This is a genomic window from Haloglomus halophilum (genome assembly GCF_024298885.1).
In the GTDB taxonomy this organism is placed as follows: Archaea; Halobacteriota; Halobacteria; order Halobacteriales; family Haloarculaceae; genus Haloglomus; species Haloglomus halophilum.
Genome location: NZ_CP101166.1, coordinates 3088430 through 3142777, shown reverse-complemented (window position 1 = coordinate 3142777; position 54348 = coordinate 3088430). Strand labels below are relative to the sequence as shown.

59 protein-coding genes and 1 tRNA gene (2 of these 60 only partly in view) are annotated in these 54348 nt (G+C 68.7%); 25 read left to right on the top strand and 35 right to left on the bottom strand.

Going from position 1 to position 54348, the window contains the following annotated elements; translation table 11 throughout:
- The 3 genes from NL114_RS15305 to NL114_RS15295 form a co-directional block, all read right to left on the bottom strand.
- Nucleotides 1–279, bottom strand: the 5' portion of a protein-coding gene (locus NL114_RS15305) for a hypothetical protein (protein ID WP_254821786.1). It extends 273 nt beyond the left edge of the window; the window shows 279 of its 552 coding nt (coding positions 1–279); it begins with the start codon at nucleotides 277–279; the stop codon falls past the left edge of the window.
- A 63-nt stretch (nucleotides 280–342) separates the two neighbouring features.
- Nucleotides 343–783 (bottom strand): AlbA family DNA-binding domain-containing protein, encoded by a 441-nt coding sequence (locus NL114_RS15300; RefSeq protein ID WP_254821785.1) that lies wholly within the window; start codon nucleotides 781–783, stop codon nucleotides 343–345.
- Nucleotides 780–1613 (bottom strand): hypothetical protein, encoded by an 834-nt coding sequence (locus NL114_RS15295; RefSeq protein WP_254821784.1) that lies wholly within the window; start codon nucleotides 1611–1613, stop codon nucleotides 780–782. The genes NL114_RS15300 and NL114_RS15295 overlap by 4 nt, the downstream gene beginning before the upstream one ends.
- 101 nt (nucleotides 1614–1714) lie before the next feature.
- Here NL114_RS15295 and NL114_RS15290 point away from each other — a divergent pair, with 101 nt between their 5' ends.
- Complete coding sequence (locus tag NL114_RS15290) at nucleotides 1715–4447, top strand: AAA domain-containing protein (protein ID WP_254821783.1); 2733 nt, start codon at nucleotides 1715–1717, stop codon at nucleotides 4445–4447.
- A gap of 31 nt (nucleotides 4448–4478) precedes the next feature.
- On the opposite strand, the gene NL114_RS15285 is transcribed toward NL114_RS15290, so the two are convergent.
- Complete coding sequence (locus tag NL114_RS15285; protein WP_254821782.1) at nucleotides 4479–5282, bottom strand: arylamine N-acetyltransferase family protein; 804 nt, start codon at nucleotides 5280–5282, stop codon at nucleotides 4479–4481.
- Between the two features lie 116 nt (nucleotides 5283–5398).
- Here NL114_RS15285 and NL114_RS15280 point away from each other — a divergent pair, with 116 nt between their 5' ends.
- The gene (locus NL114_RS15280; protein ID WP_254821781.1) at nucleotides 5399–5938 is read left to right on the top strand and encodes a DUF6789 family protein; all 540 of its coding nucleotides are present in this window, start codon (nucleotides 5399–5401) and stop codon (nucleotides 5936–5938) included.
- A 392-nt stretch (nucleotides 5939–6330) separates the two neighbouring features.
- Here NL114_RS15280 and NL114_RS15275 read toward each other — a convergent pair whose 3' ends face one another.
- Nucleotides 6331–7926 carry a hypothetical protein gene (locus tag NL114_RS15275; protein ID WP_254821780.1) on the bottom strand — a complete coding sequence of 532 codons (1596 nt, stop codon included), beginning with the start codon at nucleotides 7924–7926 and terminating at the stop codon, nucleotides 6331–6333.
- Nucleotides 7927–8661: 735 nt separating this feature from the next.
- Between NL114_RS15275 and NL114_RS15270 the strand changes: the two genes are divergently transcribed.
- On the top strand, nucleotides 8662–8892 hold the full coding sequence (locus NL114_RS15270; protein WP_254821779.1) for a hypothetical protein: 231 nt from the start codon (nucleotides 8662–8664) through the stop codon (nucleotides 8890–8892).
- A gap of 72 nt (nucleotides 8893–8964) precedes the next feature.
- Here the strand turns inward: NL114_RS15270 and NL114_RS15265 are convergent, their stop codons facing one another.
- Nucleotides 8965–9561, bottom strand: coding sequence for a DUF6149 family protein (locus NL114_RS15265; RefSeq protein ID WP_254821778.1), 597 nt, complete (start codon nucleotides 9559–9561; stop codon nucleotides 8965–8967).
- Between the two features lie 161 nt (nucleotides 9562–9722).
- Here NL114_RS15265 and NL114_RS15260 point away from each other — a divergent pair, with 161 nt between their 5' ends.
- Together NL114_RS15260 and NL114_RS15255 are read left to right on the top strand one after the other, a co-directional pair.
- Nucleotides 9723–10970 carry an NAD(P)/FAD-dependent oxidoreductase gene (locus tag NL114_RS15260; RefSeq protein ID WP_254821777.1) on the top strand — a complete coding sequence of 416 codons (1248 nt, stop codon included), beginning with the start codon at nucleotides 9723–9725 and terminating at the stop codon, nucleotides 10968–10970.
- 141 nt (nucleotides 10971–11111) lie between these two features.
- Entirely contained in the window at nucleotides 11112–11819 is a 708-nt protein-coding gene (locus NL114_RS15255; RefSeq protein ID WP_254821776.1) for a class I SAM-dependent methyltransferase, read from the top strand.
- 16 nt (nucleotides 11820–11835) lie between these two features.
- Here NL114_RS15255 and NL114_RS15250 read toward each other — a convergent pair whose 3' ends face one another.
- From NL114_RS15250 to NL114_RS15195, 12 genes are all read right to left on the bottom strand, one after another.
- Nucleotides 11836–12108, bottom strand: a complete 273-nt coding sequence (locus tag NL114_RS15250; protein WP_254821775.1) for a DUF5827 family protein — start codon at nucleotides 12106–12108, stop codon at nucleotides 11836–11838.
- Between the two features lie 68 nt (nucleotides 12109–12176).
- A complete protein-coding gene (locus NL114_RS15245) occupies nucleotides 12177–12914 on the bottom strand; it encodes a hypothetical protein (protein WP_254821774.1) in 738 nt (245 codons plus the stop codon).
- A 203-nt stretch (nucleotides 12915–13117) separates the two neighbouring features.
- Entirely contained in the window at nucleotides 13118–13729 is a 612-nt protein-coding gene (sod, locus tag NL114_RS15240; RefSeq protein WP_254821773.1) for a superoxide dismutase [Mn], read from the bottom strand.
- A gap of 116 nt (nucleotides 13730–13845) precedes the next feature.
- Nucleotides 13846–14901 carry an MBL fold metallo-hydrolase gene (locus tag NL114_RS15235; RefSeq protein ID WP_254821772.1) on the bottom strand — a complete coding sequence of 352 codons (1056 nt, stop codon included), beginning with the start codon at nucleotides 14899–14901 and terminating at the stop codon, nucleotides 13846–13848.
- Nucleotides 14898–15275: a ubiquitin-like small modifier protein 1 gene (locus NL114_RS15230; protein WP_254821771.1), complete on the bottom strand. Its 378-nt coding sequence runs from the start codon at nucleotides 15273–15275 to the stop codon at nucleotides 14898–14900. Before NL114_RS15230 ends, NL114_RS15235 begins: the two co-directional genes overlap by 4 nt.
- A gap of 102 nt (nucleotides 15276–15377) precedes the next feature.
- Complete coding sequence (locus tag NL114_RS15225; RefSeq protein WP_254821770.1) at nucleotides 15378–16724, bottom strand: MFS transporter; 1347 nt, start codon at nucleotides 16722–16724, stop codon at nucleotides 15378–15380.
- 122 nt (nucleotides 16725–16846) lie between these two features.
- Nucleotides 16847–17872, bottom strand: a complete 1026-nt coding sequence (locus tag NL114_RS15220) for a twin-arginine translocation signal domain-containing protein (protein ID WP_254821769.1) — start codon at nucleotides 17870–17872, stop codon at nucleotides 16847–16849.
- Between the two features lie 364 nt (nucleotides 17873–18236).
- A complete protein-coding gene (locus NL114_RS15215) occupies nucleotides 18237–20105 on the bottom strand; it encodes an FAD-binding protein (RefSeq protein WP_254821768.1) in 1869 nt (622 codons plus the stop codon).
- 155 nt (nucleotides 20106–20260) lie between these two features.
- Complete coding sequence (locus NL114_RS15210; RefSeq protein ID WP_254821767.1) at nucleotides 20261–21151, bottom strand: succinate dehydrogenase/fumarate reductase iron-sulfur subunit; 891 nt, start codon at nucleotides 21149–21151, stop codon at nucleotides 20261–20263.
- Nucleotides 21151–21531 (bottom strand): succinate dehydrogenase hydrophobic membrane anchor subunit, encoded by a 381-nt coding sequence (locus NL114_RS15205; protein WP_254821766.1) that lies wholly within the window; start codon nucleotides 21529–21531, stop codon nucleotides 21151–21153. The genes NL114_RS15210 and NL114_RS15205 overlap by 1 nt, the downstream gene beginning before the upstream one ends.
- Before the next feature lies 1 nt (nucleotide 21532).
- Nucleotides 21533–21925 carry a succinate dehydrogenase, cytochrome b556 subunit gene (gene sdhC / locus NL114_RS15200; RefSeq protein WP_254821765.1) on the bottom strand — a complete coding sequence of 131 codons (393 nt, stop codon included), beginning with the start codon at nucleotides 21923–21925 and terminating at the stop codon, nucleotides 21533–21535.
- 115 nt (nucleotides 21926–22040) lie between these two features.
- A complete protein-coding gene (locus NL114_RS15195) occupies nucleotides 22041–22715 on the bottom strand; it encodes an alpha/beta hydrolase (protein ID WP_254821764.1) in 675 nt (224 codons plus the stop codon).
- A 107-nt stretch (nucleotides 22716–22822) separates the two neighbouring features.
- Here NL114_RS15195 and NL114_RS15190 point away from each other — a divergent pair, with 107 nt between their 5' ends.
- Nucleotides 22823–23227, top strand: a complete 405-nt coding sequence (locus NL114_RS15190; protein WP_254821763.1) for a winged helix-turn-helix transcriptional regulator — start codon at nucleotides 22823–22825, stop codon at nucleotides 23225–23227.
- Nucleotides 23228–23229: 2 nt separating this feature from the next.
- Nucleotides 23230–23808, top strand: coding sequence for an LOG family protein (locus tag NL114_RS15185; RefSeq protein WP_254821762.1), 579 nt, complete (start codon nucleotides 23230–23232; stop codon nucleotides 23806–23808).
- 12 nt (nucleotides 23809–23820) lie between these two features.
- Here NL114_RS15185 and NL114_RS15180 read toward each other — a convergent pair whose 3' ends face one another.
- A complete protein-coding gene (locus tag NL114_RS15180; protein ID WP_254821761.1) occupies nucleotides 23821–24663 on the bottom strand; it encodes a beta-keto acid cleavage family enzyme in 843 nt (280 codons plus the stop codon).
- Nucleotides 24660–24854 (bottom strand): hypothetical protein, encoded by a 195-nt coding sequence (locus NL114_RS15175; protein WP_254821760.1) that lies wholly within the window; start codon nucleotides 24852–24854, stop codon nucleotides 24660–24662. Before NL114_RS15175 ends, NL114_RS15180 begins: the two co-directional genes overlap by 4 nt.
- A gap of 242 nt (nucleotides 24855–25096) precedes the next feature.
- On the opposite strand from NL114_RS15175, the gene NL114_RS15170 reads away from it, so the two are divergent.
- On the top strand, nucleotides 25097–26044 hold the full coding sequence (locus NL114_RS15170; protein WP_254821759.1) for a hypothetical protein: 948 nt from the start codon (nucleotides 25097–25099) through the stop codon (nucleotides 26042–26044).
- A 37-nt stretch (nucleotides 26045–26081) separates the two neighbouring features.
- On the opposite strand, the gene NL114_RS15165 is transcribed toward NL114_RS15170, so the two are convergent.
- Both NL114_RS15165 and NL114_RS15160 read right to left on the bottom strand, forming a co-directional pair.
- Complete coding sequence (locus tag NL114_RS15165; RefSeq protein ID WP_254821758.1) at nucleotides 26082–27770, bottom strand: FAD-binding oxidoreductase; 1689 nt, start codon at nucleotides 27768–27770, stop codon at nucleotides 26082–26084.
- 40 nt (nucleotides 27771–27810) lie between these two features.
- Nucleotides 27811–28362: a carboxymuconolactone decarboxylase family protein gene (locus NL114_RS15160; RefSeq protein ID WP_254821757.1), complete on the bottom strand. Its 552-nt coding sequence runs from the start codon at nucleotides 28360–28362 to the stop codon at nucleotides 27811–27813.
- 444 nt (nucleotides 28363–28806) lie between these two features.
- Here NL114_RS15160 and NL114_RS15155 point away from each other — a divergent pair, with 444 nt between their 5' ends.
- The gene (locus NL114_RS15155; protein ID WP_254821756.1) at nucleotides 28807–29013 is read left to right on the top strand and encodes a hypothetical protein; all 207 of its coding nucleotides are present in this window, start codon (nucleotides 28807–28809) and stop codon (nucleotides 29011–29013) included.
- A gap of 27 nt (nucleotides 29014–29040) precedes the next feature.
- On the opposite strand, the gene NL114_RS15150 is transcribed toward NL114_RS15155, so the two are convergent.
- Together NL114_RS15150 and NL114_RS15145 are read right to left on the bottom strand one after the other, a co-directional pair.
- Nucleotides 29041–29457, bottom strand: coding sequence for a PaaI family thioesterase (locus NL114_RS15150; protein ID WP_254821755.1), 417 nt, complete (start codon nucleotides 29455–29457; stop codon nucleotides 29041–29043).
- Nucleotides 29458–29621: 164 nt separating this feature from the next.
- Entirely contained in the window at nucleotides 29622–31019 is a 1398-nt protein-coding gene (locus NL114_RS15145; protein WP_254821754.1) for a lamin tail domain-containing protein, read from the bottom strand.
- A 143-nt stretch (nucleotides 31020–31162) separates the two neighbouring features.
- Here NL114_RS15145 and NL114_RS15140 point away from each other — a divergent pair, with 143 nt between their 5' ends.
- Entirely contained in the window at nucleotides 31163–31954 is a 792-nt protein-coding gene (locus NL114_RS15140; protein ID WP_254821753.1) for an enoyl-CoA hydratase/isomerase family protein, read from the top strand.
- A gap of 320 nt (nucleotides 31955–32274) precedes the next feature.
- Here NL114_RS15140 and NL114_RS15135 read toward each other — a convergent pair whose 3' ends face one another.
- Nucleotides 32275–32658, bottom strand: coding sequence for a YccF domain-containing protein (locus tag NL114_RS15135; protein ID WP_254821752.1), 384 nt, complete (start codon nucleotides 32656–32658; stop codon nucleotides 32275–32277).
- Nucleotides 32659–32762: 104 nt separating this feature from the next.
- On the opposite strand from NL114_RS15135, the gene NL114_RS15130 reads away from it, so the two are divergent.
- The 3 genes from NL114_RS15130 (at nucleotide 32763) to NL114_RS15120 (ending at nucleotide 35003) form a co-directional block, all read left to right on the top strand.
- Nucleotides 32763–33962 carry an MFS transporter gene (locus tag NL114_RS15130; protein ID WP_254821751.1) on the top strand — a complete coding sequence of 400 codons (1200 nt, stop codon included), beginning with the start codon at nucleotides 32763–32765 and terminating at the stop codon, nucleotides 33960–33962.
- A gap of 36 nt (nucleotides 33963–33998) precedes the next feature.
- Nucleotides 33999–34586: a hypothetical protein gene (locus NL114_RS15125; RefSeq protein ID WP_254821750.1), complete on the top strand. Its 588-nt coding sequence runs from the start codon at nucleotides 33999–34001 to the stop codon at nucleotides 34584–34586.
- A gap of 189 nt (nucleotides 34587–34775) precedes the next feature.
- Nucleotides 34776–35003 carry a hypothetical protein gene (locus NL114_RS15120; RefSeq protein ID WP_254821749.1) on the top strand — a complete coding sequence of 76 codons (228 nt, stop codon included), beginning with the start codon at nucleotides 34776–34778 and terminating at the stop codon, nucleotides 35001–35003.
- Nucleotides 35004–35141: 138 nt separating this feature from the next.
- Here the strand turns inward: NL114_RS15120 and lipP1 are convergent, their stop codons facing one another.
- Complete coding sequence (gene lipP1, locus NL114_RS15115; protein WP_254821748.1) at nucleotides 35142–36095, bottom strand: LipP1 family hormone-sensitive lipase; 954 nt, start codon at nucleotides 36093–36095, stop codon at nucleotides 35142–35144.
- A 234-nt stretch (nucleotides 36096–36329) separates the two neighbouring features.
- Here lipP1 and NL114_RS15110 point away from each other — a divergent pair, with 234 nt between their 5' ends.
- A complete protein-coding gene (locus NL114_RS15110) occupies nucleotides 36330–37016 on the top strand; it encodes a hypothetical protein (RefSeq protein ID WP_254821747.1) in 687 nt (228 codons plus the stop codon).
- Between the two features lie 127 nt (nucleotides 37017–37143).
- Here NL114_RS15110 and NL114_RS15105 read toward each other — a convergent pair.
- A tRNA-Trp gene (locus NL114_RS15105) sits at nucleotides 37144–37321 on the bottom strand.
- 93 nt (nucleotides 37322–37414) lie between these two features.
- On the opposite strand from NL114_RS15105, the gene NL114_RS15100 reads away from it, so the two are divergent.
- Nucleotides 37415–37792, top strand: a complete 378-nt coding sequence (locus NL114_RS15100; protein WP_254821746.1) for a 2Fe-2S iron-sulfur cluster-binding protein — start codon at nucleotides 37415–37417, stop codon at nucleotides 37790–37792.
- A 108-nt stretch (nucleotides 37793–37900) separates the two neighbouring features.
- Complete coding sequence (locus tag NL114_RS15095; RefSeq protein ID WP_254821745.1) at nucleotides 37901–39187, top strand: glycosyltransferase family 2 protein; 1287 nt, start codon at nucleotides 37901–37903, stop codon at nucleotides 39185–39187.
- A 1-nt stretch (nucleotide 39188) separates the two neighbouring features.
- On the opposite strand, the gene NL114_RS15090 is transcribed toward NL114_RS15095, so the two are convergent.
- On the bottom strand, nucleotides 39189–39416 hold the full coding sequence (locus NL114_RS15090) for a DUF5795 family protein (protein ID WP_254821744.1): 228 nt from the start codon (nucleotides 39414–39416) through the stop codon (nucleotides 39189–39191).
- 135 nt (nucleotides 39417–39551) lie between these two features.
- On the opposite strand from NL114_RS15090, the gene NL114_RS15085 reads away from it, so the two are divergent.
- From NL114_RS15085 to NL114_RS15075, 3 genes are all read left to right on the top strand, one after another.
- The gene (locus NL114_RS15085) at nucleotides 39552–41111 is read left to right on the top strand and encodes an NADH-ubiquinone oxidoreductase-F iron-sulfur binding region domain-containing protein (RefSeq protein ID WP_254821743.1); all 1560 of its coding nucleotides are present in this window, start codon (nucleotides 39552–39554) and stop codon (nucleotides 41109–41111) included.
- Nucleotides 41108–44416 carry a formate dehydrogenase subunit alpha gene (fdhF, locus tag NL114_RS15080; protein ID WP_254821742.1) on the top strand — a complete coding sequence of 1103 codons (3309 nt, stop codon included), beginning with the start codon at nucleotides 41108–41110 and terminating at the stop codon, nucleotides 44414–44416. The genes NL114_RS15085 and fdhF overlap by 4 nt, the downstream gene beginning before the upstream one ends.
- Nucleotides 44417–44486: 70 nt before the next feature.
- Complete coding sequence (locus tag NL114_RS15075) at nucleotides 44487–45239, top strand: class I SAM-dependent methyltransferase (protein ID WP_254821741.1); 753 nt, start codon at nucleotides 44487–44489, stop codon at nucleotides 45237–45239.
- 63 nt (nucleotides 45240–45302) lie between these two features.
- Here the strand turns inward: NL114_RS15075 and NL114_RS15070 are convergent, their stop codons facing one another.
- Nucleotides 45303–46802, bottom strand: coding sequence for a hypothetical protein (locus NL114_RS15070; protein WP_254821740.1), 1500 nt, complete (start codon nucleotides 46800–46802; stop codon nucleotides 45303–45305).
- 85 nt (nucleotides 46803–46887) lie between these two features.
- On the opposite strand from NL114_RS15070, the gene mobA reads away from it, so the two are divergent.
- Nucleotides 46888–47541 carry a molybdenum cofactor guanylyltransferase gene (gene mobA, locus NL114_RS15065; protein WP_254821739.1) on the top strand — a complete coding sequence of 218 codons (654 nt, stop codon included), beginning with the start codon at nucleotides 46888–46890 and terminating at the stop codon, nucleotides 47539–47541.
- Between the two features lie 21 nt (nucleotides 47542–47562).
- Here mobA and NL114_RS15060 read toward each other — a convergent pair whose 3' ends face one another.
- The 3 genes from NL114_RS15060 to NL114_RS15050 form a co-directional block, all read right to left on the bottom strand.
- Entirely contained in the window at nucleotides 47563–47739 is a 177-nt protein-coding gene (locus tag NL114_RS15060; protein WP_254821738.1) for a hypothetical protein, read from the bottom strand.
- 70 nt (nucleotides 47740–47809) lie between these two features.
- Complete coding sequence (gene yqeC / locus NL114_RS15055; protein ID WP_254821737.1) at nucleotides 47810–48556, bottom strand: selenium cofactor biosynthesis protein YqeC; 747 nt, start codon at nucleotides 48554–48556, stop codon at nucleotides 47810–47812.
- A 65-nt stretch (nucleotides 48557–48621) separates the two neighbouring features.
- Nucleotides 48622–48921, bottom strand: a complete 300-nt coding sequence (locus tag NL114_RS15050) for a DUF7968 family protein (RefSeq protein ID WP_254821736.1) — start codon at nucleotides 48919–48921, stop codon at nucleotides 48622–48624.
- A 121-nt stretch (nucleotides 48922–49042) separates the two neighbouring features.
- Between NL114_RS15050 and NL114_RS15045 the strand changes: the two genes are divergently transcribed.
- The 3 genes from NL114_RS15045 to NL114_RS15035 all read left to right on the top strand — a co-directional run bounded on the left by NL114_RS15045 (nucleotide 49043) and on the right by NL114_RS15035 (nucleotide 50667).
- Entirely contained in the window at nucleotides 49043–49963 is a 921-nt protein-coding gene (locus tag NL114_RS15045) for a haloalkane dehalogenase (protein WP_254821735.1), read from the top strand.
- Between the two features lie 72 nt (nucleotides 49964–50035).
- Nucleotides 50036–50266: an MTH865 family protein gene (locus NL114_RS15040; RefSeq protein WP_254821734.1), complete on the top strand. Its 231-nt coding sequence runs from the start codon at nucleotides 50036–50038 to the stop codon at nucleotides 50264–50266.
- A 101-nt stretch (nucleotides 50267–50367) separates the two neighbouring features.
- Nucleotides 50368–50667: a hypothetical protein gene (locus tag NL114_RS15035; RefSeq protein ID WP_254821733.1), complete on the top strand. Its 300-nt coding sequence runs from the start codon at nucleotides 50368–50370 to the stop codon at nucleotides 50665–50667.
- A gap of 24 nt (nucleotides 50668–50691) precedes the next feature.
- On the opposite strand, the gene NL114_RS15030 is transcribed toward NL114_RS15035, so the two are convergent.
- Entirely contained in the window at nucleotides 50692–51363 is a 672-nt protein-coding gene (locus NL114_RS15030; RefSeq protein ID WP_254821732.1) for a 2-phosphosulfolactate phosphatase, read from the bottom strand.
- The gene (locus NL114_RS15025) at nucleotides 51360–52421 is read right to left on the bottom strand and encodes a phosphotransferase family protein (RefSeq protein WP_254821731.1); all 1062 of its coding nucleotides are present in this window, start codon (nucleotides 52419–52421) and stop codon (nucleotides 51360–51362) included. Before NL114_RS15025 ends, NL114_RS15030 begins: the two co-directional genes overlap by 4 nt.
- An 88-nt stretch (nucleotides 52422–52509) precedes the next feature.
- Between NL114_RS15025 and NL114_RS15020 the strand changes: the two genes are divergently transcribed.
- Together NL114_RS15020 and NL114_RS15015 are read left to right on the top strand one after the other, a co-directional pair.
- Nucleotides 52510–53751: an acyl-CoA dehydrogenase family protein gene (locus NL114_RS15020; protein ID WP_350355431.1), complete on the top strand. Its 1242-nt coding sequence runs from the start codon at nucleotides 52510–52512 to the stop codon at nucleotides 53749–53751.
- Nucleotides 53752–53897: 146 nt separating this feature from the next.
- A complete protein-coding gene (locus tag NL114_RS15015) occupies nucleotides 53898–54095 on the top strand; it encodes a hypothetical protein (protein ID WP_254821729.1) in 198 nt (65 codons plus the stop codon).
- A gap of 151 nt (nucleotides 54096–54246) precedes the next feature.
- On the opposite strand, the gene NL114_RS15010 is transcribed toward NL114_RS15015, so the two are convergent.
- Nucleotides 54247–54348, bottom strand: partial view of a GNAT family N-acetyltransferase gene (locus NL114_RS15010; RefSeq protein WP_254821728.1) — the end only. Its footprint extends 381 nt past the window's final position; only the last 102 of its 483 coding nucleotides appear in the window; its start codon lies beyond the right edge, outside the window; its stop codon occupies nucleotides 54247–54249.

Below are 54348 nucleotides of genomic sequence, written 5' to 3'. Positions count from 1 at the left end.
GCGCGACTGGACGCCGAACCGGCCGTCATGGTCACGGTCCGGGAACAGCGGTTCGAGGTCGTCGTCGATGCGGCGGGCCACCTCGCTCCCGACGCCCTTCACGTCGAACGGGTTCCTGGCGTACGTCTTGAGCTGGAAGACGCCCGCCGACGGATGGCCGATGAACATGTCCTCGCCGAGGCCCCCACGGCGGTCGCCGGCGACCGCACGCCAGCCGTCCGGGTCGGCCCCCGAGTCGACCACCTCCTCGACGATGTCCTGCCAGTCGCGCACGCGCATGGTTCGGTGGTCTGGGGCGCGGCGGCAAGAGCGTGTCGTCCGTGGTTCTCTTAGAGACCCACCTCAGTTCCTGTCTGGCATCAGCTCCCAGACCTCGGGAGGGGTGAGCTTCTGTTTCGTAGTTCCGCGGCGCTGGTAGAATTTGTAGTCATAGGCGAGGGGAAAGTGTGGATAGTTAGGTACGATAATCGAGATTATCGACTCATCCTGAACTTCGAGTTCCAGAATATCGTAATTAGGTGGTGACTGAATATCTTGCAGAACTCCGGCAATCCGCTCACCCGCTTCCTTCGGACGCTCTATTCCGGCTACGGTTCCGTCGTCATTGACACCGACGAACACGGTCCCACCACCATTGTTACTTAGAGCAACGACCTCTTTCGCGATATCACTCGCGTCGTTGATCTCACGCTTGTACTCTATTGACTGAGATTCCCCAGCATCAATCGCCTCCTTGACAGTCATCCCGATGATTTCGAGTTCGTGGTCCTCTTCCCCGCTCATTTGCCAGATTTCCAGTGACGATACGTCTCGATGAAGCGATTCAGGAAACCAAGCGCAAGGAATATTCGGCCGTAATCGTCTCGATGCTGAATGTCACCGGAGGCCCGAACATGGATTCGCCCGTTCGTCGACACCGTTGCATGAATCTCGTGTCCCTCAAGCTCGAACACCCCGCCGAGACTCTCAATTTCATGCTCGTTGGATAGCCTACTGATGATATCACTCCTGTCGAGAGATTTTCCTTCTGTGGAGACCCGGTTGAATTGACCAAATTTACCCGAGGTTGAGCGGAGGTCCACCTCCGTGATCCGTTCGAGACGTAGGGGCCCCGGCACCGGTTCCATCTCTTCGAATAACTGTTGGAGGAAGTGACTGTCAAATTCCAGCTTCAGAAATCCAAAATCGCCACCCAGTTCCTTCTGTAGAGTGCTAACTGCCTGCTTCGTGTCCTCACGGCTACCTCTAGCAGCAAGGAAGTCCGGAAAACGCCAGTGGAGATCAACCCGTCTTTGGGATGGAACCGATACCGCACGGCGTTCGCCGTCAACCTCAGCAACCGTCCTCTCATACTGTTCAGCTACGTAACGGATGTGGTCGACCTCACGCAACTCTTCCCCTAATTCCTCCTCGACATCCCTTCGAGAACTCAATGCACTGTCGAGAGCGAGACGGGTGAATCCGTCACCCGGGTCTTCTTGGGTGCCCTCCTCGTACTCGGGAAGAGAGAGCAGAACGGTTTCGAAGTCGAGTTCATTCGGGACCCGGCATTCGTAGAGACCATTAAATACCAGCATCCCATCCAGGGAGAACTCGTGCTCGAGTGCGGCCATACCCACTGTACTTTGCTTTCACTGAAAACGTTTCGTGCGCCGTGACTTCCGAGTGTCCGGCTGACCGATACGCTCTTTCCCCCGACGGCACAGGGACGGCTGTGAACGTACGGGGGCCGGTCGTCGAGGTGGGCGAGACGCGGACGGTGAGCGGCGGGACCGACCTCGCCGAGGTGACGGTCCGCCCCGAGGGCGGCGCGGCGCCGCCGACGCAGGTGACGCTGTGGCGCAAGTGGGCCGAGACCGTCGACTACCTCGAACCCGGCATGGAACTGCTCGTCACGGACGCCGAGACCGAGGAGTGGCAGGGCGAGACGCAGTACAGCACCACCCCCACCTCGTGGGTCGTGGTCGAGCCGGACTTCCTCGTTGACGTGACGGGCATCCGCGCCTGGGTCCAGTGTCCGCGGATGTACTACCTGAACAAGCTACAGGGCGTCCCGCTGAAGTACCCCGTCGTGAAGGGGACCGTCGTCCACGAGGTGTTCGGCGACCTCCTTCGCGGCGGCGACCTCGACGAGGCCGTCGAGAAGCAGGTCGAGGCGGCCGCGCTCGACATCGGCCTGCTCGGACTCGACCCCGACGAGGTGGCCGAGGAGGTGCGGGCGAACGCCGCGGCCATCCAGGCCTGGCTGGAGCAGGGGACGTTGACCGAGACCGACAGCTGGCGCTCCGAGCAGACGCTCGTCTCCGAGACGTTCGGCATCAAGGGCCGGGCCGACGCCGTCCGCCGGGGGGCGCCCGTCGAGTTGAAGACGGGGAAGAACACGAAGGGGGAACCCCGCTTCCAGGACAAGGTGCAGGCGGCCTGCTACGCGCTGATGCTGGGTGAGTACGCAGACATGGACGGAGCGGTCGAGGAGGACGGAACCCCCATCAGCGGCGGCGGGGACACCGCGGCGGCCATCCCCGACACGGGGACGCTCATCTACACGAAGAACGCCGCCCTCGACCGCAACGAGGAGTCGGGCGACCTCTCGCCCGCGAAGGACTTCTCCATCGGCCGCGGGTTCGCCGAGTACGTCCTCCGCGAGCGCAACCACCTCGCCGCGATGGAGTACGACCACTCCGTCCCAACGGGCTACGAGGCGAACGCGAAGTGCGAGTACTGCTTCGAACAGGACCCCTGCATGGCGGTGGCCGGGCGACTCGAACAGGAGGCGAAGGCCGGGATGATTCCCGGCATCGCCGTCGCCGAGGCGGAACAGGCGTACTTCGAGCGCTTCTACCGGGCCATCGAGGCAGAGCGCCGCGAGGTCCACCGTGAGTACCGCAAGCTCTGGGAACAGACGGCCGAGGAGCGGGCCGACGACGACCGCGCGCTCGTCGACCTCGAACCCGCGGGCCGCGAGTGGCGCGAGGCCGAGAGCCAGTGGGAACTCCGCGCCCGCCGGACGAGCGAGGCCGTCTCGAAGATCCGCGAGGGCGACCTCGTCCTCGCCAGCGAGGGCCATCCCACGCGGACGAAGGCCGAACTCGCGCGGGTCGAGTCACTCGGGAGTGGGACGGACGGCGACATCGTGCTGACCGCCGACGAGCCGCTCGACGTCCGCCGACTGGACGTCTACCCCTCGGAGCTGACCGTCGACCGCCAGCTGAACGCGCTCCACGATGCCATCCTCGCGGGCGACGACGAGCGCAAGGACGTGCTGTTCGGGCGGCGCGACCCGGAGTTCCGCGACGACCACGAGACGCACATCGACAACAACGACTCCCAGAACGAGGCCGTCAACCTCGCGCTCAACGCCGAGGACTTCGCGCTCGTCCACGGGCCGCCGGGCACGGGCAAGACGTACACGCTGGCGACGCTCGTCCGGGCGCTCGTCGAGCGGGGCGACCGCGTCCTGCTGTCGGCGTTCACCAACCGCGCCGTCGACAACGCACTGGAGGCGCTCCGGGACCAGGGGTTCGAGGACTTCCTCCGCGTCGGCTCGAAGTCGGGCGTCCGGGCGGACATGCACGACCACCTGCTCGACCAGACGGGTGACCCGGACCGGGTGGCCCGCGAACTGCAGGAGACACCGGTCGTTGCCGCGACCACGGCCTCTTGCGGGTCACGCGCGGTGAAGTCACGCGAGTTCGACGTGGCCGTCGTCGACGAGGCCGGGCAGCTGACCGAACCGGGGACCTTCCTCGCGACGAACCGCGCCGACCGGTTCGTCCTCGTCGGCGACCACCAGCAGTTGCCGCCCGTCGTGCGCGCCGAGAACGACCTGCAGGAGTCGCTGTTCGAGCGGCTCATCGACGCCTATCCCGACGCGGGCGTGATGCTGGACCGCCAGTACCGGATGTGCCAGCGGGTCCAGTGGTTCTCCTCGGAGGAGTTCTACGACGGCGAGTTGCGCCCGGCGACGCCCGAGGTAGCAGGGCGGCGGCTCGAGAATCTCGACGGGGTGGACACGTCACGGTTGCCCGACTCGCTCCGCGACGCCGTCGCCTTCGTGGACCCGGGCGGTCGGCAGGTCGGGAACACGAACCCGACGGAGGCCGACGCCGTGGCCGATACCGTGCGCTCGTACCTCGACGCGGGCGTCGCGCCCGCCGACATCGGCGTCATCGCACCCTTCCGCGCGCAGGTCGCCGAGATCGGCAAACGTCTCGACGGCACCGGTGTCGCCGTCGACACCGTCGACCGGTTCCAGGGGTCGGCAAAGGAGGTCATCGTCGTCTCCTTCGTCGCCACCGGCGACGTGGAGAGCCCCATCTTCGAGGACCACCGGCGGATGAACGTCGCACTCACACGGACGAAGCGGGCGCTCGCGCTCGTGGGCGACGCGGCGGCGCTGGAGTCGGACCCGTTCTACCGGCGACTCCTCCAGTGGGCCCGGCGCTGAGTTATCCGTCGCTGGCCGCCGGTGGGAGTCACTACGGGTAGTCGATGTCGAACCATTCGTCGAGTCGCTCGTACCACTCCTCGGCGCCGACGACCGGGTGCTCGGTGGCCTCGCCGTCGACCCACTCGACGAACCGGGTCGGCGTCAGTTTCACGTGTCCGCGGTCGGTCGCGCGGGTCACGACCGGGGACCCCGTGAACGGCGACTCCGGGGCGGTCGAGAGGTAGTCGTTGGTCGCCTGGAAGTAACTCAGGGCGCGCGGTTCCGTGTCGAACAGGTACCGGTCGTTCCACTCTCCCGTGCTCTGACACCGGAACTGGGTCAGGCCGTCGGCGTCGGGCCGCTCGGTCCCGACGACCTTCCAGGCGACGCCGGCCTCGTCGGTGACGACCGTTCCGTCGAGCGGGAGCGGCTTCCGGAGCGTCGGCGTGCCGAGCCCCACGTCGACGAGGTAGCGCTTCCCACCGAACGTCGCGAGATTGACGAGATGGTTGGCCGGAGGGCGAGCCTCGCCGTCCTCGTGGAGGTTGACGGCGGCGACGTACGACCGTTCGACCCCGAGTTCGTCGAGGAGCCAGCCGAACACCCCGTTCAGTTCGTAGCAGTACCCACCCCGCCGGTCGGCCACGACCTTCCGGTACAGCGCCGACTCCTCGAGCTGGACGGCAGTTCCCCCGCTGTCACCGTCGAACGGGTCCCCTGCGACCGACAGCGTCTCGAACGGGACCGTCCGGACGTGTGCCGACTGGAGCGACGTAACAGCGGCCACCGACGCCGGGCGGCCCACCGAAGCAGGGGCGACACCGAGGCGCTCCAGATACCTGTGACACTCCACAACACACTGAACCCACGGTCAGCAGATATTGGTACTCCCGGTTTGACACGGTGGTTCTTACTGTCCGTCGCATGGTGTGCCAATCCTTATCAGGACGGCCAACGTCATACGTACACATGTCACAGAGCGACAGTGGCGTGGAGGACGCCAACGTGGACACGACGCTCGCCAACGAGCATCCCGAACCCAACGTGGATGTCCTGGCCGGCATCCTCGCGGATGGGCTGGTCGGGGCACTCGGCGGCTTCGTCGGCACCTCGTTGATGACCGTCGTCTTCCTCGTCGGTGCGTCACTGGGCGGCTTCGAGATGTCTTCGTTCGGCACCACGGCCGAACTCATCGGGCTGGACGCGGTGCTGGGTCCGGAGATGGTGCTCGCCGCCGGGTACGTCATCTTCCTCGGCGGCGGGATGACGACGTGGCCGCTCCTGTTCGCCTCCATCGGGCGCTACCTGCCGGGCGAGGACTACGCGACCGCTGGCCTCACCTACGGCTTCGTCCTCTGGACGGGCTTCGTGCTGGCGTTCAACGTCGGCTACAGCGGCACCGCGCTCGCCGTCTACGTCGTCCTCTCGCTCGTCGCCCACCTCGTCTACGGCTTCTCCATGGGCTCGGTGTTCGACTACCTCGGGGACCGGCCCGACACGCTGGTCTGAACGAGCTTTTTTCCGCTGCGGGTTGCCTTGACGGCCGGCTTCGCCGACCGTCTGCGGCAACCACTTGCGCAAAAAACGTTCAGAAAAAAGGCCGGCACTCGGCCGCTTCGCGGCCTCGTGCCGGTGAAACCGCGCCTGCGGCGCGGTATGCAAGCCAGACAGTAGCTGGTCAAGTGGTGACCGGTCCGCCGTGTCCGCACCCGCCTCTATCGAAACCCATGGGAACTGATAGAAACGGCGTGCGAGATACAGGGCGCTTATCTTGCACAGGAGAAGCGACCGATTCGGGTGGTACCGATTGGTCAATACAGAGCGTCTATGCAGCATAGTATCGATCTGCAACTGATTCAAACCGTGTATTTGACAACGCTAGTTAATTTTTCGGCACCCATTTACAGGATGTCGACTTCCTCGCCAGAGTTTATCACTCCGGTTTCGATCCTGCCCGTTGCGACCTTATCGCCCTTCGATAGCTCTCCGGCACCAGCGAGATGGACGAGCGGTGCGTCCAGTGCTGCTACAGTCAGCTTTTCCGCCCCCATCCCGAGGATGTCTACTTCCTCGCCACCGCCGTCAGCCATCTGCTCGTCGTTGTCTCCCTCGAGGATACCATTTAGGGGGCCTGGCATCATCCCAGAGTCGGCGACAGATTCGGGGGTCCCACTGACCAAAGCCGAGCCGAACCGACTCCGGTCGCGGGAGAACTGCTCGACGATGCGGCCGTCGTAGTCGTCGCTCCCGATGTCCTCCGGGGTCACGCTCGCGACTTCGGTCGGCCCCTCCGCGAACAGGAGCGTCACCGAATCCTCGAAGAGCGCGCCCTCGTCGAGGACCCATCCGCCGGCGAAGACGATCTGGTCGTCGTTACGGATCCGCTTGAGGTAGAACAGCCCAGGCAATGGAGTCGGGCTGTCTTCGGGCGTCGCGGTGACGGGACAGACCAGCGTCGGGCTTACCGGCGTCGGGCTTACCGAACCGTCGCCGCCGGAGTCACCCGACGACACATTATCTCCCGGCATCACCATGTCTCTGTCTTCGCCCAGGATGATCTCGCCCGTGACATCTCCGGACGCGAGGAAGACGCGTTTCCCGTCGGTGTCGGCCGACGCCGCCGCGGCACTGACGACGGCGCCGCCCTCAGTACCGTAGCCGACGATGGCCCGGTTCTCGGTGGTGTAGGTGTCCAGTTCCGCAGAGAGGATGTTCTGGCGGGCGACGTCCTCGTGGAGCGAGATGGGGCCGTCGAGTTCGATATAGTCGTCGGTGTAATCGAAGCAGCACACCGGGTCATATCGGTTGTTGAACGGCGTCCGTCGCCCGTCTGGTTCGTACGAGGACGCGAAGTACGCCAGCACGTGGTCCAGTGTGAGAACCTCGGCCAGCGAGCCACGGTCGCCCGGGAGACTGGCGTCGGGCAGACACACAGTGAACGACTCGCCGATGGTCGGCGCGTCTCCCAGATACTCGATGATATCGATGAACCGCGGCCGGCCCGGATAGCGCTCGACGAGTTCGTCGTCGAGGCGTTCGATATCGCCGAGGACGATTTCCTCGACACCTTCGAGTTCCCGCTTTGCAGCGGTCCAGTCCCCCTCGTCGACGGCCCTGCGGGCGATCCGGATCCCCTGGACTCGACCATCCGAGTTCTCCCGGACAGTCCCACAGACGTCCGTTTCACACTCGTCGAGTGCCGGTCGGAGTGCCTTCGTGGTCGCGTTGATGAACGCGTCGAACGCTTCTCTGGCCGCGGTCGGGTCTTCTCGATCCACGGCAGCCTGTGCGGTCGTGACGTGACCGAGCAACGCCAGTTCGACGTCGTGAATCGCTTCGAGGACGTCTCCATCCCCATCATCGTCGTCCTCGTCGTCGGGCCCGGCCCACCACTCGAATTTGTTCGAGCGCGAGGAGTTGTAGTCCTGGGCGCGACCGAGAGCACTCCCTTTGATTATGGGCGTATTGTCGCCTTCGTAGTCCGGTGCCTTCGTCACCGCGCTGGTCGACCAACCTTCGAGTTCGATCGACTGGGAGTCCGCTCGGACCGTCGCCGGGACGTGCTGGACCTCGGCCGGACCATTGCTGAAGAACTGAGTCCCGTTACCATTCGTCTGCTCGCTAGTACTACTGGCCGACCCATCCGAGGGCGGCCGTCCTGCGTAGAACGCCGCCGGTGCGGACACCGTCGTCCCGACCACTTGGTCGCCTGCACTGTCTAACAGGCCATCGAGCGCGGAACACCCCGCTAACCCACCGAGTGCGACAGCCCCACCCGCTGCGAGGAGCGCTCTGCGGGTCGCTAGCGGAGTACTACTGGCAGTATCCAACGATTCAACATCTGCACGACGTTTCCCACTCATTATTAATATTATAATTGACATTAGTATATAAGTTAGTATTATCATACTTCGACTGAGCATGACGGATCGAAGACTTCTCTAGTTCGATTCGGCACACGAAATCATTTCCCGTGATCGCGTTCCGAACGAGAGACACTCTCTGCAAGATACGCAGGCACGTTCTAACGGTTGGTCCAGGATTCAAACAGGGAAAATAATGCGGTCCCAATGCTGACTGTATACTCTGTATGCAGCACGACCTCAACAGAATATCAGCGACTGGTGGTTTCAAACGACACCGCCCCCGACAACTGAGACCCCTGGAGGGTGTAGGCCGGGGAGTACCCCACCCAGGGTGGCGCTTAACATCACTGAGCGCCGAATGTAGGTATGGCGTTCGACCTCGGCTTCACGCTTCCGTTCTGTGACACCCCCGAACAGTCCGCCGTCATCGGCGTCGGCTCAGGCCTGGTCGGTGGCGGTGTCGGGCTCGCGGCCGGACTGGACGCGACTGGCGTGGTCGTGCTTGCGGGGACCCTGGCCTTCGCGGGGGAGATAGCGGGCCACGCCGAAGCCGGCGACTTCCGGCGGTGGTTCGGGAGCGAGAAAGATATCGAATGAACTGAGGGATATGATTCGGTATGGAGGAATCTGCAGATTTATCTACGAGATATATCGAACTTCGCCATTTAGTCAGTCCGCGCTCGCTTCCTCGTCGTCGACGCCGGGCGCCTCGCTCGGGTCGACATCCTCCGGTTCGGCGGTCCCGCGGCCCTTCAGCATCCCGTCGGGCGTCTCGACGTACACGTCGTCGGCGAACCCCTCGATGGCGTTCTCGAACTCGGCGTCCTCCAGCTTCTCAGGTGTCGCGGGTGCCTCGGCCACGCCCGTCGGCGGCGTGAACTCGCCGAGCGGGTCGTCGATGGTGATCCCGTACTCGCTGAAGAACGCCTCGTAGCGGCGGTAGTGGTCCTCCAGTTCGTCGGCGGGGATCTCCATCATCTCCGTCCAGCCGTGGTTGAAGAAGTCGAAGTTCGCCTGGATGTGGGTTATCTCGCGGGCCTCGGCCTCCGGGTAGCCCGCCTCCAGCGCGGCCACGTAGGTGTCCATCGTGGCGTCGAAGAAGTCGTCCAGATGGAGCCTGCGGGCCTCGTGGTTGGACTCGTCGGTCTTGCCCAGGAAGATATCCGTGTGCATATCGACGAGTCTGTCGTTGACCCGCGGCCCGATGACGGGCGTCGTCAGCGCCTTCTTCGCCGCCCAGTGACGAACGTTCTGACGGATCTTCATACCCGACTGGAAGGCCCGCGGACGCTTCAACCTCCCGACGCCCTGCCCCGACTGCCGGCTGTCGGAGGACGTGGAGCGGCCGGGACGGGAACTGTCACGTATCTTCATCCGGAATTCGACCGATGGCAACCCCTATTTGCCGGGGTATCTAAGCCCCCGGTATGACAACGTCGCACGTCATCATCGGCGACGGCATCGCGGGGTCGTCCGCCGCCGAGACCATCCGGGAGGAGGACCCGGGCGCGGACGTGACGGTGCTCACGGACGAGGGGGAGGCCCTCTACAACCGCATCCTCATCAAGGAGTTCGCCAAGGGGAAGCTGCCCGAGGCGCCCATCTCCATCCACGACGAGGAGTGGTACGCCGAGCGCGATATCGACCTCGAACTGAACACGTACGTCACGGACATCGACACGGACGCACACGAGCTCCACACCCACGAGAGCGGGACCTACGAGTACGACAAGCTCCTCGTGGCGACGGGGGGGACGCCGACCCAGCTTCCCGTCGGGAACAGTGACGCCGAGGGCGTCCACCACTTCTGGACGTTCGAGGACGCCCGCGACATCAAGGAGCACGCCGAGAAGGCCGAGACGGGCATCGTCGTCGGCGCCGGCCTGCTGGGCATCGACCTCGCGGCCATCTGCGCCGCCCAGGACATCGAGGGGAAGTACCTGATGCGTGGGGACTGCTGGTGGCGCTACGCGCTCTCGGAGGAGGGCGCCGAGATCATCCACGACGCGCTCCGGGAGCGCGATGTCGAACCCGTCTTCCAGTCCGGCGTCGACCAGTTCGAGGTCGACGACGACGGCGTCGTCATGGGTGCGACGGACCCGAACGGCGACTTCTACGAGGGTGACTTCGTCGGCGTCGCCATCGGGCTGGACTTCAACACGGAGTTCCTCCGCGGTTCGGGGCTGGACCTCGACAACGGCGTCGTGGTCGACGAGTACATGCAGACCAACGTCGAGGACGTGTACGCGGCCGGCGACATCACGCAGTTCAACGATCTCATCCTCGGCGAGCGCGCGCAGAACGGCGCCTGGGGCTCGGCGAAGGAGCAGGGCTCGGTCGCGGCCTCCAACATGGTCGCCGACGAGGCCGCCGAGGAGTTCCGCTGGGTCTCCTCGTACTCCATCACGCACTTCGACTTCCCGTTCCTCTCCTTCGGCCATCCGACGCTCGGCGACGACTTCGTCGAGCGCAAGTACTCCGACTCGGAGTGGCGTCGCGTCGCGCTCAAGGACGGCCGCGTCATCGGCGGCGTGCTCATCGGCGACCTCGCACCCCAGTCGAAGCTGAAACAGCTCGCGCGCGAGCAGCGCGACATCTCCGGCCAGGAGGAGGTCCTGCTGGCGGAGACCATCGACCTCGACGAGCTGGACACGACGGCCGCCGAGGCGGAGTAGCGACCGACAGCGGGCCGCCGTACCTGCCGCCGAACCCGCCCACCGGGCCACGACGAATTCTCGGACGGGACCCGCATCCATCGGCCGACGGCGACCGCGTTCCAGTACCGTTTTATCCACGCGCCGGGGAGTCACAGGGACGTGAAGGGACGCGAGTGGTACCAGTCCGACGACGTGGCCGACGCGTACGAGGACAAGCGGTTCTCGAACGGCGGCCGACTCATCGACGACCGCGAGAAGGAGGCGGTGCTGGACGCGCTCGGCACCGTCGAGGGCAAGGAGGTGCTGGAGGTCGCCTGCGGGACGGGACGGTTCACCTCCCTGCTGGCCGACCATGGCGCCGACATCGTCGGGCTGGACATCTCCCCGGCGATGCTGAAGCAGGGCCGCGAGAAGGCCCGGTCGGTCGGCGTCGACGAGCACCTCGAGTTCATGCGCGCCGACGCCGCGCGACTGCCGTTCCCCGACGACCACTTCGACGCGGTGCTGGCGATGCGCTTCTTCCATCTCGCGGACCGGCCGGCATCGTTCCTCTCCGAGATGGCCCGAGTCTCGAAGGAACAGGTGTTCTTCGACACGTTCAAGCGGTTCTCCTTCCGCTCCATCTACAACTTCGCGCTCCCGATGGGGTCGCGGCTCTACTCGACGGGCGAGGTCGAGCGGCTCCTCAAAGGTGCCGGCCTCCAGCTCGAGGGCTCACAGCACGACTTCGTCCTCCCGTACGGGTTCTATCGCCAGGTGCCCAGCGAGGTCGCCGGGCCGGCCCGGGAGATCGACACCGCGCTCGTCCGGACCCCCATCGGCCGCCGGCTCGCCTCCGTCTCCTACTGGGACGCGCGGGTCTCGTGACCCGCCAGCCGGCGACCTACTCCTCGCGCCGCAGGCCGTAGTAGCCGGGCTGGGAGTCGTGTTCGGGCTCGGCGAAGACGAACTGCTCCTGATTGTAGACGAGCCACGGGATCGCCCAGTCCAGCAGGACGTTCTCCGTCTCGACGTCGAGTTCCTGGTCGAGCGGGACACCCTGCAGGAGCCGGGCGACCTCGTAGACGGTGTAGAGCTTGTCGGCGTCGAGGACCTCGTCGGGTTCGCGGAAGGCGAGGGTGCGCAGGTCGTCGAACGAATCACGCGGACGTGGCATAGCTAGAGATGGCGCGAGCACGGGGTAAACGGTTGCGGGTCGGGGACTGCCGACACGACCCGCCCGCGTCAGCCGGAGAACATATCGAAGTCCCGGACCCGGAGGTCGATGGTGGGCCGGAGCGTCCCGGTCGGCGTCGCCTCCCCGAAGCGGGTGTTGTCCACGACGAAGTGGTGGATGCCGGGGCGCAGCGGCTTGTTCACCTCGCCCTGCCCGCGGGCGCCCATGACCGAGTGCCAGTCCGACGGCTCGGGACAACGAGAACGGGGGCCGGGGCCCCGCCCGTGTAGCCTGCCGCTTCCCCCACTGCCGTCGCCACCGTGATGTCGGCCGCTCCCCGCATCTCCGTCGCCGCCGTGGTGCCGGCCGCTTCCCGCGCCGCCGTCGCCGTTATGTTGGCCGCTTCCCGCACCGCCGTCGTCGCCGTTATGTTGGCCGCTTCCCGCACCGCCGGCACCGCCGTGGTGCTGGTTTCCCTCGCCGTGGGGCCCGCCACACCCCATGCCGCCGGCGTGGTGCGCACCGCCCTCCGTATGACCGACTAGCTGGCGGTAGGTGTCGAACTCGGCGGGGTCGGACTGGCCGCCGAACAGCATGGCGTCGAACGGCGCGTCCGCCGTCACCTCGTAGCGGAGGTTGAACTGCGTGTCCTGTCCGTCGACCCGGAGCTCCCGGTGGTAGAACTCGCCGCTCGGGATCTCCGTAGTGGTCGAGACGGCGCTGATGGTCTCGCGCTGCGACGTACAGCCCGCCAGGGCCGCCGCCCCTCCCGACGCCAGGGCGCCGAGGAAGGTCCGTCGTTCCATCATCGGATGGTTCGGCTCGACACACCTCCATCGTCGGTCGAACAGTTCGGCGATTTATACGACTGTCCGCGACTCGCGGGCGCGCGACGGCGACCGACACGACCAGCCGCCTCCCGGTTCACCCCCGGAGCCGCCGCTACCGACCTGGGCGCGAAAGAAAGGCGATGGTGTGGAACCGGTGCGACCGAGGTCTCGTCGCGTGCCTACTCGAAGTGCTCGACGCTGCGCTGGTACTGCTGTTCGCAGTAGTCCCAGTCGATGTGGTCGAGGAAGCCCTCGATGAAGCTGCCGCGGTCCGGCCCGTAGTCGTAGTAGTAGGAGTGCTCCCACACGTCCAGCGCGATGACGGGGTGACTGCCCCACAGCGCGCCCTGGTCGTGCTTGTCCACCACGACGTTCCGGAGCTGGTTGGCGACGGGGTCGTACACCGTCAGGGCCCAGCCGCCCGCGGCGCCCGCGGCGGCCTTGAACTCGCCCTTCCAGCCCTCGAACGAGCCGAAGTCCTCCTCGATGCGGTCCGCGAGGTCACCGGACGGCTCGCCGCCGCCGTTGGGCGACATGTTCTCCCAGAAGTGGGTGTGGAGGTAGTGTCCACTGCCGTTGTGGGTCACGTTCCGCATCGCACCGCCGGAGGAACCGAAGTCGCCGGCGTCGCGGTTCTCGGCCAGCGTCTCCTCGGCGGACTCGAGGCCGTTCACGTAGCCGTTGTGGTGCGTGTCGTGATGCCACGTGAGCACCTGTTCGTCGAGGAACGGCTCCAGCGCGTCGTAATCGTACGGCAGGTCGGGAAGTTCAGGGTTGGAATGTTCGGGCATCTATATCACCAGTCGGGTTCACTCTCGGCTCCGGGTTAAACGTTGAGGCGTCGGAAGAGGGAGTCCGGAACCACAGGACTCGTCCCCCGGAACCACAGAAGCCGTGCCCCGGACCCCTACCCAGGCCCCGGAATCGCGCCCGGGCGCAGGGCCAGGTCCGACACGTCCGGGAACAGGTCGTCGAGGTCGGGGGACGACGCGACGAGCGCGTACTCTCGACCGTTGCGTGCCACGATGTCGGCGTCCTCGAGATGGTGCAGATGGGCGTACGCCTCACCGGGCCCGTGGAGGATGTGGATGGACGAGAGCTCGCCGAACAGGTGCGCCGAGACCGTCCACGGGTCGGCCGGTCCCGACTCGCGCAGGTAGTCGACGATCTTCTCCGTCCGCTCGCGGTGGTGGACCACGATATCCGCGGCGCGACCGACCGGGTCGATGATGACGCCCCGGTGACCCGGCCACGCTCGCGTGTACCCCGCACGAACGATGCCGGCGAGCGTCTCCAGATAGTCGGCCAGTGGGGTATCGACGCGGGTGTCGGCACCGCCGACGTTCGGCGTGTAGTACGGTAGCAGGGCGTCGCCGCTGAACAACTCGCGCCCGTCGCGCCCGTCGAAGGCGTAGCCGGCGAGGCCGGCGGCGTGACCGGGCAGGTGGACCGCCTCGAGTTCGATGGCGCCCGCATCGAACGTCGCGCCGCCGACGAACGGCTCGACATCGGGTGTGTCGCCCGCGCCCCCCTCGCCCAGCTCCATGAACGTGAACAGCTCCTCGCGCTTGTCGTCGGGCATCCCCCACTCGTCGACCAGCCGTTCGAGCGTCTCGCGGGACTCGGCCTCCGCCTCGGGATTCCCCTCGATGAGTCCCGCGTCGGCCTCGTGGGCGCGGACGACACAGTCGCTCTCGGCCTGGATGGCACCCGCCAGGCCGACGTGGTCCATATGCCAGTGGGTGAGCAGGATCTGGTCGATATCCGCGAACGTCAGGTCGTACGCGGCGAGTCCCTCGCGGAGTTCTGCTTCCGTGTCGGGCATCGCGATGCCGGTGTCGACCAGCGTCGTCGGCCCGGCGTCCGTGTCGGCGCCGAGGACGTAGCAGTTGTTCTGTCCCTCGAAGGCGTTGTTGCCGAGCTGGACCTGCCCGAGTTGGAAGGGGAGCGCGGGGTCGGTCATCGGGCCACCTCCGGGGTGGTGAGGCACCGGTACTGTGGCAGGCCGTCCACGTCCGGCCGCTCGGCGCGCCCGATGACGACCCCGCCCGATACCGACGGCGCCACGGTCACGCGGTCCCCGGCACCGAGTTCCGTATCGGGGCCGTCGAGGTCCCGGATGGGCTCCCCGTTCCGGGAGACGTTGATGTGGGGGCGGAGCCGCTCCTCGCTGGTGAACAGGAGCGGGTGGAGGTCCGGATGCGCCGCCGCCACGTCCTCCAGAAGGGCGTTCACCGTCGTTCCCGGGTCGAGCGGGAGCGAGATGACCTTCTCGCCGACTGCGTCGCGGACGGTGCCGTAGAACTCCAGGGTCACCGTCTCGTCGTCGCCTGCCATGCCCGGCGCGACGCCCGGCGACGTGAAAGGTCTGCCCCTCACCTCGGACCGAGAGTCGGTGACGGGCGCGTCGCGAGCCGCGTCGGTGGTGGCCCGTCGGAGTCAGTCCCCGCCGACCGCCGACGGGTCGTCCGCATCCGGCGGCGCGCTGCCCGTCCCGAGCGTCTCCTCGACCTGCGTGACGGTGATGACGAGCGCCAGCAGCGAGAGGCCGGCACCGAAGGCGAACGGGGCCAGCAGGCCGAACGAGAACAGGACTCCCGAGACGAGCGGGCCGAAGGCCACGCCCAGCCCGAACGCCATCGTCAGCACGGAGAGCGTGGTCCCGGAGTTACCGCCACGCGCGAGGTCGCCCGCGATGGCGAGGCCGGGCGCGAACACCATCGCGACGGCCACGCCCTGCAGGAGCCGCGCGAGCAGCATCAACGCGGGACCGACGAACCCGGCCACCCCGGTGACGAGCGGGATGAGCCCCTGTGCGAGCACCGAGGGCACGAGCAGCGCGAACCCGGCGACGATGAAGGGGCGCCGCCCGTACTCGTCGGCCCAGTTGCCGATGGGGACCTGCAGGAAGACGTTCGCGATGACGACGGCGGAGAACTGGAGTCCGAACAGCGTCGAACCCTGCCCGAGCGCGTTGTTGATGGGCTCCTGGAGCGTCGCGAACAGCGCGATGGTCAGCGCCATGAACAGCGTCCCGACCCCGACGGCGAACACGGTGTCCAGTCCGCCGTCCGGGTCCAGCACCTTCACCGAGAGGTTGTCGGCCGCCTCGGCGTCGGGCCGTGGCGGCTCGTCGACCAGCCAGACGACCAGGGCGAACGAGACGACGGCGCCGATGACGGCGATGGCGAACGCGGCGTTGAACCCGGAGAGGGCGAAGCTCCCGAGCGTGTACTGCGTGACGGTCTCGCGCCCGAAGCCGCCCGCGACGACGATACCGGCCACGATGGGGCCGAAGCCGAAGCCGATGAGGCGGAAGGTGTTGAACACCCCGAAGTTCCCCCCGCGCTCGGAGTCGCTGGTGGCATAGTCGTTCACCAGCGCAATCGTCGCCGGCACGGTCAGCGCGGCGCCGAGCCCCTGGAACGCCCGGACGAGCAGCACTGCGGCGTACGAGGAGACGAACGGGTAGGCCGCGCTCGCGACGCCGAAGACGACGAGGCCGCCGAGGATGAACGGTTTGCGCACCCCGACGCGGTCGGAGAGGCGCCCCGTGATTGGCTGGCCGAAGCTGTTGAGGAAGCCGAACAGCGAGAGCACCAGCCCGATGAGGAACTCCTCGGTCAGGGTGAAACCCAGCATCTCGGTACCGACGATACCGTCGATAGCGACCTGCCCGCTCGCGATGTAGAGGGGGAGGACGATGATGAGAAAGGAGTTGCCGAGCGCGTCGGCCATGCGGGCCATAGCCAGTGCGAGGACGCGTCGGTCGGTCCCGAGAACCATTTGCCGCGGTTTCGAACGGTAGCCGTTTGACGCTTTGCATAGCGTCGTGGAAACGGGGTGACACGCGCGTCACCACCCTCAGGCCCGCCGCGCCGGCCGGGGGCCGCTCCCGGACGCCCGGCTCAGAGCCCGGGGAGCCGGTCGCGGAAGTCGGTCCAGACGGCCTGCGGGGAGACCGTCGTCCGGACCACGAGCGACCGGCCGTCCGGACCCAGTCGCACGCCCACCACCCCGCTGTCGGGGGTGCCGGACTCGTCGTTCAGTTTCCGGACCGCCGCCCGCAGGTTCTCGTTCTCGGTGATCGAACGCGGGTCGTAGACGAAGACGAACGAGGTGAGCGTGGCATCCTCGGCGAAGCGGAGGCCGACACCGATCGCCCGGAGGTCATCGACCGTCGCCGCGAGCGTCGGCCAGTCGTCGGGGATGGCCTCGGCGAGGCGGGTCGCGAGGTCGGGGTCGAACGCGACCGCGCCGGAGACGGGCGGGCTCCCCAGTGGCGAGGCAGCCAGCGCACGACCGACCGACCGCAGGTCGCGGTCGGGCCGGGCCTCGGACTCGCCCGCACCCACCCGGGCCATCGCCTCGACCGCGTTCACGGCGGCGCCCTCGGGCGCGAGGAGACCGCCCGCGACGGCTCGCCCCTCACCGACGGCGAGCCCGAGCGACCCCCGCGAGGTCACGCCGTTCCGGCGGATGCGGTCGAGGAACGGGGGAACGTAGCCGAACAGCCGGTTCCCGGCCACCGGTTCGTACTCGGTGACGCTCCCCCGCGTGAACTCGTGGACCACCGGCCGGGACTCGATGTCCCCGGTGAGCGCGACCGTCGCTCCCATCGTCGTCAGGCCCTCGGTCCCGAACCCGAGCGCGGTCACCCGGTCGAGGTCGCTCATGTCGACGGACTCGACCGTCTGGTCGAACGAGGTGGCCGTCGCGACCCACTCGTCGGGCAGCTGCTCGCGCCGCTCCCACGCCGTCGGCACGTCCACCGACAGGTACGCCTGCCACGGGAACGGCTGGTCCAGCACGGCTGCCGGGTCGTAGAGCCACCGCTCGGCGGGCGGCTCGCCGACCGCCGTCGAACAGCCAGCCAGCCCGACGGCTGCTGCGGTCGCGCCGACCGTGGCCAGGAACCGCCGCCGGGAGGGCATCGTTGCCGGGGATTGCTCACGAACGGGTATATACCTCCTGTCATCGGGGCCCGGTTGCGCCGACAGGGCACCTCGATGGGGGGAGACGTGACGGCTCGGAGACGCTATCCGATGAGACCCAACATCCAACCCACTATTCGCTACGCATTCCCAATTTAATACGGTAATTGTATAGATGCCAGAATGATTAAAGTATTATATAGATAATATATCACTTGCGTCCGCGCGAGCGAAGCGAGCGCGGTTCACCGCTGGCGACCGGAGGGAGCCAGCGGCTTTTTTTGGTGCAGATTTTTTCGGTGAGTGGTTCGCACAGCGCTCGCCTTCGGCGAGCGCGAGCAAACCCGAACCGAAAGAAGGTGCCTTAGTAGGACCGGACCTTCGGCTCGTAGGTCTTCTCGGCGCCCTCGAGGATGACGTCCGTGTAGTAGAGCTCGGGGGTACCGTCCGACCACTGGACCATCGTGTGCTTGAGCCACTCGTCGTCCCTGCGCTCCTGATGCTCGGCGCGCCAGTGGGCGCCACGGAACTCGTCACGGGCGAGTGCGCCGAGCGCGATGGTCTCGGCGGTGTCGATGAGGTTGCGGGTCTCGATGGTGTGGATGAGGTCCGTGTTGTAGGTGCCCGAGGGGTCCGAGACGGCGACGTTCTGGTACTCCTCGCGGCACTCCTTGATGACCTCCAGGGCCTTCTTCAGCCCCTCCTCCTCGCGGAAGACGTTGACCCAGCGGGTCATCGCCTTCTGGAGCTTCTTGCGGATCTCGGCGTGGTTGCGGCCGTCGCGCTCCTTGAGTCGCTCGACGCGCTGGCGCTGGCGCTCGACGGAGCGGTGGACGACCTCCGAGGCGCTAGCCAGCTGGCCACCGTCGGAGCGGGCCTCGTCAGCGGCCCGCTCCCCACCATCCGCTGCGACATCGTCGTCCGCGGGGCCGAGAGCGCCGGGCTCGACCGGCGCGCCGAGGTCCTCCTCGTGCTCGATGGCCGCGGAGGGGCCGGTCTGGACGAGCGCCTCGCCGTAGTCGCGCCCGGCGGCGTGGTAGCCGGCGCGGGCGCCGAAGACGATGAGCTCGGGCAGCGCGTTGCCGCCGAGGCGGTTGGAGCCGTGGACGGAGACGCAGGCGCATTCGCCGGCGGCGTACAGGCCGGAGACGCAGGTCTCGCCGTGCTCGTTCGTCTCGATGCCACCCATGTGGTAGTGCTGGCCGGGCTTGACCGGCATCGGCTCGACGAGCCCGTCGACACCCTCGAAGTCCTCCGCGAGATGGAGGATGTTCTCCAGGCGGTCGAGGATGCGCTCGTCGCCGAGGTGGCGCATGTCCAGGTAGACGTACTCGTCCTCGACACCGCGGCCCTCGTTGACCTCGGTCAGTTCGGCACGAGAGACGACGTCGCGCGAGGCGAGCTCGCCGGCGTTGTTCGCGTAGCCGTACTCGAACATGAACCGCTCGCCCTCCGCGTTGTAGAGGATACCGCCCTCACCGCGGACCCCCTCGGAGATGAGGACGCCCGTCGAGGGGAGCGTGGTCGGGTGGAACTGGACGAACTCCATGTCCTCGACCGGGACGCCCGCACGGTAGGCCATCGCCGGGCCGTCGCCGGTGTTGGCGACCGCGTTGGTGGTGTGGTCGAAGGCCTGGCCGTCGCCGCCGGTCGCGAGAACGACCCCGTCGTTGGCCTTGAAGCCGACGATGTCGCCGCTCTTGATGTCGTAGGCGACACAGCCGTGGCACTCCCGGTCCTCGGGGTCTTCCTCGTCGGTGACAGCGAGGTCCATGACGTAGAACTCGTCGTAGACCTTGATGCCCCGCTTGACGACCTGCTCGTACATCGTGTGGAGCAGGTGGTGGCCGGTCTCGGCACCGGCGTAGGTGGTCCGCGGGAAGCTGAGGCCGCCGAACGGGCGCTGTGAGACGCGGCCGTCCTCTTCGCGACTGAAGGGCATCCCCCAGTGCTCGAGCTGGATGACCTCCTCGGGGGAGGTCTCGCAGAGGGTCTCGATGGCCGGGGCGTCGCCCAGGTAGTCCGAGCCCTTCATCGTGTCGTATGCGTGGTCGGTCCAGTCGTCGCCGTCACGGAGCGCGGCGTTGATGCCGCCCTCGGCCGCGCCGGTGTGGCTGCGGACGGGGTGGAGCTTCGAGACGAGCGCCACGTCGGCGCCCTCCTCGTGTGCGGCGATGGCCGCCCGGAGGCCGGCGCCGCCGGCGCCGACCACGATGACGTCGTGTTCGTACATTGGTTGAAGTGATGTGGTGGGTGGTCGCTCGGTCGCAGTCGTGTGTTCGTGTTAGGCTGTGGGTAACTTGAGGCTGTTGTGCGCGACCGCACGCGGGCAGCCGGGTGTGCATCGCGAGCGCGACGCCATCCGACGGCCAGGTGCGGGCAGAGCGCTCACCAGAACTTGAGGTTGTTCTTGACGGCCTCGCGCTTGAGCTCCTGGATGTGCTCGGTGAGCGGGATGTCCTTCGGGCAGACCTCCGTGCAGGAGAACTGGGTCTGACACCGCCAGACGCCGTGTTCCTGCTCGATGATCTCCAGCCGCTCCTGCTTGCGGTCCTCGCCCTCGCGGTCGTCCATCGCGAACTTGTAGGCCTTGTTGATGGCGGCGGGGCCGAGGTACTCGTTGTCCCCGGCGGCGATGTTGCACGACGACATGCAGGCGCCACACCAGATGCAGCGCGAGGACATCTTGATCTTCTCGCGGTTCTCGCGGGTCTGGCGCTGCTCCTCCAGGTCGCCCGACGGGAGCTCGTCGGCGTCGAAGTACGGCTCGACCGCATCCATCTGGTCGTAGAAGTGCTCCATGTCCACGACGAGGTCCTTGACAACCTCCTGATGGGGGAGCGGCTCGACGCGGATCTGGCCGGGGACGCCCTCGGAGTCCCCGAGGTCGACGACCTGCGTCTTGCAACCCAGATGCTGGGTCCCGTTGACGAACAGGGCGTCCGACCCGCAGACGGCCTGCCGGCAGGAGTGCCGGAAGGTGAGCGAGGAGTCGTAGTGGTCGCGGGCGTACATCAGCGCGTCCAGCACGGTCATCCCCTTCGTGAACGGAACGGGGAACGTGTCGAAGCGGGGCTCCTCCTTCTCCGGGATGTCCGGGTCGTAGCGGAAGACCTTGAGGTCGAAGACGGTGTCGGCCTGTTCGAGGTCCGTCTCGGCGCGCTCGCGCATCCGGTCGCGGACCTCCTGGCGCTCGGCCTTCTCCTCGAGGCGGCGACGCTGGTGGGTGGACTCCTCCTCGGTCTCGGCCTGCTCCTGTTCGGTGACTTGCGTGCTCATTATGCTGCGGGTCCGATGATGAAGCCGGCCATCGCCATCGCGACGCGGATGCCCTGCGCGATGAGCAGCAGGGAGGCGAGGACGAGGCCGTACTTGACGACGGTCTTCGGGGTGCCGTCGAGCCCCTGGTTGACGAGTGCGTTGTAGACGCCGTTGACGCCGTGGAAGGTGGCGGTCACGAGGAACGCCACCATCGTGAGGAAGTACCCCGGCTGCTGCATCCGGAGGTGGGTCTGCATGAAGGTCACGTCGGCGGCGTGGTTGACGAAATGCAGCAGCATGAAGTGGAACGCCAGCACGACGACGAGGAACGCTGCGGTCAGGCGCTGGAGCATCCAGCGCGACCCCTTCGGGTCGAACGAGGAGTAGTAGTCTGCCATGTTATATCGCCCCCGCGAGGAAGGTCGGGACGCTCGCCACCACGATGGCCCCCGTGAGGACGAGCGACGCGTAGAAACTCTTGTCCTGTGCCTCCAGTCCGACGCCGAGGTCGACGAACAGCAGCCGCAGTCCGTTGAGGATGTGGAAGACGGCGACCGCCAGCAGGCCGACCTCGAGGAACCGGACCACCAGCAGGCTCTCCAGCCCCGAGATGGTGTTCGTGTAGGCCGTCGTGCCCACCGTGGCGGTGCTCAGCACGGCGATATGCGTGAACAGGTAGCCGATGAGCACCCACCCGGTGAACTTGTGGAAGATCCAGGCCCACATGCCGGCGGAGAACTCCCGCCAGCGCCCGAAGTCCTCCACGAGGCCCCGGTCGTACGATTGACTCATTACGGCACAGCGTGCGAACCGGTCGCGTATCAAAGTTCCCTTTGCGCGCGGGCGTAGCCCCCGGATTCCGCCGGTCGCGTGATGGGGCCCGACGCCCCGACCGCACGGTAGACGCCTACGCGACCAGCGCAGCGACGATGTCCCGGGCGGCCTCGAGCTCGTCCTCGTTCACCGTGTGGCCCATCCCCTGGTAGAGCCGCATATCCACGTCCGCGCCGAGCGACCGGAAGGCGTCGCGCGTCGCCTCGACGCGCTCGGCCGGGATGTGTGGGTCCACGTCCGAGCAGCCGAGGAAGACCGGCGTCCCCTCGAGGTCGCCCTCGTACTCGTCGTCCAGTTCCGCGCCGATGAGGCCACCGCTGAAGGCGATGACCCCCCCGTACCGGCGGGGGTTGCGGGCGGCGTACTCGGTCGCGAGGCAGCCACCCTGCGAGAACCCGCCGAGGACGATACGCTCGTGTGGGATACCCGCGTCGACGGCCCGCTCGACGGCGTCCCTCATCGCCCGCAGCCCCGAAGAGCGGCCGGGCTCGTTGGACTCGACCGGCGCGAGGAAGGAGTTCGGATACCACTCGTTGCGTGCGGCCTGGGGCGCGAGATACGCCACGCCCTCGACCCCGATCTCGTCCGCCAGTCCGAGGATGCCACGCGCGGAGGCACCGCGGCCGTGTGCCAGCACGACGGCCGCTTCGGCCTCGTCGAGGTCGGTGCCGGCAGTCAGGGTCTGCTGGCCCTGATGTGGGCCGATGACACCCTCACCGGTCAGTCTGTCGCCTGACTCCTCGCTCATCGTCCGACCCCCGTCGGCGGCTCGTATAGCAGTATCATCGCGTCACCTGAGTTCAGGCCCGAACTTACTTATACGTTCCCTGACAACCGTTTCGGTAGGTAACACGCATGTCCTCTGGTGCAGACACTCCGGGTTCGGAGACCGACGTGGCGGACGACGGCCCCTGTGCGGTCGTCGACTCGCTGGAACAGATCGGCTCGCAGTGGCGGCTCATCGTCCTCCACGACCTGCAGGACGGCGAGAAGCGGTTCAACGAGCTGAAGCGGTCGACGGATGCCTCCTCACGCACACTCTCGCGCGTCCTCGATGATCTGCAGGAGATGGGCTTCGTCGACCGCCGGATGGAGGAGGACGCCCCGGTCGCGACCTACTACTCGCTCACGGCGAAGGGGACCTCCCTCTGTCCGGTGTTCGACGAGATCGAGCGGTGGGCCGACGAGTGGCTCCACGGCGTGCCCGGCACCGAGGGCGACGGGGAGAGCGAGGAAGTCGCTCCCGAGTCCGCGGACTGACCGTGGAGCGCGTCTGTGTCTACTGCGGCTCCAGCCCCGGCCACGACCCGGCCTACCGGCGGGCTGCCCGCGAGATGGGCGAGGCACTGCTCGACCGTGACCTCGGGCTCGTCTTCGGCGGCGGTAGCGTCGGGCTGATGGGCACGGTCGCCGACACCGTCCTCGACGGCGGGGGCGAAGTCGTCGGTGTCATCCCGGAGTCGCTGGAGGCGAAGGAGGTCGCCCACGGCGGGGTCACTGAACTGGAGGTCGTCGGCTCGATGCACGAACGGAAGCGGCGGATGGTCGAGCACTCGGACGGGTTCGTCGCGCTCCCGGGCGGCCTCGGCACGCTGGAGGAGCTGTTCGAGGTGCTGACGTGGGCGCAACTGGGCATCCACGAGAAGCCCTGCGGCGTCCTCAACGTCGGCGGGTTCTACGACGGGCTCGTCTCGCACCTCGACGGCGCCGCGGAGGAGGGGTTCGTCTCGCCGGCGCACCGCGACCTCGCACAGGTCGATACCGACCCGGCGGCGCTGCTGGACGCCTTCGAGTCGTACGAGCCGCCGACGGAGCCGAAGGTCGGCCCGGAGGACACCTGACGTGGGGGCCGCTCAGAGGTTCAGAACCTCCCGCGCCTCGTCGGGGGTCGCCGGTTCGCGCCCGAGCGTCCGTGCCACCCCAGCCACGCGCTCGACCAGCTGCGCGTTGCTCGCAGCGAGCTCCCCGCGCTCGACGTAGACGTTGTCCTCCAGCCCGACCCGGACGTGGCCGCCGAGGATTGTCCCGAGCGTCGCGAACGGCAACTGGTGTGGCCCGAAGCCGAGCGTGTTGAACGTCGCGCCCTCGGGCAGGTTCCGGACGGCGTTGAGGAGATTGCGCGGCCTCGCCGGGGTGAGTGTCCCGCCGCCGAAGATGAGGGTGGTGTGGTACGGTTCCGCGAGGTCCCGCCGGTCGAGGAGCCCGTGGACCTCGTTGACGTGCCCGTCGTTGAACGCCTCCAGCTCCGGCTTGATGCCGCGCGCGGCCATCTCGTCGTAGAGGTCGTCCACCATCGCGCGGGGGTTCTCGCTCGTGAGGTGCCGGTAGCGGTTGAGCGGCCCCATGTCGAGGCTCGCCATCTCGGGTGCCGGGTCCGTACGGAGGGGCTGGCGGCGCGCTTCGAGCGGCGCGCCCGTCCCGCCCGTCGAGTGCTGGACCACGAGGTCCGTCGTCTCGCGGACGGCCTCGGTGAGTTCCTGGAACCGCTCGGTCGCGAAGGAGCGCTCGCCGTTGGGCTTCCTGGCGTGGAGGTGGGCGATGCTCGCCCCCGCGTCCTCGGCGTCGGCCGCGGCCGCCGCGACCTCGGCCGGGGTTTCGGGCAGGTTCGGGTTCGCCTCCTTCCCGTGGACGCCGCCGGTCAGCGCGACGGTGATGATGACGGGTTCGCCGGCGAGGTAGTCGTCGTAGCCCGTCACGACCCGTCCCCCTCCCCGTCCAGCCCCTCGGCCTCCCGGTAGAACTCACAGTGTGCCCCGTGCGAGAGGTCGAACCGGTCGTTGCAGATGTCGGCACGCATCGGCTCGACGAACGCGTCGACGACCGTGCAGTACGCGCGCTCGGTGTCGGCGTGGTCGCCGTCGCGGTACTCCAGATGCGGGCAGGTCATACCGGGAGTTCTCGGGTCAGGGTGTTAACGGTTCGCGGGCACCGGTGTCGGGTGGTGGCACGGACGCCCCCTCCGGATGGAATCGGGGTCGGATGCGAGGACGAGACTGAACGCCGGAGGCACGCGCGAGGACAAGCCGAACGTCGGGGTCGTCCGGGAGAACGCGGCCGAACGAGGCCGCCGAGACCACGTACCCGCCGGGTCGGCCACACGTTTTTGAGCCCCGAGTGTTACTTGCAAACATGGTCCGCAGTCGAACGGCCCCGGGGCGTGGCGCTCTCGGGGATGTCCTCCAGCGTGCGTTCGTCGTCGAGCTCGGGGTGGTAGCCACGTTGCTGGTCGGGTTCCAGGCGTACCTCGTCGGCCTGAACAACGTTCTCGACCCGTACTTCCTCGACAGCGACATCACCCTGTCACTTGTACGTGGAGTGCTCTCCCTGGCAGGCATGGGCGCACTCGTCGTATCGTACGCAGTCTATCGCGGCCATTCGCTCCCCGTGTCGCTCCCCGACCGGCCCCACGGACGCCTGACCGGGGGCGCGGTGGTCGCTACGGTGACACTCGCCGTGGCCGCGTTCGTCCCGCTCGGGGTCCAGTCCGGGGTCGGCATCACCGACATCGTCTCGGCGGTGTTCGGGCTCCCGGACCTCCTCCTCGACCGGACGCTGGTCCGGCTGACGGTGTTCGTCCTGGGGATGGTGCTGCTCTATCACGGCCTCGTCCAGGCGGGTCTCCAGCGGGTACTCGACCACGACCGCGACCTGACGGTCGTCGTGACGACGCTGGTGGGCGGCTATCTGGTGACGCCACAGTTCCCGTCGTACGGGACCTTCGGCGACGCGCCATGGCTCTACCTCTGGGGGACCAGAGCCGCGGTGGCGGCGGTGTTCGTGCTCGCACTCGGCGTCACCGTCTACGCGGAGGGTCGGACCGAGGACGGCCGGATACGCGCGCTGGCGATGCTACCGGTGGTGGCCGCGGTCGCGCTCACCGCGCTCGTCCTCGCGACGGCGGTGGAGTCGCCGATGGGGGCCGTCGCGGTCGCCCCCCGAATCGCCGTCGTCGGCATCGCGGCCTACGCCTACGACCGGACGGAATCGATGGTCGCGCCCACGCTCGCCTACGCGACGTTCGCCCTGGTGAGTGCCGTCCTCCACTCCGCCGCCATCGGTGCGGCCCTCGCCGCCTGACGGAGCGTGTACGAAGCGGCCGGCCGTCGCCGGGCGCCTACAGCAACGCGCCGGGGTTCATGATGCCCTCCGGGTCCAGCGTCCGCTTCATCGACCGGAGCGCGTCGAGGTAGTGCTCGGGCACCTCCTCGTGGTAGTGGTCGCGATGGACCCGTCCGACGGCGTGGTGGTGGGTGATGGTCGCGCCGTAGTCCATCAGCGTGTCCGAGGCGGCCTCCTTGATGGCGCGCCACTGCTCGAGTTCACGCCCCACGTCGGCGGGCGCCAGCAGCGTGTAGTACGGCGCCGGGCCGTCCTCGTAGGCGTGGGTGAACCGACAGGAGAGGAAGCCGGCGCCGCACTCGTCCTCCATCGCGTCGGTGACGGTCTCCTGGATGGCGTCGTGGAGCGCGGGGAACTGGTCCCACGTCACCGCCGTCTCGAACGTGTCGACGAGGACGCCCATACTGACGAGCGAGTTGAACATGTACGGCGCCTCGACGAAGGAGTCGCGCCACTCGCCCGAATCGCCGTCCTCGTCCCCGTCGTTCGCCTCGCTTCCGTCGGCCGCCTTGTCGGCGTCCCCGGTCCTGCTCTCGTCGGCATCGGTCGTCCGGTCCTCGGTGGTCGGGCCCTCGGAGACGCGGCCGCCGTGGCCCTCGGCGATCTCGACCGCGCGGTCCAGGTCCGCCTCGATGGGTGAGAGGCTGTCCGTGGACTCGAACCCGAGCAGCAGGACCGAGGAGCCGTCGAACGCCACCTCGTTCAGCATCGCCTCGTTCGAGTCGAGCAGCCGGCAGTTCGCGGGCGTCAGGCGGGCCTGCACGACCTCACGGCAGGCCGCGACGGCGTCCCAGTAATCGTCGAACCGCACCGTCGCCTTCGCGCGGTACGGCGGCCGCGGCTGGACGCGGGCCCAGCCCTCGGTGATGACGCCGAAGGCGCCCTCGCTACCCAGCAGGAAGCGGTTCGGGTCCGGGCCGGCACCGGATGCGGGCAAGCGGCGCGTTTCGAGGGTCCCGGCGGGCGTCACGGCCCGCACGCTCTCGACGAAATCGTCGATGTGTGTGTAGCGCGTGGCGAAGTGACCGCCCGCGCGGGTGGCGACCCAGCCACCGAACGTCGAGAACTCGTAGCTCTGTGGGTAGTGCCGGAGCTGCAGGCCGTGGTCGGCGAGCTGGTCCTGTATCTCCGGGCCGGTCGCGCCGCCCTCGATGCGGGCAGCCCGCGAGTGCTCGTCGACCTCCGGCACGTCGTTCATCCGGCGCATGTCGAGCGAGCAGACGCCCGCGTACCCCGACCCGTCACACTCGACGCCGCCGACGACGCTGGTGCCGCCGCCGTACGGAACGACCGCCACGTTCGCCTCGGCCGCCCAGTCGAGGACGGCCTGTACGTCGGACTCGCGCTCCGGGTAGGCCACGACGTCGGGCGCGTCGTCGAACTGGCCGTGGAAGCCACGCACGAGATCGCGATAGGCGCTCCCGTAGGTGTGGGTGACGCGGTCGCGCTTGTCGGTCGTGGCCGCACACGAGAGGTCGGCCGGCGGCTCGACCCGCGGGGGCGCCAGCGTCACGTCGTCGAGCGTCGGCAGGTCCAGCAGCGGCCGCTCGGGGAAGCCGAGCATCCCCTCGATGCGGGACTTGAGTTCGCGGCGCTCCTCGTCGGTCGGCAGGCGGTCGGCCCAGCCCCAGGCCCAGAACGACTGCCGCCGGTCGTCACCCTCCCCGGTCGTCTCGGTGCTCATGGGCCCGGGTCGGAGCGTTGGGTGAAAACGATTGCCGTCGTCAGGATTCACTCTCGAGTCCGTCCAGCCCCCAGCCGACGAACGACTCCTCGGGGCCGACCGCGAGCGCGTCGAGGAACCGTGCCAGCCCCGTGTAGACGCCGGCGAGCATCGTCACGCCGACGACCGTCCGGTCGTCGACGCGCTCGGCCAGCGCCCGGTGGAGGGCGTCGTCGACGGTAGCGGTGGCCACGGCGGCGGCGTAACTCGCGATCGCCTCCCGATGCGGTTCCAGGTCGTCGTACCGTCCCTCTCGGACCGCCCGGACCGTCGCCTCCGAGAGGCCAGCCTCCAGCGCCAGCGGCACGTGCTGGTGCCACTCGTAATCGGCGTGGGTCTGCCGGGCGACAGTGAGGACCACGAGCTCACGGTCGGCCGCGTCGAGGCCGCACTCGTCCCAGAGCGTCCCCGCGAACGTCACGAACGCGTCCAGCACCGGCGGGTTGTTCGCCAGCGCACCGAACAGATGGGTCGCGCCGCTTCGACTCCGCTCGAAGGCCGCACCGTACTCGTCGGGGATGTCGTCGCCGTCGAGGTAGGGGACGCGCGCCATGGTGGTCGCTGGCACGGCGGTCGCTTAGTGGGTACGGTTCCGTGCTGGGTTGCCCGGCGGCTGCCACGGGGCGGTGCACTGTTCAGCGCGTCGTCCGAGTAGCCCGACACGCGGTCGGACCGGTGGAGCGGTCCGGACCGGACCGGGGGTATGCACCGCTGGGCGGCCGTCGAGCGGGCGAACGCCCTGGGGCCTGTTCGAGCGGGCGCGGTCGCAGCCCTACTATCGTTCGGACGACATATATACCGACCAGCGTATATCCGGTCGGTGGCCGGAGCGCCGCCAGCAGGCCGGGAGCGGGCCGCCGAGAGGAGGCGCCGAGATGGGCTGTCGTTGCCGATTCCGGGAGTCGGTCTAGATAGATAGTAGCCGTGGTTACGGCCCTATCGCCCGTCCGTTCATCCGATGAATCCCAGTCAGCCGTCAGGTGTTCTCGGTTCTGCAGTGACGTTCGCACTGTTGTTGATGGCAGCGGGCTTCTGGTTCGCCGCCTCCGGTTTCGCCCGGTTCACACCACACACCGGGGAGACCCTCTCGATGGTCGCGCTCGGCATGACCGCCGCGGCGGTCGTGCTGTTCGGCCTCACCGTCCGGTCGGTGCTCTTCGCCGACACCTCCGGGAAACGAGATATCCGGCGCTACTCCGGTTGAGCGGCCACCACTCCGAGTGGACGGCCACTACTCCCCGCCCCACGCCCCTCGCGTATCGCTCCCGCCGGTCTTGAACGTTCCACGACCCAGGGCAACCGTCTCGCCGTCACCGTCCCGCTCGACCAGCACGTCCACGGAGCCGACGCTCGCCCCGTTGCGGATCACTTCGGCCTCCGCCCGGAGGTCGTCGGTGCCCGGTGCGAGGTAGTCCAGTCGCAGGTCGACGGTCGGGGTGAGCGCGAGGTCGTTCGCGCTGCTGACGGCCCAGTAGCCCACGGAGTCGGCGAGCGACGCGACCGCGCCGCCGTGCGCGACACGTGTCCCCGGGGCCGCGCTGTGCTCGTCGGTCAGGTCCATCCGTGCGGCGGCGTAGCCATCGTCGACGGTCGTGATATCGATTCCCAGCAGGTCGTAGTAGGGGACCCACGCGTCGTCGGCGTCCATACCCCCCGATACAGGGGACGGGGGATAGCTTCCGGGGACCGTCAGGCCGAGCGGGCGTCCTGAACCCCGTCGTTCGATCGGCGCATATATCAATAATTCGTTCAATAACATCCCAATTTGAGAATCGGTATAGAAAACACCCCCGTTCGATAGCTATCCCCGGACTAGTACGCGTACTCGATGACCCGGTTCCCATCGGCATCCGTGACGGTGATCGTGTCGCCGTCGGCGTCCCAGACCTCCGACTGGACATCCCAGTAGAGGTGGTCGGGGCCGTACTCGCCGTCGCCGGTGTGGAGGCGGAAGGACTCGCCGGCCCGGAGCGTGAAGCCGTCGGGCATGAAGAACTCCCAGCCCTCCGCGTCGCTGATGGTGTATCCCGTCATGTCGACGGGTTCGGTGCCGTCGTTGCGGAACGCCACCCACTCCTCGGTCAGCGGCGCGTCGCCGGCGATGTCGACGTGCATGTCCGAGACGGTGAGACCCGCCTCGTCGTCGGTGTTGTCGTAGCCGCCCGGCTTCACGACATCGCGCCCGCGGACGAACGTGTACTCGTCGGCCTTCCCGACGAGGTAGCCGTACGCGGAGTCGAGGGTGAACTGGGCCGCCCGGACGTTGTACTGGAGGTAGAGCGAGCCGCCGTTCCGGAAGTACTTCTGTGGCTGGGCGGCGTTCTGCCCCGCGAGGTAGGACTTCGAGCCGAAGTTGAGCGCGTAGTTGCCCGGGTCGAGGTCCGTCGGCGACACCCACTCGTCCGGGTTCGTGGCATCGGTTGGGGGCTCGTGGACCGCGACCGTGATGCGCTCCTCGCTGGCGTACGGGTCGAAGACGTTCGCCTCGCGCTCGGGCATGAGCTCGACGTTCGCCCGCCGGACCGACTTCGTGCCCTTCGTCGGCTTCAGTTTCGCGGGCTTGCCCGGATACAGGTCCACGTAGCGCGTCGCCCCGGGCGTGCCGGTCAGGAACCGCCACGTATCCACCCCGCGCAGCGTCTTGGGGTCGATGCTGATGGTGTAGTCCTCCCGGCCGAGCGCACCGTAGAAGACGCCACCGTCGGTCTCGCCGGCGTCCCACTCCCACCGCACCTTCCCGTTGCCACCCTCCCACTTCTCGAAGTCGTCGTCGACGCCCATGGGGTCGTCGCGGACCGCCCACTCGCCCTGGTCACGCGACAGCCCGGAGAACGCGTAGAACGCGGTCCCGCCGCGGTCGGTGTCGGTGGCCCCGTTCAGGAAGACGATGGAGTCGTCGACGGGACCGCTGTAGACGAACAGCCGGGCCGCTGCGGGTTCCTCGACTATCTTCGCGGCCGGGATACCGGTGCCCGAGCTCGAGTCGTAGCCGTAGAACTCGCCCGCGGTCCGGTCGCCGCCGGCGAGCGGGTCGACCTCCCACCGGAGGTAGCCCTGCTGGAGGATGTACGACGACTCCTCCGGCGGCCCCTGGTTGTGCAGCACCGCCCCGCCCATCCCGAGCGCGGCCACGCTCCCCACGCCCGCGACGAACTCGCGGCGGCCGATTCCCCCGTCCCGCCCGGCCGCGTCAGGTGACTCCCTGGACATGATATCCCTGTTCGAGTCCAGTACACGGCACCGCCAGTGACCGGCGGCTAACTGTTCGGTCTTTCTTGTCGGTCGGCACGGAGCGGCGAGCCGTCGGTGAGCCAGGGGCGGAACTTATCTCGCCGGCGTTCGAGGCCGGACTCATGACTGCCTCCGACTTCGACGCGGAGACCGTCTCGCTCGACTGGAACGACGCCGGCACCGTCGCGACGCTGACCGTGGACCGCCCGGACAAGCTGAACGCGCTCGACGAGGCGACCCTCACCGCGATTCCCGAGGCGCTCGACGCCGCGCGCGAGGACGCCCGCGCGCTGGTCGTGACCGGTGCTGGCGAGAAGGCGTTCGTCGCGGGCGCCGACATCGCGCATATGTCCCAGCTCGGCGTGGCAGAGGCGTACGACTACTGCCAGCTCGGCCACGCCGTGATGGACGCCGTCGAGTCGTTCCCCGTCCCCGTCGTGGCAGCGGTCAACGGCTACGCCTTCGGCGGCGGCTGCGAACTCGCGCTCGCCGCGGACATCCGGGTCGCCAGCGAGAACGCGCTCGTCGGGCAGACGGAGATCGACCTCGGCATCGTCCCGGGCTGGGGCGGGACCCAGCGGCTCGCGCGCCTCGTCGACGACGAGACCGCCCGCCGGATGGTGTTCCTCGGCGAGCGCCTCGACGCCGAGGCCTGCCGTGAGGCGGGCCTCGTCGGCGAGGTCGTCCCGCAGGACGACATCGACGACCACGCGCACGGGCTCGCCGAGCGCATCGCCGAGAAGCCGCGCTTCGCCCTGCAGGGCGCGAAGGAGGCGCTGAATCAGGTCCACGAGAGCCCGCAGTCGGCGAGTCTGGAGTACGAGAAGCGCGTCTGGAGCGGCCTGTTCGGGACGGATGACCAGAAGGAGGGGATGGCAGCGTTCCTGGAGGACCGCGACCCCGACTTCGAGTAGGGCGAAGAAACTCAGCGGGGACACGTCTATCGAATACTGTCGAACGCCCCCGCCCGCTCTCACGACGACGACCGCGACGACACCAAGTAGAAAGCCCCCGCCCGCTCGACCTGCCGGGCCTCGCTGCGCGCTTCCGGTCACCGGAACCGGCCGACCGAGCAACCGCTCTCCGGCCGAGAGTGCGTGCCGCAGCGCGGACGCGCAAGGCCGCACGACCCGGGGAAGGGCAGGGACGCCGCGAGCCGCCACGACCCACGTCGGGCGGGGGCTTTCGACTCGGTTCCGGATGTGACGGGCTCCGTAGAGCCGTCGTGGTCGATTCAGTACCGGTACAGCGACAGCACGAACGGCAGCCGGTTCAGCAGCCAGATCGAGACGGGTAACCCGACGACGGTGACCGCGAACAGCGCCGCGACGACCACCCACACCAGCGACAGCCAGCTCCCGACGAACAGGAACCACACCGCACGCACCAGCAACGGGTACTGGCTGGACGGGTCCACGGCGTCCGGGTCCCGCAGACCACTCACCTCGCTCGGCGGCTTCAGCGTCAACACTCGTGGGGTCTGGTTGACGAGTTTCACCCCGAGCGGAATCGTGACGATGGGGACGTGGAGCAGCCACGCGACGAACAGGACGACCGGCGTGAGCCACCAGCCGACCAGCAGGAACCACGCCGCCCGGAGGAGGATGTTGGGAGCCACGGGTGAATCGAGGTCACGGCGAGGTTTAGCTCCGCTGGCCGGGATGCGAACGGGAGACACGCAACCGCAACCGGGTAATGTCGGCCCCCTCTCACACGAGGTAGATGGGACTCCGAAGGGCGGCAGGGCGCCTCCGCGGCGGCGGGCGGGGGTGGGTACTCGTCGCCATCGCCGCGGGCTGGGTGTTCGTCCTCGGCGGGCGCTTCCTCGTCCCCGCCGTCCTCCCGCAGGTGACGGCGACCTTCGAGGTCGGTGATACGGGCGGCGGCATCGCCGTCACCGTCATCTGGGCGACGTACGCGCTGATGCAGTCGCCGGCCGGCGCGCTGGTGGACCGCGTGGGCGAACGGCGGCTCCTCGCGGGGAGCCTCCTGCTGTCGGCGGGGAGCGTCGCCGTCCTCGGCGTGGCGCCGGCCTACCTCGCCTTCCTCGGCGGCTGTGCGGCGTTCGGCTTCGCGACCGGGCTGTACGGCCCGGCGCGGGGCACCGCACTCGCGCGGACCTTCCCCGACGACGACGGCGCGGCCATCGGCGTCACGCTCGCAGCCGGCTCGGTCGGCTCGGCCGTCCTGCCGTTCCTGGCGGGCGCGCTCGTCGGCAGCGTGAGCTGGCGGTACGTCGTCGCCGGGCTGGCACCGCCGTTGCTGGTCGCGGCGGCGTTCGCGTGGCGGACGGTCCCGGAGCGCGACCGGGAGAGCACGACCAGCGCGCCGCCCGCCGACGAGCTGGCCGGGGACGTGCTCCGGGCGGTCCGGCGCCGGGGCGTTGCCGTCGCGGTGGCCGCGGTCACGCTGATGCTGTTCGCGTTCCAGGGGCTCTCGGCGTTCTACGTCACCTATCTCGCCCGCGAACTGGACCAGCGGGTCGCCGCCGGCCTGTTCGCCCTGCTGTTCGTCGGCGGCGCGGTCGCACAGCTCGCTGGGGGCGCCGCGGCCGACCGCTTCGGCGAGCGGGCCGTCCTCACCCTGACGGCCGCCGTCGGCGCGGTGGCGGTCGGCGCGGTCCCGTTCGTTGACGGGCTGGTCCCGCTGGCCGCGCTCTCGGTCGTCATCGGGACCCGACTCGCCATCGCGCCCGTCTCGAACGCCTACATCATCGCGGTCCTGCCGGACGCGGTGACCGGGACCGCCTGGGGCACGCTCCGGACGGCGTTCTTCCTGCTCGGAGCGACGGGGTCGACCGTCGTCGGCGTGATGTCCGACGCCGAACTGTTCGACGAGGCGTTCCTCCTGCTGGCGGTCGTCACCGCCGCCGCGGCGGTACTGTACGCCTTCCTCCCGTCACGGGAGGCTGCGCGGGGGTGAGGTGGATTTTTACGACGCGGAGTGTCAACATGGAACATGGCGAGCGATACGGCCGAGGAGACCACGGGGGGAAAGGGACGGGGAATCACAGCAGGGACCGAGCCGGATGGTACCTGGTCGGCCATCAACGCGGCGGTCATCACCCTGTTCGTGCTCCTGACGGTCCTCGGAATCGTGCTCTCGCTGGGGCTCCTGGACTCCATCGTCGAGGTCGGGCAGAACGGCTCCCAGAAGACGGTGACCGTCCCGGGATACGTCTACCTCTACGCCGGCCTCGGGTCGCTGGGCTACGTCTTCACGAAGCTGATGGTGGAGTTCGACCGCTACGACGAGTGGAGCGACGCCGAAGCGCTGGCCTCGATGCTGATGCGGGTGCCGGCGGCACTCATCCTCGCCGCTGGGGTCTTCCTCCTCCTCGGCGGGGCCGGCGGGTCGAGCGGGACGAGCGGTGGGGGGACCGGACCCGGTAGCGCGCAGTTCGTCGCCGGCGTCGCCTTCCTCGTCGGCCTCTACGTGAACGTCGCACTGAAATCGCTCGGGAGCCTCGCGGACCGGATTCTGGGTCGGCCCCCGCGGGACTCGGAGTCGGGGTCGGGGTCGAGATCGGAGTCGAACCGCGGGTGACCCGCACGGCCCCGTGAGCATCATCGCGTGGGGGGGTCCCGACACAACCGGCCGTAGAAAGGCCGTCCCGGTTGCACACGGCCAAACGCGGGTTGTTCAAATAGCGGCGGAATCGCACATAAGTCACCCAAGCAATTCGGGCGTCAGGTCCGTACTCGTCCACCAGTTAGGGGTCGTTGGTGTCATACGATGAAACCCAACCGAACCGCGGTCGAGAACCGGGACCTGCCGCCGAAGGTCGCCGAGCGAGCGGCGGCGGAGACGGAATCGCCGCTCCGGCACGCCAGCTGGATGCAGCGGCTCGTGGGGCGCGCGAAGCCCCGACACGACGTACGCACCCTCGCGGCGCGTGTCGACGGCGAGGTCCGGCGGCTCGGTCGTCAGGTCAGGCGGTTCGGCCGCCGCCTGACCGCGTAACCCCCCGAACGACATCCTGATCTCTTTCACTGACTCGTCCACCGAGAGCCGCACCCGCCCACCGAGAGCCGCGCGACCCACCCGGCGCCGCTGTCCACGGACGGTCCGGGCTCTCGTGACCAGCAGCAGCAGTAGCAGTTAGCCCGAGCGCGACGCATCGAGCGCCGCCGCGACCTCGTCTGCCACCACGTCCACGGCGGCGTGGGCCGTGTCCAGCATCTCGGTCATGCTGGCGAACCCGTGGATCATATCGTCGTAGTGCTGGTGGTGGACCGGCACGTCGGCCTCGGCGAGCCGGTCGGCGTACGCGATGCCCTCGTCGCGAAGCGGGTCGAACCCCGCCGTCACGACGGTCGCCGGCGGGAGCCCGGACAGGTCACGCGCGAGCAGGGGCGCGGCGTACTCGTTGCGCGCGTGCAGTTCGCTCGGGAGCCAGCGCTCGTAGAACCACTCGATGCTCCGGCGCTCCAGGAAGTAGCCCTCCGCGTTCTCCTCGTAGGAGTCGAAGTCGTGGATGACGGGCGAGGCCACCGCCGGGTAGATGAGCGACTGGTGGTCGATGGCGGGGCCGCTGCGGTCGCGCGCCAGCAGCGACACGGCCGCCGCGAGGTTCCCACCGGCGCTGTCCCCGCCGACGGCCACGCGTTCGGGGTCCCCCGAGACGTCCGCGGCGAACTCGCTGGCCCACACGAGTGCCGCGTACGCGTCCTCCAGTTGTGCGGGGAACGGGTGTTCGGGCGCGAGCCGGTAGTCCACGGAGAGGACGACGGCCTCCGCGCGGTCGCAGATAGCCGACGTGACGTTCTCGTACTCGTCGATACCCCCGATGACCCAGCCGCCGCCGTGGTAGTAGACGAGTACCGGGAACGGCCCCTCCCCCTCGGGGACGTACGCCCGGATGGGAATCGGCCCCTCGGGCCCCTCGATGGCGAAGTCCGCGATGTCCCCGACCTCCGTGGGTTCCATCTCGGCGGTCAGCCGGCGGAACTGCTCGCGCGCGACCTCGGGCGTGACGCCGTACGTCGGCGGCGCGTTCTGGGCGTCGAGCTGTTCGAGCAGCGCCTTCGCCTGTGGGTGGGGCTCGTCGGGCATGAACCGTCCGTGGGGTGACTGGGTATTCAAGCTACGGGCGGGGGGTCGGGCTGCCGGCGAGCACGCTGCACGCTCGCTAGAGCAGCTCCCTATCCTCTGGTAGATCCCACGAATCGAGCGCAGTATATGCGACTATTATAGAACTCGCTCGATAGCAACTATTGACCTCTCATATCAATAATCGAGGGTTCTCCGGGGGGATATATTTCAGTGGCATAATACTCTCTCAATGGTATGGGGGAAATCACGAGAACTGAGTTACCCTCAGTCGCTCTCCGACCGAGGGACCTTCGGAAGCTTGAAGAATGTATCATAAATGCGCTCGAGAGCCCAATAATTGAGATAACTATCGATTCAAACGGGTTCGAAGATTCATATCATTCTGTAAATGGCCTCTTGTCCGACGGAATGGTACCCGAATATACAACCTCGTTTCAGTTCTCGTTTGAGGGGGAAAGAGGGGAAGGCAAGATAATCGGGAACTGCGACCGGCAGGATAGCCATAGACTCCTCCTCAAAGGAGAAGCCCGATGGCGGGAAAGTATCAAGGAGATAATCAGCCAATTCATGGAAAGACGAAAGAACAGATTTCGAACATATTTGAGTGGTCATGGGTATATGGCTCCGTTAGCAATCATATTCTCAGTTATCGCTGGCCACTATTTTCTCCTTATCGCTCCTCTCGGGATATTCTACCCTGCCGAACGACGCATCCCCGGATTATATATAAAATTCTTCATTTTCATGGTTGCCTTAGTCAGTACCGCCTATCGGTATCGGTTATTCCCATATGCTCATTGGGAACTGACCGAGGGGAAGGGACTGAACTTCTGGGTTTCACTAGTAAAGGCGCTTGGATTAGCACTTTTCGCCGTGGTTTTCCTTTTCACCTACAGTACCATTGGCAACATATCCGGGTAACACCGAGAAGGCGCACCGCCCCCATCGGCAGGGGGTCATATCTACCGGAATCCTCTTGCCCTGCGGGTTGATAAATGATGTGCAAATTCCGGAGGAGAATCTCTCTAAGCGGTGTAAAGAGCGGTTATGGGGCCGGAGGGATTTGAACCCCCGATCGACTGATATCTCCGGTTGCGCCTCGGTTCTCCAGAGGGTCGTCATCGCGACGCGGTGATCAGCCGGTCGCTCGGTATATCAGTCTGGAGTCTCGTCCCGGGCGCGTGGCCTCTGGAGTCAGTCGCCATGCCTGGCTTGGCCACAGCCCCTCGCCATCACGTACCCCGGTTCCGTCTAAAGGGATTTCGGTTCCGTGGGAGGCCGTCGGAAGCGTTTCGCCGCCGGCGTGCGAACGGCCGACCGTGAGCGACGACGACTCGGCCGGACCCCGCGAGGACGACACGATTCCGGTGACGGTCCGGGCCGGCGACTACGAGACGACGCTCCGCGTCGAGCGGGGCACCCAACTCCGGGACGCGCTGCTGGACGCGGGCTTCGACGTGTACGGGCCTGTCTCGCGGGTCGCCAACTGCGGCGGACGCGGGCTGTGTGGAACCTGCGGCGTGCGGTTCGAGGGGGGCACTGCTCCAGAACCCACGCACTGGCACGACCGCGCCGCCGCAGCCGCGGGCTACCCCCGACTCTCCTGCCAGATTCCGGTCGAGGCGCCGCTGACGGTCCGGGTACCGGAGAAGGTGATGTGGGGCCAGCTGCTCCCGGGCGGACCGGCGCAGGAGTGACCGAACCGCGGGCGGGAGCCCCGAGACAGCCGTCGAGTGGGTCTCCGGCGCGACATCGTAACGGTGATGTCGTCCGACCGTCGCAGGTGTCCGATGAGCTGAACTGGAATGATACGGGTCCAGCAGTGGGTCGACCGGTTGCTGTTCCTCTCCGTGTCGACGGGGCTACTGGTCACGCAGCTGCTGATCGGGTTCCGATTCATCACGGTCCATCTCAACCTCGTCATCATCGCCGTCACCGTCGGTGTCCTCCAGGCGTTCGTCTCGAGCGTCACGTTCACCGGGGTCATCCTCCTCTCGGGGGCCCTGTTCGTCGCGAAGCTCGCTCGCGACCCGGCCGAGGTCGAGGTGGCTCACTCGGAGCCGGTCGTCGCCATCGTCCCGGTCTACGGGGACGCGAACGTCCTCTCACGGAGCGTCCGGAGTCTCGTCGACTCGACGCACCCGGTACGCGTGATGGTCGTCCCGGAGACGGACGATGGGGCGAGCCTCCGTGAAGCCAGGCGGCTCGCGGGGGAGTTCGAGCAGGTGCGCTGCCTCCCGAACACCCGCTACCCGGGGTCGAAGGCCGGCGCGATCTCCTGTGCCGTCGAGCAGACCGAGGGTCGGTACATCGGCGTCTTCGACGCGGACGAGCGGGTGGCTCCCGAGTTCATCGAGCACGCGCTCGCCCGGCTCGAGGACGCGGATGTCGTCCAGGGACGGACGGTCCCGCGTCCGAACGGGGTCGTCGAGGCGCTGGCGTACTACGAGTCGGTCCTGTTGAGCTACGTCGGTCGCCGGCTCCTGTATCGGCTCACCGGGTTCCGGATGGCGGCCAGCCGGGCGGTCGTGTTCCGGCGAGGAGCGTACGAGGCGGTCGGCGGCTACGACCGGGACATGCTCACCGAGGACTACTACTTCGCGTACCAGTGTTACACCGAGGGGCTGACCGTCCGCGAGCTACTGCACGCCCCCTCGACCATCGACGCGGCCCATTCGATGCGCGACTGGTGGGGCCAGCGGAAGCGCTGGGTCCGGGGGTACGTACAGGTGTTCCACCGGCTCACACGCGACGCGCTCCGGCCGACCGGCTACCGGGACGTGCTCGGACTCGCTATCTGTGGCAGCTCCCTCGTCGGGGGGATGATGCTCATCTCGCTCCTCTCGAAGTTCATCGTGCTCGTGAGCATCGGTGCCGGCCTGGTCACGATGGTCCCGGTCGGCACGGTCGTCCTCCTCGCGGCGTGTGTCCGGTATCTCGACTACCGTCGCGGGCCGCTCGACGGGGTCGGCATCTCCTGGGCGCTCGCACCACTGCTGTTCCCCCTGTACGGCGTCGTCTTCACGAGGGCAGTCATCGAGTACCTGGTGGGTGGCGCGGGGGACTGGTACCGGGTCGCGAAGCACGCCTGAGTCAGTCCCGGTCCGTCTCGCTCCACGCACAGTCCTGACACTTGTAGCCCGTCACGAACTCCGTGACGCTGGGCATGTAGCCGACGCTGAGGACGTTCCCGCCACACTCCGGGCAGTCCCGATCGGCGTCCTCGATACCCTCGGTATCCATCGGGGACTCCCCCTCGATGAGTTCGGCCAGCTTCGCTGGCGTCACCATCCGCCCCTCCACGACGCGGTTCTCGGACATGTCCGGTCCGAGGGTAGCCCGGCCCGTAATCGTATCCCTTCCGGCGGGACCGCCCGGGCGCGAGGACGTGGGGCGAACCCGACGCGGGCACCGGGGCGCCAATTCTTATCACGCCGACGGCCGTGCGTTCGCGGAATGACCGAATCCACCGCACGGGTCGCCGTGACCGCCGGCCGGGATGCGACCGAGCGGTTGCGCGCGACCCGCGAGGCGGCGCCCGAGGACGTGGCGGTGGTCCCCGTTGGGTCCACGGGCGTGCCGGCACTGGAGCCGCTGGCCCTCGTCACCCGCGACGGGCGGACCGCCATCCACACGAACGCGGATATCGGGACCTGCGAGCGACTCGCGGGCGAGTTCCACGACGGCCGGCCGATGCTCCACGCACACGCCGTCGTGGAGCACCAGCCCGGAACGGCCCGGTTCCCGACCCCCGCGGAGGGGCCACTGGCCGTCGGCCGGCGGCGCATGCTCGGCCCCTGTGGCTGGACGCGCGTCGACGAGTTCGACCCCGAGCTGCGGCCGTCGCTCCCGGGCGACCCCGAGGTGACGCTCGACCACGCCGCGCGCGTCGGGTTGCTGGGCCGCGGGCGTGGCGACGCCGCGCGCGACCGGCCCGTCGCCGGCGTCTGGGAGACAGCCCGCGACGCCGCGGGCGACCCGGTCGTCGTCGTGAACGCGAACGAGGCCGACGCGGCCGTGGCCGGCGACGAGTTGCTGCTCGCCTCGGCGCCGGCACAGGTGCTCGCGGGCGCGTTCGCCGTCGCCGGCATCGTCGACGCCGATGACGTGGTGGTGTACGTCGGCGAGACCGACGACCTCGCGGCCGACCGGACCGCGCGCGCGGCCGACGCGCTGGCCCCCGCGGCCGTGACCGTGCAGGTGGCCTCCGGGCCCGACACGTTCGCCGCCGGCGAGCCGACGATGGCGCTGGAGGCGCTGGAGGGGTCGGACCGCATCGAGGCGCGCCGACGACCCCCCGGCCCGGCCGAGTGGGGGCTGTACGGCCGCCCGACCGTGGTCCACACGCCCCGGACGCTGGCCCAGTTCGTGGCGCTGTTGCGGGAACCCGACGCCTTCGACCCCGACGCGGGGGACCCGGGGACGCGGCTCGTCACGGCCACGCCGCGCGGACCCGGCGGCGACGCCATGGCCCCGGCGGCGACCGTCGAACTCCCGACGGACGCACCGGTCGGTCGAGTACTCACGGCGCTCGACACCGGTCGGAAGCCGGATTGGGCCGTCGTCGGGGGGCGTTTCGGTGGCCTGACGCGCGACCTCGACGTGCCCGCCGGGGCGCCCGCGCTCCGGGCCGCCGACTGCGGCACCGCGGGTGCCGTGGAGGCGTTCGCGGGCGCCTGCGTGCTGGCCGCCGTCGGCCGCCGGGCCGCGTTCGCCCGCGAGGCCAACTGCGGGCGCTGTGTCCCCTGCCGCGAGGGCTCGAAGCAGCTCCACGAGGGGCTCCGAGAGGTCTACGCCGGCGACCACGACGAGGCCGGACTGCGCGAACTCCTCCGCACGATGGGGGAGACGAGCCTCTGTGCGTTCGGGCGCGAGGCGGCGCGCCCGGCCCGGACGGCGCTGGACCGCTTCGCCGGCGAGGTCCGTGCCCACGCCGACGGCGACTGTCCCGCCGGCGAGTGCTTCGACGACGCTCCCGACGAGGGGGCCGAGGGCCCCGGAGGTGTCTGGGCGTGAGCGCCGACGACGGCGAGGGCGACCCGCCCGCCGAGCTCCCGCGCGTCCCCGACATCGAGGACCCGCGGCCGTCGACACCGCTGACGGAGGACTTCCGCACCGGCACGGCCAACGACCCGCCGCGGTACTCCGCGCGCGGCGCCGACGCGGACGACGGGATGCTGACGGTCACCGTCGACGGCGAGGCCGTCGCGGTGCCGGAGGGCGCGACCCTCCTGGATGCCGTCGAGGCCGCCGACGCGGGCGACGAGGTCCCGGCCCTGTGCCACTACGACCGCGACACGGAGGCGGCCGAGGAGATCGGCCCCCGGACGACCTGCCGGACCTGCGTCGTGGAGACGGGCGACGGGCTCGTCCCCTCCTGTAGTCATCCCGCCGAGGACGGCGCGACGGTCCGCACGGACGCCCCCGACGCCGCGGAGGCCCGCTCGGTCAACCTCGACCTCGTCCTCTCGAACCACAACCTCCGCTGTACCACCTGCGGGAAGAACGGCCGCTGTGAACTCCAGGACGCCGCCATCGAGGCCGACGTGGAGCACCCGCGCTACGGGGTGCTGGACGACCGGAGCGCGTACGAGCCCGTCGACGACACCTCCGGCGTCATCCAGATCGACCGCAACAAGTGCATCCTCTGTAACCGCTGTGTCGAGGCCTGCAACGACGTGCAGGTGGAGGGCGTCCTGCGAATCGAGACGGACGAGGACGGCGAGCCCCGCATCGGCTTCATGAGCGAGGCCGACACGATGGCCGACTCCACCTGCGTCTCCTGCGGGCACTGCGCCACCGTCTGCCCGACCGGGTCGCTCGTCGAGAGCGACTACGCCGATTCGACGACGCTCCCCATCCCGGGGTTCACACAGAAGAACAGCGTGGGGACGGTCCACGAGGCCGAACCCGTCGCAACCGCCGACCGACCCGACGCGGGCGGTGGACTGGGCAACGAGGCCGGGGGGGCCGGAGCCATCGACGACGACCTGTCGGGCGTGGCGCGGTTCATGGCGAAAGCCAAACGGAAGGCCCGGCAGGCCGCCCGCGACGCCGGCAAGCGCGCGTTCCTGGAGGGAGAGCACGCGGCCGAGGCCGTGGCCGCGAGGACGCTCTCTGAGGGCCGGCTGTTCGACATCGCGAGTGGGGTCGCGCGGGTCCGCTCGCGCGACATCGAGACGACCGAGACCACCTGTGGCTACTGCGCCGTCGGCTGCCGGTTCGAGGTCCACAGCAAGGACGACGACATCAAGGCCGTCCGGCCGACCGACCCCGACCACGCGCCGGCGAACGACTTCTCCACCTGCGTGAAGGGGAAGTTCGGCTACGAGTTCGTCGGGAGCGACGACCGCCTCACCAGCCCGCTCGTGCGCGATGCGTCGGCCGGGGGCGACACACCCGGACCCGACGGGTTCCGCGAGGTCGGCTGGGACGAGGCCATCGAGCGCGTCGCCGACGGCCTCCGGGACATCAAGCGCGAACACGGGCCACACGCGCTCTCGGCATTCGCCTCCTCGAAATGCACCAACGAGGAGGACTACCTGCTCCAGAAGTTCGCCCGCGCGGTGCTGGAGACGCCGAACGTCGACAACTGCGCGCGGCTCTGTCACTCCTCGACGGTCGCGGCGCTGCTCCAGACGGTCGGCTACGGCGCCATGTCCAACTCCATCGACGACGTGGCGAACACGGACTGTTACCTCATCACCGGCTCGAACACCACCGAGTCCCACCCCGTCCTCGCGACGCACATCAAGCGCAACGTCCGCGACGGCGCGACGCTCCACGTCTACGACCCGCGGGAGACCGGCATCGCCGAGCACGCCGACCAGTACACCCGCACCCGGCCGGGCTACGACATCGCGTGGCTCAACGGGCTCACGCGGTACGTCATCGAGCACGACCTGTACGACGACGCGTTCGTCGAGGAGCACGTCCAGAACTTCGAGGCGCTGCGCGAGAAGGTCGACCCCTTCACGCCCGCGGAGGTCGAGCGCCTCGCGGGTGTCTCTCCCGAAGACCTGGCCGAGACGGCGACCGCAATCGCCGCGGCCGACACCTGCGTCTTCGGCTGGGCGATGGGCCTGACCCAGCACGGCCACGGCACCCGGAACGTCCTCGCGGTCGCGAACCTCGCCCTCGTCACGGGGCACATCGGCAAGCGCAACGCCGGCCTCAGCCCGTTCCGCGGCCACAACAACGTCCAGGGCGGGGGCGGTGACATGGGGACGCTCCCGAACAAGCTGCCCGGCTACCGGGACCCGACGGACCCGGAGGTGGCCGACGAGTTCGAGGGTGTGTGGGGCACCCGCCCGCCGGAGGAGGTCGGCCTGAAGGTGACGGAGACCTTCCAGGCTATCCACGAGGGCGACGTTCGGGGGCTGTACGTGATGGGCGAGAATCCCGCGCTCTCGGAGCCGGACATCCAGCACGCCGAGGAGGGGCTGGCCGAACTCGACTTCCTCGTCGTGCAGGACGTGTTCCTCACCGAGACGGCCGAACACGCGGACGTGGTGCTCCCGGCCGCATCGTTCGCCGAGAAGGACGGCACCTTCACCAACACGGAGCGGCGCGTCCAGCTGGTCGGCGAGGCCGTCTCCCCGCCCGGCGACGCGAAGCCGGACTGGGAGATACTCCAGCAACTCGCGAGAGAGTTCGGTCACGACTGGAATCACGAGGATACCGCGGAGATCATGGACGAGATATCCGAGGTCGCCCCCATCTACGGCGGTATCTCGCACGACCGCATCGAGGCCGAGGGCGGATTGCAGTGGCCCTGCACCGACACCACCGACCCCGGCACGCGCTTCCTCTACGAGGACGGCTTCAACTTCCCGGATGGGGAGGCGCGGTTCGTCCCCGCCGACATGGGCCGCCCCGGCGAACTCCCGGACGAGGAGTACCCGCTCACGCTCACGACCGGTCGCGTGATGTACCACTTCCACACCGGCACGCTCACCCGGCGCGTCGAGGGCATCATGCGCCACGTCGGCGAGTCGTTCGTCGAGGTGAACCCCGCGACGGCCGAGACGCTGGGCATCGCCGACGGGGACGCGGTCCGCGTGGCCTCGCGGCGCGGTGACATCACGGTCCGCGCGCAGGTCACCGACCGCGTCGGCGAGGGCGTCGTCTTCGTCCCGATGCATTTCGCCGAGGGCGCGGCGAACGTCCTCACCGACGAGACGTACGACCCGACCAGCGGCATCCCCGAGTACAAGGTCGCCAGCGTCCGCATCGAGCCGGTCGAGGGCCCGGCAGGCGTCGACGACCTCGCCCCGGACCGGCCCGGGGACGGGACCGACGAGGCGACCGGGGACGACTGAGACCCGAACGGTGTGGGAACGGCTCACGACCGCCGGGAAGGTACTTGTCGGGCGCGCCCACGTCCCCGATATGGACGATACGGACGCCTTCGAGGCGGCGGTCTACGACGCCTGGACGGACGTGAGCGACCTGCCCTGGACCGAGGACGTGGCGTTCTACCGCCGGCTCGCCCGGCAGGCCGACGGCCCCGCGCTGGAGGTCGGCGTCGGCACCGGCCGCGTCTACCTCGAACTCCGGCGTGACGGCATCGATGTCGACGGCATCGACCTCTCAGCAGCGCGGCTCGCGCACCTCCGCGAGACGGCCGAGGCGGAGGGAGTCGACATCTCGGTCCAGCAGGCCGACGTGACCGCGTTCGACCCCGACCGCGAGTACGGCCTCGTCTACTGCCCGGCGCGCGTGTTCAACCTCGTCACCTCGCTGGCCGACCAGCGCGCCGCACTGCAGAACATCCACGATGCGCTCGCGCCGGGCGGCCGGTTCGCGCTGAACACGTTCGCCCCGGACCCCCACTTCGTCGCCGAGAACTACGGCGAGCCCAGCGAGGTCGAGACCGAGATCGACGGGGCTACCTACACCGTCCGTGACGTGATGGCGCTGGACGACCCCATCGAGCGTGTCGGCACCCAGCACCGCGAGGTACTCGACGCCGACGGCGAGGTGGTGCTGGAGACGGAGACGCCGCTGGCGCTCGTGACGAAACGCGAGTTCGAACTCCTGTTCGCGGACGCCGGCTTCTCGGACTGGACGTTCCACGGCGGCTTCGACGGTGACCCGCTGGAGTCGACCGAGCAGGAACTCGTGGCCGTCGCCGAGCGGTAGCTGCCGCGACGGGACCCGGGGGCGCCACCGCCGACTCCCGGCCTACTACGGCCTGACGAGCGCCTACCGGGCGATGCGATGGGCCACGAACCCGACGAGTGTGACGCCGGCGCCCCACACCAGCACCAGCACGAGCGCCTCGATGCTGTCCGGGAAGCCACGGCCGGCGACGTACCCGACGGCGAACAGCCACGGTGCGACCAGCACGCCCAGCACGAGCAGTCGCTCCCGGCGCGGCCAGCTGGCGTCGGCCGCCTGCACCCGCCCGAGGCCGACCAGCGCGACGACCGGGAGGACGCCACCACCGAAGAACAGCAGTCCACCGACGGGCCCACCGCCGGCCGCCGCCGCGGCCACGGTGAAGGCGCTCGCGACCCCGGCGACGACCGCCACCGGCGCCACCCACGGCTCGATGCCCGCCCGGAGCCGGTCGAGCGAGGGGAGCCGTCGGCCGTCGTCGTGGCCGCCCTGTTCGTCCGCGTCGCCGGCCCCGTCATCGGCGCTGTCCGATCCGCCGACCCGCCAGAGCAGGACGGCCGCGACGACGACCGCGAGCACGGCCGCGGCCAGCCCGAACGGGCCGAGCAGGATGACGAGCGGCCCCAGCGTCAGCAGGAGCGCGAGCAACACCGCACCGAGGGCATAGCGGGTCCCGCGCGCCTCGCTCGCCCGGAGCCCGCCCAGCAACAGCCCCAGCTGGAGCATCGGGAGCAGTGCGACCCAGAACGAGTCCGGCACGACCCAGTCGAGCCGGTCGGCCGTCAGCGTCGCGTGGGCGGCGAGCGTGCCCGTGGCCCCCTCCGGCGCGAACACCAGGTTCGTATCGGCCGGAAGCGACCGGAGGACGACCCGGTCGTCGTAGACGGTCGCGTTCTCGGGGGCCACGACGGGGCGGGTCCCGGCGGGCGCGTGGACGACGAGCCGGTCGGTCGCGAGCCGGTAGGCGTGCCCCTCGTTCTGCGGATGCGGATTGTCCCCGTCCTCGACATCGAACCGGTCGACGAGTACCGCGTCGCCGTACCCCTCGCCCGCGAGCGGCGGCGTCTCGTCGGGGTCGAGTCCGGGGATCCCCGCGACCCGGAAGCCGACGACGAGGCTGTCGCTCTCGGCACGCACCGAGAGGTCGCGCGCCTCGAACGCCGGCACCGGGTAGACGGGCAGCCCGTCGGTCCCCTCGTAGCTCGGAGTCGGCGTCGTCGAATCGACGGCCGGGTCGGGGGAGCCCCTCTCACGGAGCCGGAGGATCGCCGTGCGGACCGCCTCGCGGCGGGATTCGTTCGTCCGGAGTTCCTCGGCCGTCTCCAGCCCGACCCGCGTGCGTGCGACCACACGCGGGTCGTCACCCGTCTCCGGGTCGAGATAGAGGTGGGTAACGCTCTCACCGGTCGTCGCATCGGGCGGCAAGGCCCGTCCCGCGCCGTCGTCGCTGCAGCCGTAGCAGACCTCGGGTGTGGGCTCGGGGGCGCCACACCCCGCCAGCGCGACGAGGAGGAGGACGGCGCCGAGCAACAGGAGTCGACGCGGTGGGCGTCGTGGCCGGGCGTCGTGGTCGTCGGAGGGCATACCGGAGTGCTCCGGGTCGTCCGGTAAGTGTCTTCCCTGGCTCGGCCCGTCGGGGTTTTGCCACGGGCGGTCGTATCGGGGGACGATGGCCGACCCGACAGCCGACGGCGCCGTGACCACCGACGACCGGACGGCCGTCGTCCTCGCTGGCGGCCGCTCCACCCGCTTCGAGGGTGGTGACAAACTGCTTGCGGACCTCGCGGGCGAGCCGCTACTCCGTCGGACCGTCGCCCGGCTCGCCCCCGTCGTGGGGACGGTCGTCGTCAACTGCCGGGGCGACCAGCGCGACGCGTTCGCGGCCGCACTGGCCGGCCTCGACGCCGACATCGAGTTCGCCGTCGACCCCGACCCCGACGCCGGGCCGATGGCCGGCATCCGGACGGGCCTGCGCGCGGCCCCGACCGAGTTCGCCGTCGTCGTCGCGGGCGACATGCCGTTCGTCGACGGCTCGCTCGTCCGGTACCTGTTCGAGCGCGCGGCCGGACACGACGCCGCCGTCCCGCGCATCGGGGAGTGGTTCCAGACGACGCAGGCCGTCTACCGCACCGAGGCGATGGCCGACGCCTGCGACCGCGCGCTCGACCGGGGCGCGTCGAAGATCCTCGCACCGCTGGAGGAACTGGACTGGACCGTCGTCGAGGAGTCCCGGCTCCGCGCGAACGGCTGGCTCGACAGCTTCGAGAACGTCAATACGCACGAGGAGCTGACCGCCGCCGAGGAGCGGTTCCGCGAGGGATGATGGCGCGACGGTGCCCGAGCCTCACTCCGTCTCGACCGCCACGACCGTCTCGGCACCGCACTCCGGGCACGCGTCGTGGTCGGTGTGGAACTGCTCCTCACAGGTCCGGCATCGGTAGTCGGCCTGCTGCTCGGCGACGTCCTTCGCGGTCTGCGAGAACTGTTCGACCTGCCGACCGACCTTGTTGAAGAAGCCCATCAGTTGTCTCCCCGGAGGCGGAGGAGCCGGATAAGCGTTCTCGCCGAGAAGCCCGTTCACGCCACCGGCGTCACTCGAACGTCGCGACGACCCGTGGCTCGTCCATCCGGGCGGTGACGACGCGGGCGACGCGGTCGTTGCGCGCAAGGACGCCGGCGGCGATCTCCTCGGCGGTCGCCCGGAGCGCGTCGTCGTCGACCATGTTCACGAGCGCGACGACCGTCGCCTCGTCCGGGACGTTCCGGAGGCCGCCGTCGGGGCTCGCGAGGACGGCGGCCACGTCGTCCGCGGTGAGTTCCGCGCCGACCGCGCGGCCGGTGACGGCGGCCACGCGCTCCGGGCGGTGAACGTGCTCCTCGTCCAGGGGTTCGCCGACGACACGGGCGCTCGCGATGGGGACGACCGTGTCCGTCGCCGCCGGGATGACGGGTTCGTGGTCCGCCGGGGCCTTCAGCCAGCGCCCGCGCGCGCCGTCGGCCTTGACGAGAGTCGCGTGGACACCACGTTCGCCCGCAACGCGCGCGACTTCGGCGACCGTCCCGGCGTCGTACCCCTCGTAGCGCACGTCGTCGGCCCACTCGGGGACGAGACCGAGCGGCCACTCGTCGGCAGTATCGCCGGCAGCGCGCACGGTGGCGATGGGGTCGGTGGTCTCGACCAGCCGGGCCACGCCGCCCGGGAACGCGGGGATGCGCGTGGTCGCGGTGACGACGGCACGGTCCAGCCGGTCGGCGAGGGTGTAGAGGGTGGTCTTCTTCCCGCCGGCGCCGACGACGCAGACGAGTCCGTCGACGGCCAGCGCCTCGACGAGGTCCATAGCCGCGCTGTGGGCGGACGGGAGAAAGGCGTGCCGTTGCCGGGTGGGTCACCGGCGGCCCGGTGTCACCCGGTCGGTTCGACCACGAGTTCGGTCCCCTCGTCGACCCGTGGCCCGCCGTCAACGGCCACGACGCGCAGGGTCACGTCCCGCGGTGAACCACAGCCACAGGAGACGAACTCGTCGAAGATCTCGCCCTCGGCCATGGTGTCGTGGCGCCGCCGGAACGACGCGAGGAAGGTCTCGTCGGTCACGCCCTCGTGGACCCAGCCGCGCACGTCCTCGGGGTACTCGCCTTCGTCGTAGGTGAGCCGGACGCTGGTTGCGATACCCGTCGCCCCGGCCGTGTCGGTCGCCTCGCTCATACTCGCCCGTACGGGCGGGCGCGTAGTGTGCGTGACGCGGTCGTGCGCGCCTGTCGAACATCGTTAACCTATGGGCGCCGCGAACCGAACACCTTTGTCGGTGGCGGGCACGCGGCCGGACATGGCAACCGAACCAGTCAGCACTCCCGAGGAAGCGTTCGCGGACATCCCGGACTACGACTACGACCCCCACTACGTCACCATCGAGGGCGCGCCCGGCGAGCCGGAGATGGCGTACGTCGACACCGACCCGGATGGGGAGGCCGAGGAGACGTTCCTCTGCCTGCACGGTGAGCCGACCTGGGGCTTCCTCTACCGGAAGATGGTTCCCACGCTCGCCGAACACGGGCGCGTCGTCGTCCCCGACGCGCTGGGCTTCGGTCGCTCGGACAAGTACACCGAGCGCGAGGACTACGACTACCGGCTCCACTACGACGCGCTCGAGGAGTTCCTCGAGACGCTCGACCTGACCGACGTGACCCTCGTCTGCCAGGACTGGGGCGGCATCATCGGGCTCCCCGTGGCCATGAACAACCAGGAGCGGTTCGCCCGCATCGTCCCGATGAACACGGACTGCCCGACCGGGACCGCGGAGATGGCCGACGAGTGGTACGACTTCCGGAACTTCGTCGAGCGCGTCGACGAACTCCCCATCGGGATGCTCATCCAGAACGCCACCGCCACCGAACTGAGCGACGCGGAACTGGCGGCGTACGAGGCGCCCTACCCCGAGGAGGAGCTGAAGGCCGGCGCACGCGAGTGGCCCGACATGGTGCCCCGCGCCGACGGCGGCGACGGCGGCGATATCACCAGCGACGCGCGCGAGAAGCTCGGCGAGTGGGAGAAGCCCGCGTTCGTCCTGTTCGCGGACAGCGACCCCATCACGCGCGGTGCCCGTGACCCGCTCCGCGAACTCATCCCGACGGCCGACGAGCAGCCCGACACCTGGATCGAGGGCGCGATGCACTTCCTGCAGGAGGACGCCGGCCCCACCATCGCCGAGGAGATCGTCGACTTCGTCGACCGGACGCCACGGGAGTAAGCCCACTCCACCGGACACCTCGGCCCTCGAAACCGCGCTGTATCTTTTCCCCGTGTCGCCAGGCGTACCGCCATGGCCACCCAGCAGCCCGCGGCCGAGATGCGACAGCAGTTGACCGAGGTGTTCGGCCGGGCGGAGTACCCCGTGACGGAGCCGTTCGAACTCATCCCCCTGATGCCGGACGGCCCGGCCACGACGTTCGAGGCCGGCGATGTCTGCATCAGCGCGATGGACCTCGGGATGGGCTACGCGGAGTACCAGGAGTACCCGTACGAGAGTGCGACGCGCTGGTCGCGGACCTGATGACCGGACTCCGTGACGACGGCCGGTTCGAGTGAGTCGCAGGGGTAGACACTCCCGAACCGGTACCAACGCTTTACTCGCGGGTTGCCCAACGGTATCGCATGACAGACGACGAAGGGAACTTCGATACCCGTGTCGAGACCAATCGGTGGGAGTCGTTCACCCGGCTGACGTTCTCCTACTTCGCGGACCAGGAGTACGCCGTCGAGCGGACCTTCGACCAGAAACTGGGCGAACTCAAACTCGTGTTCAAGGACGAGGACCGCGGTGAGCGGGCGGTGTTCATCTACGAGGGGAGCCCGCCGGACATGGCCAGGGAGAGTCTCCAGACGATGCAGCGGGTATTCGAGGGGTCGATGGATGCGGCGACGTTCTGGCGGGAGATGCTGAAGAAGTCCTGAGAGCGTCGCGGCGGCCCGTCGGAATCAGTCCGCCACGAACGCGCCGTCTCGCAGCCGCGGCACCACACCCGTCGAATCGAACTCGCAGAGTGCCTCGACCTCGTGCTCGAAGCCCATCTCGCAGAGCCACTGGGCCGTGCCCGTCTCCCGGATGGTCGCGGCGAGGGCCGCCACGTCGGGCGGCGCACCGTCGAGGTGGGCCGCGATGGCATCGACGCCGGCCACGTCCTCGCCGACGACCTCCCCCTGTCGCCCGGCCGCGACCAGCCACGTCTCCTCGTGGTCGGCGACGGCCTCGGCCACCGCGGCCGCGTTCACCGTCGTCCCGACGTAGATGTCGCGGTCGTGGCCGATGCGGTCCATCGCGCGGGTCCCGTTCGAGGAGAGCAGGCCCACGGGCCGGCCCTCCACGGGGTAGTCCGCCACCAGCGACGGGAGTGGTGAGCCGTCGAACCCCTCGACGGAGTCCCCGCCCTGCTCACCGACGAGGAAGGCGTCCGTCTCGGCTTTGAACTCGCGCGCAGCGTCGGCGTCGGCGAACGGGCGGACGTACTCAGCGCCCGCTTCCAGCAGGCGGACCACCGTGGTCGAGGAGATGATGACGTCGACCACGACGAAGGCCGCGTCCGGCGCGGGGTCGGGGAGGTCCTCCTGCCGGTCGACGCGCCTGACGGTCGGCTCCATCGACGTGGTCACAGCGGCTGGTCCCCCTCGATGATGGCGACGCCCTGCTCGGCCAGCGCGGGGACGCCGTCCTCCATCATCGCGTAGAACGTGCTGTCGCTGTTGCCCATCAGGTAGCGGGCGTAGAACATCTCGCCCAGCGCCGCCATCTTGTAGACCGCGAGCACGCGGTAGAACCGCTGGTTCGTGAACTCGACGCCGGTCTGTTGCTCGTAGCGGTCCACGAGGTCGCGCCGGCTCGGGTAGTCGTCGTTCGTGAGGAAGACGGGCGCGACGGTCTGCATGATGGTCGGCAGCGAGTCGCCGGATTCGAGCCAGAAGAAGAGGAGCCACCCGAGGTCACAGAGCGGGTCGCCCAGCGTACTCATCTCCCAGTCCAGCACGCCCGTCAGCTCGGGCTCGTCCGCCGGCCCGAAGATGACGTTGTCGAGCTTGTAGTCGCCGTGGACGAGCGCGTGTTCGTGCTCGCTCGGGGCATTGTCGTCGAGCCAGTCACCGATGCGCCGGAGGTCGGGCACCTCGCGCTCACTCGTCGTCTCCTCGAACGCCCACTCGATCTGGTCGGTCCAGCGCTCGACCTGGCGCTCGGTGAACCCCTCCGGGCGGCCGAAATCGCCCAGCCCGACGGCCTCGTGGTCGACGGTGTGGATGGCCGCGAGGGTGTCGACCATCTCCTCGCCCACACGCTGGCGTGCGTCCGGATTCGCGAACCGGTCGGGCTCGCTGAACCGGAGCACGTCGCCCGGCAGCCGCTCCATCACGTAGAACGGACAGCCCATGATGTCCGTGTCCTCCGACGCGGCGACGGTCCGCGGGACCGGCACGTCCGTGTCCTGCAGGGCGTCGACGACCTCGAACTCCCGGAGGACGTCGTGTGCGGTGTCAGCGGTCTCGCCCGGCGGCGGCCGCCGGACGACGAGATCCGTCTCACCGTACTCGACGAACAGCGTCTCGTTGGAGAACCCCTGGTCGTGTCGTTCCACGTCGAAGGCATCGGGCTCGGTGTCGAGATGGCCCGCGAGGAACTCCCGCAGCCGGGCCGGGTCGACGAGGTCGCCTGTCGCTACCATACACACCCACCGAGTTTCCGACGGTAAAAGCCCCGCTCTTTAGCGACACCATCGTTAACCCGGGTGCGGCGTTCGGAGTGGTATGGATATCCCATACGACGACTCCGAGCGGGGCCGCGAGGTCGCCGCACGCACCCGCGAGTTCGTGGACGAGGTCGTGTTGCCCGAGGAGCGCGCGCTCTTCGGCGGGCGCGACGAGCGCAGCCCCGCCGACCGGCAGGACGAGGCCGAATCGCTCATCGACGACCTGCGCGAGGACGCGCGCGAACTCGACGTGTACGGCCCCCAGATTCCCGAGGCGTACGGCGGCCTCGGGATGGACTTCGACGACCTGCTCCCAGTCTTCGAGGAGGCCGGCCGCTCCATCCTCGCGATGCGCGCGATGCACGTCGCCGCGCCCGACGAGGGCAACATCCACATCCTCGACGAGGCCGGGACGGAGGCCCAGAAGGAGAAGTACCTCCGGCCGCTGGCCAACGCCGAGATAACGTCGGGCTTCTCGATGACCGAACCGCTGGACGGCTCCGGGTCGGACCCGAAGGCCATCCGCACCACGGCCGAGAAAGAGGGCGACGAGTGGGTCATCGACGGCCACAAATGGTGGACCACGCAGGGGAGCGACGCCGACTTCCTCATCGTCGTCGCGCGGACGAACCAGGAGGCCCACCCCTACATGGGCGTCTCGCTGTTCATCGTCGACGCCGACGCCGACGGGGTCGAACTCGTCCGAGACGTGCCCCACATGGGCGAGGCGGGGATGGCTCACTCCGAGATCCGGTACGACGGGGTCCGCGTCCCGGAGGAGAACCTGCTCGGGACGAAGGACGCGGGCTTCGCCATCGCCCAGCAGCGACTCGGTCCCGCCCGCCTCACCCACTGCATGCGCTTCGTCGGGATGGCCGACCGCTCGCTCGACGTGGCCAAGGCGTACATGCACGAGCGCGAGGCGTTCGGCGAGCCGCTGGCCGAGAAGCAGGCGCTCCGCTTCGATATCGCGGAGGCCGAGACCCGCCTCCACGCTGTCCGGACGATGGTGCGCCACGCCGCCCGGCAGATCGCCGCCGGCGAGCAGGCCCGCACGGAGGTCGCGATGACGAAGACCTTCGCCGCCGGCGTCGTCCAGGATGTCATCGACGACTGCGTGCAGGTCTGTGGCGGCAACGGCATCGGGAAGGACCTCCCGCTCGCTGATTTCTACGAGAACGTCCGCTGCTTCCGCATCATCGACGGCGCCGACGAGGTCCACAAGCGCTCCATCGCGCGGGCGGCGCTGGACCCCGACGACGTGGCCTCCGAGGAGGTCGAGCACATCACCCGTTTCGACGGGTAGGGGCTGTCATCGCGGGGAAATCCCAGAGGGCCACCCGGCGGTGGGCGGGGCTAGCTATCCGGTGTCGCCACCGATGCCCAGGACAGGTGTGAGGGTATGGCATGCCCACAGAAAGGCTATGCCACCACCTCCGCTCGTCTCTCCCGATGACGGCTGCTGTCTCGACCTTCTGGAGGGAGTGTAACCGCTATCACGACCTCGCGAAGACGTTCCTCCGGAACGTCGAGCGCTCGCACCCCCGCACCCTCTCGGGCCGGCATCCCGGATGCCCATCCGACAACTACTGCTGTGGGTACTGCGCGACCGGCATCACGTACTACGAGTACCGCGGCCCGTCGGTGTAACCGGGTGAGGGTCGCGTAGCGCGACCGAGACGGCGTCGGGTCCCCAGCCCTCAAGCGACGGTGTGTCCCCGATACCCCATATATGATAGATATGGATATATTGTTCGTAGATTTATAGAAATATGCAGCTCATTCGAGAACTATCCACAGCCTACCGCCGGACCAGATTCGACAGGCGCTCGGTCAGCCCGCCGTCACCCAGCCGGAGGTAGTAGGCGTCGCCGCGGTCCTCGTAGTAGTTGTCGACGCGGCG

Bases quoted from the DNA above. Each gene is read 5' to 3' on its own strand.
- NL114_RS15300 (WP_254821785.1), bottom strand. From the start codon at position 783: ATGAGCGGGGAAGAGGACCACGAACTCGAAATCATCGGGATGACTGTC.
- NL114_RS15295 (WP_254821784.1), bottom strand. From the start codon at position 1,613: ATGGCCGCACTCGAGCACGAGTTCTCCCTGGATGGGATGCTGGTATTT.
- NL114_RS15280 (WP_254821781.1), top strand. From the start codon at position 5,399: ATGTCACAGAGCGACAGTGGCGTGGAGGACGCCAACGTGGACACGACG.
- NL114_RS15270 (WP_254821779.1), top strand. From the start codon at position 8,662: ATGGCGTTCGACCTCGGCTTCACGCTTCCGTTCTGTGACACCCCCGAA.
- NL114_RS15265 (WP_254821778.1), bottom strand. From the start codon at position 9,561: ATGAAGATCCGTCAGAACGTTCGTCACTGGGCGGCGAAGAAGGCGCTG.
- NL114_RS15260 (WP_254821777.1), top strand. From the start codon at position 9,723: ATGACAACGTCGCACGTCATCATCGGCGACGGCATCGCGGGGTCGTCC.
- NL114_RS15250 (WP_254821775.1), bottom strand. From the start codon at position 12,108: ATGCCACGTCCGCGTGATTCGTTCGACGACCTGCGCACCCTCGCCTTC.
- NL114_RS15245 (WP_254821774.1), bottom strand. From the start codon at position 12,914: ATGGAACGACGGACCTTCCTCGGCGCCCTGGCGTCGGGAGGGGCGGCG.
- sod (WP_254821773.1), bottom strand. From the start codon at position 13,729: ATGCCCGAACATTCCAACCCTGAACTTCCCGACCTGCCGTACGATTAC.
- NL114_RS15235 (WP_254821772.1), bottom strand. From the start codon at position 14,901: ATGACCGACCCCGCGCTCCCCTTCCAACTCGGGCAGGTCCAGCTCGGC.
- NL114_RS15230 (WP_254821771.1), bottom strand. From the start codon at position 15,275: ATGGCAGGCGACGACGAGACGGTGACCCTGGAGTTCTACGGCACCGTC.
- NL114_RS15225 (WP_254821770.1), bottom strand. From the start codon at position 16,724: ATGGTTCTCGGGACCGACCGACGCGTCCTCGCACTGGCTATGGCCCGC.
- NL114_RS15220 (WP_254821769.1), bottom strand. From the start codon at position 17,872: ATGCCCTCCCGGCGGCGGTTCCTGGCCACGGTCGGCGCGACCGCAGCA.
- NL114_RS15215 (WP_254821768.1), bottom strand. From the start codon at position 20,105: ATGTACGAACACGACGTCATCGTGGTCGGCGCCGGCGGCGCCGGCCTC.
- NL114_RS15210 (WP_254821767.1), bottom strand. From the start codon at position 21,151: ATGAGCACGCAAGTCACCGAACAGGAGCAGGCCGAGACCGAGGAGGAG.
- NL114_RS15205 (WP_254821766.1), bottom strand. From the start codon at position 21,531: ATGGCAGACTACTACTCCTCGTTCGACCCGAAGGGGTCGCGCTGGATG.
- sdhC (WP_254821765.1), bottom strand. From the start codon at position 21,925: ATGAGTCAATCGTACGACCGGGGCCTCGTGGAGGACTTCGGGCGCTGG.
- NL114_RS15195 (WP_254821764.1), bottom strand. From the start codon at position 22,715: ATGAGCGAGGAGTCAGGCGACAGACTGACCGGTGAGGGTGTCATCGGC.
- NL114_RS15190 (WP_254821763.1), top strand. From the start codon at position 22,823: ATGTCCTCTGGTGCAGACACTCCGGGTTCGGAGACCGACGTGGCGGAC.
- NL114_RS15175 (WP_254821760.1), bottom strand. From the start codon at position 24,854: ATGACCTGCCCGCATCTGGAGTACCGCGACGGCGACCACGCCGACACC.
- NL114_RS15170 (WP_254821759.1), top strand. From the start codon at position 25,097: ATGGTCCGCAGTCGAACGGCCCCGGGGCGTGGCGCTCTCGGGGATGTC.
- NL114_RS15165 (WP_254821758.1), bottom strand. From the start codon at position 27,770: ATGAGCACCGAGACGACCGGGGAGGGTGACGACCGGCGGCAGTCGTTC.
- NL114_RS15160 (WP_254821757.1), bottom strand. From the start codon at position 28,362: ATGGCGCGCGTCCCCTACCTCGACGGCGACGACATCCCCGACGAGTAC.
- NL114_RS15150 (WP_254821755.1), bottom strand. From the start codon at position 29,457: ATGGACGCCGACGACGCGTGGGTCCCCTACTACGACCTGCTGGGAATC.
- NL114_RS15145 (WP_254821754.1), bottom strand. From the start codon at position 31,019: ATGTCCAGGGAGTCACCTGACGCGGCCGGGCGGGACGGGGGAATCGGC.
- NL114_RS15140 (WP_254821753.1), top strand. From the start codon at position 31,163: ATGACTGCCTCCGACTTCGACGCGGAGACCGTCTCGCTCGACTGGAAC.
- NL114_RS15130 (WP_254821751.1), top strand. From the start codon at position 32,763: ATGGGACTCCGAAGGGCGGCAGGGCGCCTCCGCGGCGGCGGGCGGGGG.
- NL114_RS15125 (WP_254821750.1), top strand. From the start codon at position 33,999: ATGGCGAGCGATACGGCCGAGGAGACCACGGGGGGAAAGGGACGGGGA.
- NL114_RS15120 (WP_254821749.1), top strand. From the start codon at position 34,776: ATGAAACCCAACCGAACCGCGGTCGAGAACCGGGACCTGCCGCCGAAG.
- lipP1 (WP_254821748.1), bottom strand. From the start codon at position 36,095: ATGCCCGACGAGCCCCACCCACAGGCGAAGGCGCTGCTCGAACAGCTC.
- NL114_RS15110 (WP_254821747.1), top strand. From the start codon at position 36,330: ATGGGGGAAATCACGAGAACTGAGTTACCCTCAGTCGCTCTCCGACCG.
- NL114_RS15095 (WP_254821745.1), top strand. From the start codon at position 37,901: ATGATACGGGTCCAGCAGTGGGTCGACCGGTTGCTGTTCCTCTCCGTG.
- NL114_RS15090 (WP_254821744.1), bottom strand. From the start codon at position 39,416: ATGTCCGAGAACCGCGTCGTGGAGGGGCGGATGGTGACGCCAGCGAAG.
- NL114_RS15085 (WP_254821743.1), top strand. From the start codon at position 39,552: ATGACCGAATCCACCGCACGGGTCGCCGTGACCGCCGGCCGGGATGCG.
- NL114_RS15075 (WP_254821741.1), top strand. From the start codon at position 44,487: ATGGACGATACGGACGCCTTCGAGGCGGCGGTCTACGACGCCTGGACG.
- NL114_RS15070 (WP_254821740.1), bottom strand. From the start codon at position 46,802: ATGCCCTCCGACGACCACGACGCCCGGCCACGACGCCCACCGCGTCGA.
- mobA (WP_254821739.1), top strand. From the start codon at position 46,888: ATGGCCGACCCGACAGCCGACGGCGCCGTGACCACCGACGACCGGACG.
- NL114_RS15060 (WP_254821738.1), bottom strand. From the start codon at position 47,739: ATGGGCTTCTTCAACAAGGTCGGTCGGCAGGTCGAACAGTTCTCGCAG.
- yqeC (WP_254821737.1), bottom strand. From the start codon at position 48,556: ATGGACCTCGTCGAGGCGCTGGCCGTCGACGGACTCGTCTGCGTCGTC.
- NL114_RS15050 (WP_254821736.1), bottom strand. From the start codon at position 48,921: ATGAGCGAGGCGACCGACACGGCCGGGGCGACGGGTATCGCAACCAGC.
- NL114_RS15045 (WP_254821735.1), top strand. From the start codon at position 49,043: ATGGCAACCGAACCAGTCAGCACTCCCGAGGAAGCGTTCGCGGACATC.
- NL114_RS15040 (WP_254821734.1), top strand. From the start codon at position 50,036: ATGGCCACCCAGCAGCCCGCGGCCGAGATGCGACAGCAGTTGACCGAG.
- NL114_RS15035 (WP_254821733.1), top strand. From the start codon at position 50,368: ATGACAGACGACGAAGGGAACTTCGATACCCGTGTCGAGACCAATCGG.
- NL114_RS15025 (WP_254821731.1), bottom strand. From the start codon at position 52,421: ATGGTAGCGACAGGCGACCTCGTCGACCCGGCCCGGCTGCGGGAGTTC.
- NL114_RS15015 (WP_254821729.1), top strand. From the start codon at position 53,898: ATGACGGCTGCTGTCTCGACCTTCTGGAGGGAGTGTAACCGCTATCAC.